This window comes from Streptomyces sp. NPDC058157 (assembly GCF_042884105.1).
Taxonomy (GTDB): Bacteria; Actinomycetota; Actinomycetes; order Streptomycetales; family Streptomycetaceae; genus Streptomyces.
This window is the reverse complement of the sequence record NZ_JBHVUQ010000021.1, coordinates 1-55,847: the sequence shown is the minus strand read 5'-3', so window position 1 is coordinate 55,847 and position 55,847 is coordinate 1. Positions and strand designations below refer to the sequence as shown.

The window sequence follows — 55,847 nt, the reverse complement described above, 5'->3', positions numbered from 1 at the left end:
TGGTGACGTCCAGGAAGCCGATCTTGTCGAGGACGCCGACGACCGGGCCGCCGTCGGCCAGGATCGTCTTCCAGGCCAGCGTGCGGATCAGGAAGCTGGTGAAGAACGGGGCGATGACGAGGACCAGCAGGAGGTTGCGCCAGCGGCCCGCCTTGAAGGCGATCAGGTAGGCCAGCGGGTAGCCCAGCAGCAGGCACAGGACCGTGGCGGTGCCGGCGTAGGCCAGGGAGCGCAGGAACTGCGGGAGGTACTCGGTGAAGGCGTCCCAGTAGGTCTGGAAGTGCCAGGTGACCTTGAAGCCCTCTTCGAGGGAGCCCGTCTGCACCGAGGTGGAGGCCTGGTAGACCATCGGCAGCACGAAGAAGACGAGCAGCCAGACGATGCCGGGGAGCAGCAGCCAGTACGGGATCAGGCGCTTCTTGAGCGAGGCCCGGTGGACGGGCGGCTCGGCCGGGGTCTCGGCCCGCGGGGGCGCGGCGGTGGCGGTCACGCGCCCTCCTCGACCGTCTCGATGCCGGCCTCGATGTCCTGGGCCGCGTCCAGGCCGAAGGTGTGCTCGGGGTTCCAGTGCAGGACCACGTCGGCGCCGGGGACCAGGCGGGCGTCGCGCTCGACGTTCTGGACGTAGACCTCCAGCTCGGGGCAGACCGGGCTGTCGATCACGAACTGGGTGGAGACCCCGATGAAGGAGGAGTCGGCGATCTTTCCGGTGATCTTGTTGCGGCCGGCGGCGATGGCGCCCTCCTCCGCGGCCGGGACCAGGGAGATCTTCTCGGGACGCACGCCGACCAGCAGCTTTCCGCCGGTGCGGGGCGTGGTCGAACATCGGGCGGCGGGCAGCCGGAGCACGGCGCCGGAGGCCGAGACGGTGACGTCCGCGCCGGCGGACTCCACGGAGGCCTCGATCAGGTTGGAGGTGCCGAGGAAGTTCGCGACGAAGGTGGTGCGCGGGTTCTCGTAGAGCTCGGCGGGGGCGCCCAGCTGTTCGACGCGGCCGCCGTTCATCACCGCGACCGTGTCGGCCATGGTCATGGCCTCCTCCTGGTCGTGGGTGACGTGTACGAAGGTGATGCCGACCTCGGTCTGGATCCGCTTGAGCTCCAGCTGCATCTGGCGGCGCAGCTTGAGGTCGAGGGCGCCGAGCGGCTCGTCGAGGAGGAGGACCTGGGGGTGGTTGATCAGGGCGCGGGCGACGGCCACGCGCTGCTGCTGTCCGCCGGAGAGCTGGTGGGGCTTCTTGCGGGCGTGCTCGCCGAGCTGGACGAGGTCGATCATCTCGTCGACCTGCTTCTTGACCGACTTGATGCCGCGGCGGCGCAGGCCGAAGGCGATGTTCTCGAAGATGTCCATGTGCGGGAACAGCGCGTAGCTCTGGAAGACGGTGTTCACCGGGCGCTTGTAGGGCGGCAGGTGGGTGACCTCGCGCTCGCCGAGGCTGATGGTGCCGGTGGAGGGCTCCTCCAGGCCGGCGATCATGCGCAGGGTGGTGGTCTTCCCGCAGCCCGAGGCGCCGAGCAGGGCGAAGAAGGAGCCCTGGGGGATGGTGAGGTCCAGCGGGTGCACGGCGGTGAAGGAGCCGTAGTGCTTGCTGATCCCGGCGAGGCGGACGTCGCCGCTCGCGGTGCTGTCGGTCATGGGCCTGGGCCTTCGGTGGTGTGTCGTGGGAGGGGGACGGGGGCGCGTGGAGGGCCGGCGAGGGGGCCGGTCAGGCGCCGATGAGCTTGGCGAACTTCTCCTCGTACGCCGTCTCTTCCTCGCTGCTGAGGGAGCGGAAGGCGTGGGCCTTGGCGGCCATCTCCTTGTCCGGGACGATCAGCGGGTTGTCCGCGAGCTCCGGCTTGATCTTGGCCAGCTCGTCCTTGACCCCGTCGACCGGGCAGACGTAGCTGATGAAGGCGGCCAGCTGGGCGGCGACCGCGGGCTCGTAGTAGTAGTCGATGAGCTTCTCGGCGTTGGCCTTGTGCCGGGCCTTGGCGGGGACCAGCAGGTTGTCGCTGGAGGTGATGTAGCCGGCGGCCGGGATCGCGTACTTGATGTCGGGGTTGCCGGCCTGGAGCTGGATGACGTCGCCCGCCCAGGCGAGGCAGGCCGCGAGGTCGCCCTTGTCGAGGTCGGCGGTGTAGTCGTTGCCGGTGAAGCGGCGGATCTGCTTGCTGTCGACGCCCTTCTGGAGGCGGCCGAGCGCGGCGTCGTAGTCCGCGGTGGTGAACTTCGCCGGGTCCTTGCCCTGGTCGAGGAGGGTCATGCCGACGGTGTCGCGCATCTCGGTGAGGAAGCCGACGCGGCCCTTGAGGGTGGGGTCGTCGAGCAGCTGGGTGACGGAGTCGACCTTGTTGCCGCCGGTGGCCTTGGCGTTGTAGGCGATGACGGTGTCGATGCCGGTCCAGGGGTAGCTGTGGGCGCGGCCCGGGTCCCAGTCGGGGTTGCGGAACTGCGGGATCAGGTTGGCGTAGGCGTTCGGCAGGTTGCTCGGGTCGAGCTTCTGGGCCCAGCCGAGGCGGATGATGCGGGCGGCGAGCCAGTCGGTGACGACGATCAGGTCGCGGCCGGTGTCCTGGCCGGCCGCGAGCTGCGGGCGGATCTTGCCGAAGAACTCGACGTTGTCGTTGATGTCCTCGGTGTACTTGACCGCGATGCCGGTGCGCTGGGTGAACGCCTCCAGCGTCGGACGGGACTTCTCGTCGTCGCTGGTGTCCATGTACTCGGTCCAGTTGGAGAAGTTGATCTCCTTCTCCTGCGCCGAGTGGTCGTCGGACGGCGCCGCCTGCCCGCCCTCGCGCTTGGCGGGCGGGATTCCGCAGGCGGTGAGGGCGGCGAGGCCGCCCAGGGTGAGCGCCCCGGCCCCGGAGGCGCGCAGCAGCGAGCGGCGGGTGAGGGCGCCGCGGCCGCTGGTCAGACTGCGCCGCATCGCGGCGAGTTGCGCCGCCGAGAGGCGGTCGGGCTCGAACTGCTCCATGCGCGTTGCCCTTTCGGGAGGGAGGGCCGCTGGTCGGGCGGCGCTTTGACTATCGGTCCCCGAAGATCGTGCGGTGCCAGTCCTTGGCGGCCACCGCGGTGTTGTCGTACATCACATGCTTGACCTGCGTGTATTCCTCGAAGGAGTAAGAGCTCATGTCCTTTCCGAAGCCACTGGCCTTGTAGCCCCCGTGCGGCATCTCGCTGATGATCGGAATGTGGTCGTTGACCCACACGCAGCCGGCCTTGAGCTCCCGGGTGGCCCGGTTCGCCCGGTAGAGGTCCCGGGTCCAGGCGGAGGCGGCGAGGCCGTACGGGGTGTCGTTGGCCAGGGCCAGGCCCTCGTCGTCGGTGTCGAAGGGCAGGGCGACGAGGACCGGGCCGAAGATCTCGGACTGGACGACCTCGCTGTCCTGGGCGGCGCCGGTGATCAGGGTGGGCCGGTAGTAGGCGCCGTCGGCCAGGTTCCCGCCGGGGATCTCGCCGCCGGTGACGACGGTGGCGTAGCCGCGGGCGCGCTCGACGAAGGCGGCGACGCGGTCGCGCTGGGCGTGCGAGACCAGGGGGCCGAGGTCGGTGGTGGGGGCGAAGGGGTCGCCGAGGCGGACGGTCTCCATCAGCTCGGCGACGCGGGCGGTGAAGGCCTCGAACAGGGGGCGCTGGACGTAGGCACGGGTGGCGGCGGTGCAGTCCTGGCCGGTGTTGATGAGGGAGGCGGCGACGGCGCCGTGGGCGGCGGCCTCCACGTCGGCGTCGTCGAAGACCACGAAGGGGGCCTTGCCGCCGAGCTCCAGGTGGAGCCGCTTGACGGTGGCGGTGGCGATCTCGGCGACCCGCTTGCCGACGGCGGTGGAGCCGGTGAAGGAGGTCATCACCACGTCGGGGTGGCCCACCAGGTGCTCGCCCGCGTCGCGGCCGGCGCCGGTGACGATGTTGATCACGCCGTCGGGGATCCCCGCCTCCTTCGCCGCCTGGGCGAACATCAGGGAGGTCAGCGGGGTGAGCTCGGCGGGCTTGAGGACGATGGTGTTGCCCGCGGCGACGGCCGGGAGGATCTTCCAGGCGGCCATCTGGAGGGGGTAGTTCCAGGGGGCGATGGAGCCGACGACCCCGATGGCCTCGCGGCGTACGTACGAGGTGTGGTCGCCGGAGTACTCGCCCGCCGCCTGGCCCTGGAGGTGGCGGGCGGCGCCGGCGAAGAAGGCCGTGTTGTCGATGGTCCCGGGGACGTCGAACTCGGTGGACAGCCTCAGCGGCTTGCCGCACTGGAGGGATTCCGCGTACGCGAAGTCCTCCGCCTGCGCGGCGAGGACGGCGGCCAGCCGGTGCAGGGCGTCCGAGCGCTCGCCCGGGGTGGCGGCCGACCAGGCCGGGAAGGCCCGCTTGGCGGCGGCGACGGCCTCGTCCACGTCGGCCGGGCCGGCGAGCTCGTAGGTGAGCACGTCCTGTCCGGTGGCGGGATCGACGACGGTGTGCGACCGTCCGGAGGTACCGGCGCGGAGCCGTCCGTCGATGTACTGCGCGCCGTCTGCGAAGCGGTCCTTGACCTGGAAGCGGTTACCCATCACGCTCTCACGTTCTCCGTAGCTACAGCTCGAATTGAGTGCCGATCCTGACAGAGGGCTCTCCCTCCGCCAAGTGATTCCGTTGTTGCCTTTTGATTACGCGACGGAATCGGTCGACCATGTGTCGAGGCACGCCGCAAATCCCGTACGAAGTGTCAGTGGTGGCTGACAGACTCGCGTGCATGGACGAGATCGACGCTTTGATCGGGCAGGTCAGCCGTGGTGAGCGGGTGAAGTTCCTGCCCTTCTGGGGACACCGGCCCCGACCGGACGGCAGCCTGGGACCGAGCTGCCTGAGCCAGTGGTGGCCCTCCCCCTTCACTGTGGGTGACGTCCGGTACGCGACGGCCGAGCACTGGATGATGGCCGGGAAGGCCCGTCTCTTCGGGGATCCCGAAGCCGAGCGGGCCGCGCTGGAGGCGCTGACTCCGGCCGAGGCGAAGAAGGCCGGGCGGCTGGTGCGCGGGTTCGACGACGCGGTGTGGGAGCGGGAGCGGTTCGCGCTGGTCGTGGAGGGCAGCGTGCACAAGTTCGGCTCGGATCCGGCGCTGCGCGCGTACCTGCTGGGGACGGGGTCGCGCGTGCTGGTGGAGGCGAGCCCGGTGGACCGCGTCTGGGGCGTGGGCCTGGCCCCCGACGACGACCGGGCGCTGGACCCGGCCCGCTGGCGCGGCCTGAACCTGCTGGGGTTCGCGCTGATGGAGGCGCGTACCCGGCTGCGCGGGGCCGCTGCCTGAGGGCTCGGTAAATACGTGGCGGGCCTGCCGAGGCGGGCCCTAACGTGAACGTCGTCCAGGTGCGAAGGCGAGACCTACTTCGACTACTCATCGGGCGGTCGCGGGTTCGAGTCCCGCCACCGGTACTCACGCCGGTGTAGCTCAGTTGGCAGAGCACCTTGTGGTTTCGCCGACCTTGTTCTCTGGACACCCATTCGTCACGCACCTCCCGGTGCGCCCGGCGGCGGCTACTTCTCGCAGAAATCATGCCGCCGCCCCATCCGATCTCGGGAGGCCCGCGTGGGGGATGCCCGGTGCGCAGGCGACGGTTACTTCCGGGACCCGGAGGCCGTGGGTTCGAATCCCACCCGGCCCGGCACCCGCGAGGGTGCGGGCCGGTGGAGCAGCTTGGTAGCTCGCCGGGCATATGTACCGTCACCGACTCCGATCTCGGGCATCCCCCGCACGGCGCGCCTCCCCGTACTTCTTTTGAATTCGGGGGGATTCACATGGCCCGCTTCAACCAGCGCGCGTCCACCACCGCGTCCACCACCGCGACCGCACCCGCTTCGCCCGTGCGCTCCACCGGCCGCCGCGCCGTCAACCACCACGGCAGCCCCGGCTTCGCGCGCGACGCCCGCTCCGAGCTGTTCCTGCTGGCCGTAGCCAACTTCGTCACGCAGGACACCGCCTACGAGTCCGGCGAGGCCCGCGACGACCGCTTCCGCGTCCTGGTGCGCAGGCTCGCCGTCAAGGACCCGGAGTGGACCGCCGGCCTGCTGCACTGGCTGCGCCGCGACGGCAGCATGCGCACGGCCTCCCTCGTCGGCGCCGCCGAGTACGTCAAGGCACGCCTCGACGCGGGCGCGACCGACGGGCCCGCCAACCGGCAGGTGGTGGACTCCGTGCTGCTGCGCGCCGACGAGCCCGGTGAGCTGCTGGCCTACTGGACGGCCGTCCACGGGCGGAACGTGCCCAAGCCCGTGAAGCGGGGCATCGCCGACGCCGTGCGCCGGCTCTACTCCGGTACCTCGCTGCTCAAGTACGACACCGCGTCCAAGGGCTACCGCTTCGGCGACGTCCTGAACCTGGTCCACGCCTCGCCCGACCCGGCCAAGCCCTGGCAGGGCGAGCTGTTCCGGTACGCCCTCGACCGCCGCCACCACCCGGAGACCGCCGAGGTGCCGGCGGGCGACCGCACCCTGGCGGCCCACCGAGAGCTGATGGGGATCCCCGTCGAGCGGCGCCGGGCCATGGTCACGGGGAAGGACGGGGCGGAGCGGCTCGCGGAGGCGGGCATGACCTGGGAGGCGCTGGCCGGCTGGCTCCAGGGGCCGATGGACGCGGCCGCCTGGGAGGCGGTCATCCCGTCCATGGGCTCGATGGCGCTGCTGCGCAACCTGCGCAACTTCGACCAGGCGGGGGTCTCGGACGCGGTGGCGAAGGAGGTCGCCGCGAAGATCAGCGATCCCGAGTCGGTGGCCCGGTCGCGGCAGTTCCCCTTCCGCTACCTGGCCGCCTACCAGCACGCTCCCTCGCTGCGCTGGTCGTACCCGCTGGAGAAGGCGCTGCGGCGCTCGCTGGCCAACGTGCCGCAGCTGTCGGGGCGGACGCTGATCCTGGTCGACCGCTCCGGCTCGATGTGGTCGCCGCTGTCGGCCCGCTCGCAGCTCAACCGGGCCGACGCGGCCGCCGTGTTCGGCGCGGCGCTGGCCCTGCGGGCCGAGCGGGCGGATCTGGTCCAGTTCGGCACCGGAAGCAAGGAGGTCGCCTATCAGCGGGGCGATTCGGTGCTGAAGGTGCTCGAGCGGTTCGAGAGCCTCGGCGGTACCAACACGGCGGAGGCCGTGCGCAAGCACTACCGGGACCACGACCGGGTCCTGATCGTCACCGACGAGCAGGCCACGTACGCGTACGGCGGCGACCCGACGGCCCTGGTCCCCCGGGAGGTGCCCGTCTACACCTGGAACCTGGCCGGGTACCAGGTGGGCCACGCGCCCTCCGGGTCGGCGAACCGGCACACCTTCGGCGGGCTCACGGACGCCGCGTTCCGCATGGTGTCCCTGATCGAAGGGGGCCAGGACGCCGACTGGCCGTGGGCGGCGTAGGACGCCCAGGCTCAGACCCGTTCGCGCACCTGGGTGTTGGAGTGCGAGCCGCCGTCCGGGGTCTCCTCGAAGGTGTCCGACATGATCCCGGTGAAGGCGAGGGCCAGGATCACGGCACCGAGCACGATGCCGATGGCGCCCAGGATGGTGCCGGCCAGGGCCACACCGCCGTTGGTGGCCTCGCCCCGGTTCGCCTTGCCGCGTCCGAGCACGCCGAAGACCACCGCGGCGATGCCCAGCGCGATCGAGAAGAAGCTGGTGATGCAGATGACGACGGAGAGGATGCCGAGGACCAGCGCGGCGATGCCGAAGCCGTTGCTGGGGGCCGGGCCGTACGGGTGGTACCCGGTGTATCCCGGGTAGCCGGGCGCGGGCGGGTAGCCCGGCGTGCCGGGGTAGCCCGCGGGGGGCGGGTAGCCCGGCGTGCCGACGTGGCCCGCAGGGGGCGGGTAGCCGGGGTAGCCGTATCCGGGCGGCTGCGCCGCGGCCGGGCCCGGCTGGCCGTAGCCGCTCGGGGCCGGGTACGCGTACCCGGCGCCGGGTATCGGCGGCGCGGGCGCGGGGCCCGGGCCCGGCGCGGGCGCCGGTCCGGAAGCCTGCGGCGGCGGCGCCCACTCGGCTCCCGGCATCCCCGCGACGGTCTGCTGGTCGTGCACGGACGGCGCGCCCGGCGCCCCCTGGGTCCCCGGGGTCTGCTGCGGGCTCCCGCCCGGTTCGGCGGCCCGTCCTTCGGGCGGCGCCCACGGGTCCCTCGGCTCAGGGCTCTGGTCGGTCATACGGCGCCCCCTCTCGTACAGCCATGCTAAGCGCTGCCACCGACACCGCCGGGCCTGCCTACGATGAGGCAGACCTGCCCGCACCAGCGTCCCACCGGAGGCCCCCATGTCCGACCTGCACCCCTTCATCGCGGGGCTGCCCAAGGCCGAACTCCACGTCCACCACGTCGGCTCGGCGTCCCCCCGCATCGTGGCCGAGCTCGCCTCCCGCCACCCCGACTCCAAGGTCCCCACCGACCCCGAGGCCCTCGCCGACTACTTCACCTTCACCGACTTCGCCCACTTCATCGAGGTCTACCTGTCGGTCGTCGACCTGGTCCGCACCCCCGACGACGTGCGCACGCTGACCTTCGAGGTCGCCCGTGACATGGCCCGGCAGAACATCCGCTACGCCGAACTGACCATCACCCCCTACTCCTCCACCCGCCGCGGCATCGACGAGCGCGCCTTCATGGAGGCCATCGAGGAGGCGCGCAAGGCCGCCGAGTCCGAGCTCGGGGTCATCCTGCGCTGGTGCTTCGACATCCCCGGCGAGGCCGGCCCCGACGCCGCGGCCGAGACCGCCCGGCTCGCCGTCGACCTGCGCCCGGAGGGCCTGGTCTCCTTCGGCCTGGGCGGCCCCGAGATCGGCGTGCCGCGCCCGCAGTTCAAGCCGTACTTCGACCGGGCCCGCGCCGCCGGCCTGCACAGCGTCCCGCACGCCGGCGAGAGCACCGGCCCGGAGACGATCTGGGACGCCATCCGCGAGCTGGGCGCCGAGCGCATCGGCCACGGCACCAGCGCCACCCAGGACCCCGAACTGCTGAAGTACCTCACGGAGCACCGGATCGCGCTGGAGGTCTGCCCGACCTCCAACATCGCCACCCGTGTGGTGACCGACCTCGACCGGCACCCGATCAAGGAGATGGTCGCGGCGGGCGTGCTCGTCACCATCAACAGCGACGACCCGCCGATGTTCGGCACCGACCTCAACAACGAGTACGCGGTCGCCGCACGCCTCCTCGACCTCGACGAGCGCGGCCTCGCGCAGCTCGCGAAGAACGCCGTCGAGGCCTCCTTCCTGGACCCGGCCGGCAAGGCCCGGCTGACCGAGGAGATCGACGCCTACACCACCGAATGGCTCGCCCGCTGACTCCCCTTGATCGCTCCGGCCCCCGAGAATGGGGTGCATGAGCACCCTGACTGCCGTCGGCCACCGCGGCGATCCCTACCGAGTCCGTGAGAACACCCTCCCCTCGATCGGCTCCGCGTTCGCGCGCGGGGCCGACGCGGTGGAGGTGGACGTGCGGCTGACCCGCGACGGCGTGCCGGTCCTGCTGCACGACGAGACGCTGGAGCGGCTGTGGGGCCACGACGTGCGGCTCGACGCCGTCACGGCCGCGCAGCTGAAGGAGCTCGCCGGGGGCGGGATCCCGACCCTGCGCGAGGCGCTGATGGCGGCCGGGGCCGGGCGGCTGATGATCGACCTGCCGGGGGCCACGCCCGAGGCCGTCCGGACCGTCGTCGACCTGGTGCGCGAGTGCGGTGCCCGCGACCGTACGTACTACTGCGCGGGGCCGAACACCATGCTGGCGGTCCGCGCCGCCGACCCCGACGCGGAGATCGCGCTGACCTGGACCACGCTGTCTCCGCCGCGCCGGGTGCTGATCGACGCGGTGTCCCCGCGCTGGCTCAACTACCGCTTCGGGCTGGTCACCCGGGAGCTCACGGACGCCCTGCACCGGGACGGGCTGCTGGTGTCGGCGTGGACCGCGGACACCAAGCGGTCGATGCGCGCCCTGCTGCGGGCCGGGGTGGACTCCGTGACCACCAACAGGCTGGACGCGCTGGCCGCCGTACGGGCCGAGCTCGGGCAGTGAGGCGCGAGCTCGGCGAACGCCTGCGCGAGGGCGTCCTGCGGGCGGATCCGCGCTGGCGGGACGCGGGGCTGACGCTGCTGGTACAGGTGGCGGCGACCATTCCCTTCGTGGTGCCGCGCGATCCGGCGGACTCCCCGGCGACCTGGACGGCGTACCTGCTGACCACGCTGGGGAACGTGCCGCTGCTGTGGCGGCGCCGGGCTCCCGTGGCGGCGCTGCTGGGGGTGGTCGCGGCCGGCTCGGTCTACCAGCTGGCGCTGGACGGGCCCGGGCAGCCGCTGCCGTACGCCGCGCTGGTCTGCGTCTATTCGATCGCGCTGCTGCGGCCGGCCCGGGAGCGGCTGGCCGCGGCGGCCGCCCTGGTCGTGCTGATCGCGGTGTCGGTCGGGCTCAACACCGGTACGGCGAAGGAGCTGCTGTTCGCGCTGTTCGTGTTCGGGGCGGCGTTCGCGCTGGGCCGGCTGCAGGCCACCCGGCTGGCGTACACGGCGGCCGTGGAGGACCGGGCGGCGCAGCTGGAGCGGGCGAACCGGATCGAGGCGGAGCAGGCGGCGGCGCGCGAACGGGCGCGCATCGCGCGGGAGATGCACGACATCCTCTCGCACGCCGTCAGCATCATGGTGGTGCAGGCGGAGGCCGGGCCGGTGGCGGTGCGCCGGGCGCCGGAGCGGGCGGAGGCCGCGTTCGAGGCGATCGCCGAAACGGGGCGGGACGCGATGGCTCAGCTGCGGACGATGCTGGGCGTGCTGCGGACGCAGGAGGCGGCTCCGCGCGCTCCGCAGCCGGGGATCGGGGAGCTCGGGGCGCTGGTGGAGCGGGTGCGGGCGAGCGGGCTGGCGGTGTCGTACGAGCGGACGGGCGAGGTGCGCGAGCTGCCGGCGGCGCTGGGGGCGACGGTGCACCGGGTGGTGCAGGAGGCGCTGACCAACGTGGTGAAGCACGCGGGGGCCTCGGCGGTGGACGTACGTCTGGAGTACGGGCCGCGGGAGCTCGCGGTCCGGGTCACGGACGACGGCCGGGGGCCGGCCGCCGGCGCCGCGGGCGGGCACGGGCTGATCGGGATCCGTGAGCGGGCCGCGGCGCACGGCGGGACGGCGTGGACCGGCCCGGGTGCGGACGGGCGCGGGTTCACGGTGCTTGTAACCTCGCCGCTGGAGGTGGGGACGTGACGATCCGTGTGGTGGTGGCCGACGACCAGGAGCTGGTGCGCAGCGGCTTCGCGATGATCCTGGACGTCCAGGAGGACATCGAGGTCGTGGCGGAGGTCGGGGACGGGGCGGCGGCCGTGGAGGCGGTGGCGCGGCTCTCCCCCGACGTGGCGTTGCTGGACGTGCGGATGCCGGTGCTGGACGGGATCGAGGCCTGCCGTGCGATCTCGGCGCGGGGCGCGTGCCGGACGGTGATGCTGACGACCTTCGACTCCGACGAGTACGTCTACGAGGCGCTGCACGCGGGGGCGAGCGGGTTCCTGCTGAAGGACGTGCGGCGGGACGACCTGGTGCACGCGGTGCGGGTGGTGGCGGCGGGCGAGTCGCTGCTGGCGCCCTCGGTGGCGCGGCGGCTGATCGAGGAGTACACGGCGGTGACGGCCCGGCAGGCGGCCGTGCCCGCGCCGGCGGCGGAGCGGCTGGAGGTGCTGACGGCCCGGGAGCGGGAGACGCTGCTGCACCTGGGGCGGGGGCTGTCGAACGCGGAGATCGCGGTGGCGCTCGTGGTGAGCGAGCACACGGTGAAGTCGCACGTGGGGAACGTGCTGGCGAAGCTGGGGCTGCGGGACCGGATCCAGGCGGTGATCTGCGCCTACGAGACGGGGCTGATCGCGGCGGGCTCGGCGGGTCCCTCTGCGGTATCTCCCTCTGGGGAGTGAGGGGCGGCGGGGCGCCTCCCCCGCGCCGGTGAGTTGTCGTACCGCTGAAGACCACTCCTGATGGTGATCCGCGGATACCCCTGTGACCTGCAGCATTGAGGTCATCGGGGGGCAGCGGGCCCCGCGGGTCGCACAACAGGGGGAACGTCATGAAGGCACGTACGCGCACGCTGGTCGCCGCCGCTCTGGTCCTGGGCATCGCCGCCGGTCCGGTGGCCGTGGCCCAGGCCGCTCCGGCCTCGCCGGCTCCGGCATCGGCGCCGGTGTCGGCCCCGTCGCCGGTCTTCACCGCCCCGCCGGACGCGGCGGCGCTGCGGAAGGCGATCGCCGGGGTCGGGCCGCAGAGCAAGGACGCGACGGCCGCGCTGGTCCGGGTGGGCGGTACGAGCGGCAGCTGGCGGGGCAGCGCCGGTGTCGCGGACGTCGGCAGCGGGCGGGCGGCGGTGGAGGACGCCCGGTTCCGGGCCGGGTCGGTGACGAAGACCTTCACCGCGGCGGTGGTGCTCCAGCTGGCGGCCGAGGGCAAGGTGGACCTGGACCGGCCGGTGCAGGACTACCTGCCGGGGCTGCTGCCCGGGTTCGAGCCGGTGAAGGTGCGCCAGCTGCTGAACTACACGAGCGGGCTGCGGTCGGCCGACGGTCCCGGGGACGCCTTCGAGGACGAGTACGCCCACCGCTTCGACCTGGTCGACCCGCACGCGCTGATCGCCAACGCGGTGGCGAAGGGGCCGGAGTGGGCGCCGGGGAAGCAGCAGCGGTACAGCAACATCCACTACACGGTGCTGGGCGTGCTGATCGAGAAGCTGACGGGGACGACGTACGACAAGGCGGTCGGGGAGCGGATCATCAAGCCGCTGGGCCTGCGCCACACCTCGTTCCCGTCCCGTACCCAGAACCGCATACCGGGCCCGTACAACCACGGCTACCAGGCGGTCCAGGAGGCCGACGGCAGCCGCAGGCTGGTCGACGTGTCGGACTGGAACTCCTCGTCCAACTGGGCGGCGGGGGACCTGATGTCGACGACGGCGGACCTGGAGCGGTTCACGGTGGCCCTGTTCGCCGGCCGGGTGGTGCCGAAGGCGCAGCTGGAGGAGATGTTCACCGTCCCGGACGTGCCGGACGCCGAGACCGGCGGGCACGCGGTGCAGACGGCCGGCATGAAGGAGTTCGTCCTGCCGGACGGCACGAAGCTGTACGGCAAGACGGGCTCCCGATACGGCTACAGCACGGTGATCGGCGGCACCCGCGACCTCTCGCGCACCCTGGTCTACTCGCTGAACTCGACCGACGCCAAGGGCCGGGACATGAACGCGGTGGCCTACGGCGTCATCGGCGCGGCCTTCGCCAAGTAGCCGCCGGCTTCGACGATCCAGACGTTGCGGACCGGGTCGCGGTGGACCCGACCAGACGCTGCCCGGCCCGGCAGCGTGAGGTGGGAACGCCGCTCAGACCCGAAGGGGAGCGGTCTCCGTGCAGGGAAGGGAGCAGTCACAGTCCGACGATGGCGTTCCAGCGCGGGGCGAAGGTGCGGCGTTCGGCCGAGGAGATGTCGCGGGCCACGACCAGGCGCCGCCGCATGTCGTCGTCCGGGAAGATCAGCGGGTTCCGGGCCAGTTCGGCGGTCTTCTTGTCCGGTGAGGCGGCCAGGACCTCGCGGGCGGCGGGGACCGGGCAGACGTAGTTGACGGCCGCCGCCAGCTCCGCCGCCACCGCCGGGTCGTAGTAGTAGTCGACCAGCGCCTCCGCGTTCGCCTTGTGGCGGGCGAGGTTGGGGACGAGCAGGCTCTCCGCCCACAGTTCGGCCCCCTCCTCGGGGACCACGAACTCGATGTCGGGGTTGTCGGCCTTCAGCTGGATGGCGTCGCCGGAGTAGGCCTGGCAGGCGAGGACGTCGCCCTTGCCGAGATCGGAGGTGTAGTCGTTGCCGGTGAAGCGGCGGATGTGCTTCTTCTTCACCATGCTCTCGACCTGGTCGCACATCCGGTGGAAGTCGGATTCGGTCCAGCGGGTGGTGTCGGTGCCCTGGCCCTGCATCAGCAGCGCGAAGGACTCGTCGAGCCCCGAGAAGAGGGTGACCTTGCCCGCCAGGTCCGGGTGCCACAGGTCCTGGACGGACTTGATCTCCCGCCCCAGCGCCTTGCGGTTGTAGGCGATGCCGGTGATCCCGGACTGCCAGGGGACGGTGTGCAGGCGGCCCGGGTCGAAGGCGGGGGAACGCAGCTGCGGGTCCAGGTTCTTCGCCACGTTGGCCTGCGCCGAGCGGTCCATCTTCTGGGCCCAGCCCAGGTGGACGAAGCGGGCGGCCATCCAGTCGCTGACCACCACCAGGTCGTGACCCGTCGCCTGGTGGTTCATCAGGGCCGGGCTGACCTTGCCGAAGAACTCGTCGTTGTCGTTGATGTCCTCGGTGTACCGGACGTCGATGCCGGTCTTCTCGGTGAAGGCGTCCAGGGTCGGGCGCTTCTCCTCGTCCTCGTCGTCGGTGTCGATGTACAGCGGCCAGTTGGAGAAGGCGAGCTTGCGCTCCTCCTCCGAGAGGTCCTGGCCCTGCCTGCGGCCCTCCGGGACGTAGGCGGCGGGGACACCGCAGCCGGTGAGGGCGGCCAGCAGGCCCGCGGCACCGAGGCCGCGCAGCGCCGCGCGGCGGGAGAAGGGGAGTTCAGGCATGGGCTCAGCCTCCGACAACGCCGAAGGGGCGGGCAATAGACAACTTGTCTACCACCCGCCCCTTCAGTGGCCTGCGGTGATCAGTGCGCGGGGAGCCCCCGCGCCCTGCTCACGGCCGCCGGGCCGGTTCAGCCGTCGAGCGAGGTCATCACGTGCTTGATGCGGGTGTAGTCCTCGAACCCGTAGGCGGAGAGGTCCTTGCCGTAGCCGGACTTCTTGAAGCCGCCGTGGGGCATCTCGGCGACGAGCGGGATATGGGTGTTGATCCAGACGCAGCCGAAGTCGAGGTTCTTGGACATGCGCATCGCGCGGCCGTGGTCCTTGGTCCACACGGAGGAGGCGAGGGCGAACTCGACGCCGTTCGCGTACTCCAGCGCCTGGGCCTCGTCCGAGAAGGACTGGACGGTGATGACGGGGCCGAAGACCTCGTTCTGGATGATCTCGTCGTCCTGCTTCAGGCCCGAGACCACGGTCGGGGCGTAGAAGAAGCCCTTGTCGCCGACGCGGTGGCCGCCCGCCTCGACCTTGGCGTGCGCGGGGAGGCGCTCGATGAAGCCCGCGACCTGCTTCAGCTGGTTGGGGTTGTTCAGCGGGCCGTAGAGCACGTCCTCGTCGTCCGGCGCGCCGGTCTTGGTCTCCGCGGCGGCCTTGGCGAGCGCGGCCACGAACTCGTCGTGGATCGACTCGTGCACGAGCACGCGGGTGGCGGCGGTGCAGTCCTGGCCGGCGTTGAAGTAGCCGGCGACGGCGATGTCCTCGACGGCCTTGGCCAGGTCGGCGTCCTCGAAGACCACGACGGGGGCCTTGCCGCCGAGCTCCAGGTGGACGCGCTTGACGTCCTTCGAGGCGCTCTCGGCGACCTGCATGCCCGCGCGCACCGAGCCGGTGATGGAGGCCATCGCCGGGGTGGAGTGCTCGACCATGGCCTTGCCGGTCTCGCGGTCGCCGCAGACGACGTTGAAGACGCCCTTGGGCAGGATCGAGTCGATGATCTCCGCCATCAGCACCGTGGAGGCCGGGGTGGTGTCGGAGGGCTTGAGGACGACGGTGTTGCCCGCGGCGATCGCCGGGGCGAACTTCCACACGGCCATCATCATCGGGTAGTTCCAGGGCGCGACCTGGGCACAGACGCCGACCGGCTCACGGCGGATGATCGAGGTCATCCCGTCCATGTACTCGCCGGCCGAGCGGCCCTCGAGCAGGCGCGCGGCGCCCGCGAAGAAGCGGATCTGGTCCACCATCGGCGGCAGCTCCTCGCTGGCCGTCAGGCCCAGCGGCTTGCCGGTGTTCTCCGACTCGGCGGCGACGAGCTCCTCCGCGCGCGCCTCGAAGGCGTCGGCGATCTTCAGGAGGGCCTTCTGCCGCTCGGAGGGGGTGGTGTCGCGCCACGCCGGGAAGGCGGCAGCGGCGGCGGCCATGGCGGCGTCCACGTCGGCCTGGCCCGACAGCGGGGCGGTCGCGTACACCTCGCCGGTGGCCGGGTTGACCACCTCGGTGGTCCGCCCGTCGGCGGCGTCCTTGAACTCCCCGCCGATGTAGTTGCGCAGACGACGCAGTTCGGTGGTCACTACAGCCACTCTCCTGATCACATGTCCAACGATTGAGACAAGTCCCAAGGGTAGCCCCTCGGGCGACGCTTTCGACAGAGCCAGACCCAGCCAACTACGAAATCCGTGCATTCGAAGACCTCCCGCAACGAATTTCATCGATTACGGGTTGCGGAACCGACGACTCCTCGTGCACAGTGGCGTCGTGGTCAGTCGAAGCGCAGATTCCAGGAACAGACAACCGTCCCCTTCGGTCGATGCTGTGTCCCTGGCGATCATCGAGCAACTGCAGGAGGACGGCCGGCGCCCCTACGCGTCGATCGGCAAGGCCGTGGGCCTTTCCGAAGCGGCCGTGCGCCAGCGCGTACAGAAGCTGCTCGACCAGGGCGTCATGCAGATCGTCGCCGTCACGGACCCGCTCACCGTGGGTCTGCGGCGCCAGGCCATGGTCGGCATCAACGTCGAGGGCGACCTCGACCCGGTGGCCGACGCCCTGACCGCCATGGCCGAGTGCGAATACGTCGTCATGACCGCCGGGTCGTTCGACCTGATGGTGGAGATCGTCTGCGAGGACGACGACCACCTGCTCGAAACGATCAACAAGAAGATCCGCACGCTCCCCGGCGTGCGATCAACCGAGAGCTTCGTTTACCTGAAGCTCAAGAAGCAGACCTACATGTGGGGAACTCGATAGCCCGTGAGCCAGGACCTCTCCAAAACCGCGTACGACCACCTGTGGATGCACTTCACGCGCATGTCGTCGTACGAGAACGCGCCCGTCCCCACCATCGTGCGGGGTGAGGGCACCTACATCTTCGACGACAAGGGCAAGCGCTACCTGGACGGTCTCGCCGGACTGTTCGTGGTCAACGCCGGTCACGGCCGCAAGGAGCTGGCCGAGGTCGCCTACAAGCAGGCCCAGGAGCTCGCGTTCTTCCCCGTGTGGTCGTACGCGCACCCCAAGGCCGTCGAGCTCGCCGAGCGCCTCGCCGGCTACGCCCCCGGCGACCTGAACAAGGTCTTCTTCACCACCGGTGGCGGCGAGGCCGTCGAGACCGCCTGGAAGCTCGCCAAGCAGTACTTCAAGCTGCAGGGCAAGCACACCAAGTACAAGGTCATCTCGCGTGCGGTCGCCTACCACGGCACCCCGCAGGGCGCCCTGTCCATCACCGGCCTGCCGGCCCTGAAGGCCCCCTTCGAGCCGCTGGTCCCCGGCGCGCACAAGGTGCCGAACACCAACATCTACCGCGCCCCGATCCACGGCGACGACCCCGAGGCCTTCGGCCGCTGGGCCGCCGACCAGATCGAGCAGCAGATCCTCTTCGAGGGCCCCGACACCGTCGCGGCCGTCTTCCTCGAGCCCGTCCAGAACGCCGGCGGCTGCTTCCCGCCCCCGCCCGGGTACTTCCAGCGGGTGCGCGAGATCTGCGACACCTACGACGTGCTCCTCGTCTCCGACGAGACGATCTGCGCCTTCGGCCGCCTCGGCACGATGTTCGCGTGCGACAAGTTCGGCTACGTGCCGGACATGATCACCTGCGCCAAGGGCATGACCTCGGGCTACTCCCCGATCGGCGCCTGCATCGTCTCCGACCGGATCGCGGAGCCGTTCTACAAGGGCGACAACACCTTCCTGCACGGCTACACCTTCGGCGGACACCCGGTGTCCTCCGCGGTGGCGCTGGCCAACCTCGACATCTTCGACAAGGAAGGCCTGAACCAGCACGTGCTGGACCAGGAGGGCAACTTCTTCAGCACCCTGCAGAAGCTGCACGACCTCCCGATCGTCGGCGACGTGCGCGGCAACGGCTTCTTCTACGGCATCGAGCTCGTCAAGGACAAGGTCACCAAGGAGTCCTTCACGGACGAGGAGACCGAGCGCGTGCTCTACGGCTTCCTCTCCAAGGCGCTGTTCGACAACGGCCTGTACTGCCGGGCCGACGACCGCGGCGACCCGGTCATCCAGCTGGCCCCGCCGCTGATCGCGGACCAGGGCACCTTCGACGAGATCGAGGGCATCCTGCGCAGCGTGCTCACCGAGGCCTGGACCAAGCTGTAAACAACAGAAAATAGTCCGAACCACACGGCCCGGATCCCCTGTTCGAGTGAGAACACGGTGGTCCGGGCCGTGTGCTGTCACCATCCAAGCGGTTCATCTCTTTACATCTCTGTGCGGGCCAGTGACCGAAGCGGCTCCGCTTCGTTCCCCCGGACGGAGGTGTACGCCATGGTGGCTCCACCGGACAGTGCCCCGCCAGACGACGACGTCCTCTGGGCGCGGTCCCTTCACTACTCCCACATGGGCTCCCCCGGCCTGATCGGGGTCGGCGCAGGCATCCGGCAGGGCGAGGTCCTCGCCGTGACCGGCCCGCGCGGCAGCGGCAAGACCACCCTGCTGCGCTGCCTGGCCGGACGGCTCGTGCCCGACCAGGGCGAGGTCCGCTTCGACGGGACCGCCGTCCACACCCTCGGCGCCGCGGCCCGCGAACGGCTGTTCCGCGCCCGCTTCGCCTGGATCGGGCCCGAGCCGCAGCTGCTGCCCGAGCTCAAGGTGTGGGAGAACGCGGCCCTGCCCCTGCTGCTCACCGGCGCACCGCACCGCGCCGCCCGGGCCGCCGCCCACGAATGGCTGGAGCGCCTGGACATCGGCGGCTTCGCCCGCAAGCGTCCCGGGGCCCTGAACCGGGCCGAGTCCCAGCGGGTCGCGCTCGCCCGCGCCCTGGCCGCCGAGCCCGCCGTGCTGTTCGCCGACGAGCCCACGGCCCCGCTGCACCGCGCCGAGCGCGCGCAGCTGCTCCGCACGCTCACCACGGCCGCCCGCTCGCACGGGATCACGGTGGTCCTCGCCACCCACGACGAGGAGACCGCGGCCGCCGCCGACCGGAACCTGGCCCTGATCGACGGCCGCCCGGCCGACGCCGCGGCCGTCGTCTCCCCCGGGACCACGGAGGACCAGGCCGCGTGCTCTCTCTCCGCCTAGCCCGCGGCTCCCGGCCCCTGGTCCAGCTGCGCAGACTGCTGGTCGCCGCCGCCTGCGCCGGCAGCGGCCTCCTCCTGCTGTACGTCCTCGCGGACGCCCAGGCCCGGCCCGCCGGATCGTTCCCGCGGCTGCTGTGGGCGCTGGTCCCGCTCGCCGCCACCGTCCAGCTGGCCGTCGCCGTGGCCCGTACCGACCCGGCGACCCGGCCCCGCGAGGGACTCGACGCCGTCGGGCTGGGGCCCGTACGCCTGGCCCTGGCCGCGGCGGTCTCCACCGCCGTCGCCTGCACCCTGGGCGGCGTCATCGCCCTCGCCGTCTTCCTCCACCTGCGCGGCGAACTCGCCGGGCTGCCCTTCGACGGGGCCGGTGCCCGGCTGCTCCACGCGGACCGGCCCCTGCCGGTGGCCGCCGCCCTCACCCTGCTGGCCCTGCTCCCCCTGACGGCCTCGGCCGCGACGGCCCTCGCCCTGCGCCCCCGGCCGCCGCACTCGGGGCTGGCCCCCCAGACGGGTGTGCCCTGGGGGGTGGCGCTCACCGCGTGCGGGCTCGGCCTGCTGGCGTACGCCCGCCCGGACGGCCCCGCGGTGCCGGCGGCCGGCGCCCTGATCGCGGTCGGCCTCGCCCTGGCCGGCCCCGGCCTGGCCTACGCCTGCGGCACCCTGGTGCAGGCCGTCCGCCCCGGCGCGCTGCGGCTGCTCGCCGGGCGGACCCTGCAGGAGGAGGCCTCCCGGCTGGGCCGTCCGCTGGGGGTGCTGTGCGCCGTCGGCGCGGCCGGCGTGACCGCCGTGGCCGGGGCCGGGGCACCGTCCCCGCTGGGACCGCTGACCGGACCGGCCGCCGCGCTCGTGGCGCTGTGCGCGGCCGCCTCCCTGCTCACCGCCGCCGTCGAGTCCCGGCAGGCCCGCGGCGCGGCCCGGGCGGCCCTGCTCGACCTGGGCACCCCGGGCACGGTGCTGCGGACGGCCGCCGGCCTGCGGGCCGCCGCGCTGCTCGCCGGCTGCGTGCCGCTCGTGTGGGGTGTGGCGCAGCTGACGTCACTGGCCCTGACCCGCTGAGCGGGGCAGCCCTTAGGGTGGGCCGAATGGTCAACGCAGACATCGAGATCGAGACGCTCGCCGAGTTCGACCGGGTGGTCGCCCGGGGCTCCCTGAGCGGGTACCGGATCCAGTCGGTCAACCTGCTGCAGCGGACCTTCGCCCTGCTGTCCGCGGACACCTCGGCCGCCGTGTTCCTGGGCTGCGCCATGGAGCCCGACGCGGCGGTGAAGGTCCGCGCGGACGGCGCGCTGGTCTTCCCGCCGGTGCCGGACCTGCCGTTCGACCCGTACCGGGGGCTGCTCTACTCGGCGGAGGAACTCTTCGCCGGGCTCGCAGAGGGCTACGAGTCCACCCCGGACGCCCTGGCGTACGCCTGGTTCCAGGAGACGAAGGCCGACGGCGACGTCTTCTCCTCGATGCTGCGCTCCCTCCACGACGACGCGGTCTCCGACGCCCTCGACGAGGCCCTGGCGGGCGCTCGCGTGGTCGGCGTGATGGGCGGTCACGCCATGGCCCGGGGCACGGACGGCTACCGCGGCGCGGCCGAGCTCGGCCGGGGCCTGGCCCGCGGCGGGCTGACGGTGGCCACGGGCGGCGGCCCGGGCGCGATGGAGGCCGCCAACCTCGGCGCCTACCTGGCCCCCGCCCCCGACGGGGCGCTCGGCGAGGCGCTGGAGGTCCTGGCGAAGGCGCCCTCCTTCACCCCGTCGGTCTCCGACTGGGCCCGCGCGGCCTTCGCCGTACGGGAGCGCTGGCCCGCGGGCGGCGACTCGGTGGGCATCCCGACGTGGTTCTACGGGCACGAGCCGCCGAACGCGTTCGCCGGGCGGATCGCGAAGTACTTCTCCAACGCCACCCGCGAGGACGGGCTGCTCGCCCGCTCCACGGCGGGCGTGGTGTTCCTGCCGGGCGCGGCCGGGACGGTGCAGGAGGTGTTCGACAACGCGACGCCGAACTACTACTCCTCCGCCGCCGGGCCCACCCCCATGGTCCTGGTCGACCGGCGCCACTGGACCGAGGAGCTGCCCGTCTGGCCGCTGCTGCGGGCCCTGGCCCGGGGCCGCGCCATGGAGTCGCGGATCGCGCTGGTGGACTCGGTGGACGAGGTCCCGGACGCGCTGGCGGCCCTGGCCTGAGCGGGGCCCGGTCCCCGCCGGGCAAAGAAAAGGTCAACGAACCCTCTTGCGGAGGCAACTCCGCGGCCCGATCCGACGTCTGGCAGAGGTACCGCTTTACCTGCCAGACGTTGAACGGAGCCCTCTGTGCTCATAGGCCTGCTGACCGCTGTCGCGGCGTCCATCTGCTACGGGACGGGCTCCGTCCTGCAAGCCGTCGGCTCGCGCCGCGCCGCCCGGATGTCGCCGGCCGCCGCCGGGGTGACCGCCCACGGCGGCCCGAACCTGACCTCCACCGCCAAGGCCGCGATGACCTGGGAGTTCATCGTCGGCACCATCCTGGACTTCGTCGGTTTCGGACTGGGCGCGCTGGCGGCCCGGCTGCTGCCCCTGTTCCTCTCCCAGACGGTGATCAGCGCCAACCTGGTGATCACCGCCGTGCTGAGCGTGAAGATGCTCGGCATCCGCCTGACCCGCAAGGAGTGGACCTCCATCGGCGTCGTCTGCGCGGCGCTGGTGCTGCTCGCGACGGCCGCCGGCCACGAGGGCGACCACCACGCCCCGATGGCCACGCACTGGTGGCTGCTGGCGGTGACCCTGCTGATCATCGTCGGCGGCACGGCGGCCGTACGGTTCCTCGGCGCCCGGGCCGCGATCCTGGCGGGCCTGCTGTCGGGCCTGGCCTTCGGCGCGCTGGGCGTCGGGGTGCGCATCCTGGACGGGATCGACCCCTTCGACCTCGGCACGCTGCTCACCGACCCCGCGCTCTACGCCATCCTCGTCGCGGGCGTCGGCGGCATGTACCTGCACACCGTCGCCCTGCAGATCGGCTCGGTGAACGGGGCCACGGCCGCCCTGGTGGTCGGCGAGACGGTGCTCCCGGGTGCGATCGGCGTGCTGTGGCTGGGCGACGCCTCCCGGCCGGGGCTGGCCTGGCTGGCGGTCGCCGGCTTCGTGCTGGCGGTGACCGGAGCGGTCGCCGTGGCCTGGTACGGCAACCACGACGGGGCGGCGGACCCGGCCGAGGAGCCGGTCCCGGAGCCGGTGGGCTGACCCGGCCGGCCGGTCCGGCGCCCCGGGCGTTCACCCCGACGGGTCCCCGGGGTGGCGCGGCCGCGGCGGCCGGGGCCTGCTGAGGGCATGGACTCCCCCACCAGCACACGGCTGCGCACCCCCGGCGCCGCGGGCATGGCCGGTGTCGTCTTCGCCGTGCTGCTCGCGGCGGCGATCGTGCTCATGCGCACCGCCATCCCCTCGGGGAGCCCGGCCGAGGCCGCCGTCGACACCGACAAGCGCTGGGCCGTGCGGCTGGCCCTGGAGATCGTCCCGTTCGCCGGGATCTTCTTCCTGTGGTTCATGGGGGCCCTGCGGGAGCACTCGGGCGAGGTGGAGGACCGTTTCTTCGCGACGGTGTTCCTGGGCAGCGGCTTCATCTTCGTCGCCACCCTCTTCGTGGCCGCCGCGGCAGCGGGCACCGTGCTCGACGAGGCCGTCCCGCCCTCCGGCTTCGGCCGGCCCTTCGCATACACCGTGCTCACCTCGTACGCGATGCGCGTGGCGGCCGTGTTCGCGTTCTCGACCTCCGCCATCGGCCGCCGGCTCGGCGTCTTCCCCCGCCCGCTGACCCTGCTGGGCCTCGCGACCGGCCTGGTCCTGCTGGTGCTGGGGTCCCAGGCGCCCTGGATCGAGCTGGTCTTCCCCTTCTGGGTCCTCGTCGTCAGCCTCCACATCCTCCGCTCCCGCCTGCGCCGCACCCCCTGACCTGCGGCTTCACCGGCCCTTGCGCCCGGCAGGCGAGCGGCGGCCCGCGCGCGCATGCTGGAGGGGTGGCCGGGGGGCCTCGGGGGCTGCGGGGGTCATCAGGGCACGGAAAGGCTGATGCCTCATGAGGCTCGTCGTCGACCTGAACCGCTGTCAGGGGTACGCGCAGTGCGCGTTCCTCGCACCCGACGTCTTCGCCATGCACGGCGACGAGTCGCTGCTCTACAACCCGCAGGCCCCCGATGACCAGCACGACAACGTCGTGCGCGCCGCCCACGCCTGCCCGGTCCGGGCCATCCTCCTGGACGCGATGAACGGCTCCCTCCAGACCCCGGAGGCCGGCGGTGAACGGTGACGGAGCCCTGGAGCGGCTCAAGCGCGAGGGCCGCATCGTCGTCGTGGGCGCTTCCCTGGCCGGCCTGCGGGCCGCCGAGACCATGCGCGAGAAGGGCTTCGCCGGCGAGCTGACGATGATCGGCGACGAGCCCTACGAGCCGTACGACCGCCCGCCCCTGTCCAAGCAGGTGCTGCTGGGCATGGCCACCGCCGACGGGACCGCCCTGCCCCGGCGCCGGGACATCGACGCGAAGTGGCGCCTCGGGGTGCCGGCCGCCGGCCTGGACATGGCGGCCCGCCGGGTCCGGCTGGCCGACGGGGACGAGGTGGAGTACGACCGCCTGCTGATCGCCACCGGGGTGCGCGCCCGGCCGTGGCCCAACCCGGACGAGGGCGCCCTCGACGGGGTCTTCGTCCTGCGCACCCGCGGCGACGCGGCCGCCCTGGAACGCGCCCTCGCGGCCGGCCCCGGCCGGGTGCTGGTGATCGGGGCCGGGTTCACGGGCTCCGAGATCGCCTCCGCGTGCCGGGAGCGCGGTCTGGCCGTCACCGTGGCCGAACGCGCCGACGCGCCGCTGGTCGGAGCGCTCGGCGGGGTGATCGGGGCGGTCGCGGCCGAGATGCACCGCGAGAACGGCGTCGACCTGCGCACCGGGATCATGGTGACCAGCCTGGAGGGCGACTCCTCCGGCCGGGTCCGCGCCGCGCACCTCTCCGACGGCACCACGCTGGAGGCCGAGGTCGTGGTCGTCTCGCTCGGCGCGCAGCGCAACACCGAATGGCTGACCGGGTCCGGACTGGGCGCGGGCCCGCGCGGCATCGCCTGTGACGCGGGCTGCCGGGCCTTCGACATCTGGGGCATCGTCACCGACGACATCTACGTCGCCGGCGACGTCGCCCGCTCCCCGCACGCCCTGTTCGGCTACCAGTTCCTGTCGCTGGAGCACTGGGGCAACGCCGTGGCCCAGGCGGAGACGGCCGCGCACAACATGCTCAGCCGCAGTGCCGACCGCCGCCCGCACCTGTGGGTCCCGGCGTTCTGGTCCTCCCAGTTCGGCGTCAACATCAAGTCGGTCGGGGTCCCCTCGATGGGCACCGAGATCGTGATCACCCAGGGTTCGCGCGCCGAGCGCCGTTTCGTCGGCGTGTACGGGTACCAGGGCCGCGTGATCGGGGCCGTCACCTTCGACCAGTGCCGCTGGCTGGACTTCTACGAGCAGCAGATCGAGCAGACCGCGCCGTTCCCGCCGCCCTACCCGACGGTGGACCGCAGGCCCGAGGGGGAGCGGCCGCTGGACGCGGACTTCCCCGACCCGTCGGTGCCCACGCACGGGCCGACGATCACCCTGAGCGGCTACTCGCCGGCCGACCGGCGGATGACCTTCACTCCGGCGCACAACTGAGCACGAGGACCTCTCATGACCCAAGGCATCCTGCGGCAGATCCTCGACTACTCCAGCCGTGCCAACCCGTACCCGCTGTACGAGGAGCTCCGCAAGACCCCGGTGTTCCACGACGGGGAAGGCCCCTACGTCGTCAGCACCTACCACGAGATCAAGGGCCTGCTGCACGACCCGCGCATCAGCTCCGACGCCCGCAACCTGACCTCGACGGCCGGGGACCCCCTGAACCAGGCCGAGGAGGGCGAGGGCGAGGTCCTGCCCCCGTCCTTCCTGAAGCTGGACCCGCCCGACCACGACCGGCTGCGCCGGATGACCAACCGGCCCTTCGGACCGCCGCACTCCCCGCGCCGGGTCGAGCAGATGCGCGGAGAGCTCGACGGCATCGTCACCGGGCTGATCGACACCGTCGCCGCGAAGGGCGACCCGAACCGGATCGACCTGGTCGAGGAGTTCTCGTACCCCTTCCCGGTGACCGTCATCTGCCGGCTGCTGGGCGTGCCGCCCGAGGACGAGGCCCGCTTCCACGTCTGGGCCGACACCCTGGCGGCGAGCCTGGACCCCGATCCGGACGCCGATCCCGCCGAGCGCGCCAAGAAGACCGAGGGCGCCCGGATGGAGCTCGGCATGTACCTGGCCGGGCTGATCGAGGAGCGGCGCAAGAACCCGACCGGGGACATGCTCTCGGAGCTGGCCACGGGGCAGGGGCCGGACGGCACGATGAGCACGATGGAGGTGCTGAGCACGGCGGCGCTGCTGCTGATCGCCGGGCACGAGACCACCGTCAACCTGATCACGAACGGCATGCTCACCCTGCTGCGCAACCCGCAGCACCTGGAGCGGCTGCGCACCGAGCCGGACGTGGCGGTACCGATGGTGGAGGAGCTGCTGCGCTTCGAACCGCCGGTGCAGCTGCTCCCGCAGCGCAGCACCCTCACGGACGTCGACATCGCCGGGGTGACCGTGCCCAAGGGCTCCTCGCTGTGGCTGATCCTGGCCTCCGGCAACCGCGACCCGAAGCGGTTCCAGGACCCGGACCGCTTCGACCCGGACCGCCCGGACGTCCAGCACCTGGGCCTGGGCAGCGGCATCCACAGCTGCTTCGGGGCACCGCTGGCCCGGCTGGAGGCGGCACTGGCCCTGCGCGAGCTGGCCCGCAGGCTGGAGAACCCGCGGCTGCTGGAGGACCCGCCGCCCTACCGGCAGAACGCGGTCCTGCGCGGCCCGCGCCACCTGCCGATCGCCGTCGACGGCATCCGGGCGGCCTGACCCCGGCCTCCCGGCGGCCCGGCCCGGCCCGGCCCGGAAGCAGCGGCTCAGGCCGCCGGGAGGACGACCACCTCGGAGGGCGTGAAGGCCACCGCGATCCGGTCCCCCACGGCCGGCGCGGCGGCCAGATCGCACTCCGCCTCCAGCACGGGCCCCTGCGCGGGCCGCAGCAGCAGGGCCACGTGCGTCCCGCGGAAGGTACGGGACTCCACCACGCAGTCCAGCCCGGCCGCGCACGGCACCACCCCGGCCGGCCGCACCAGCAGCCGCTGCTCACCCTGGGCGGAGCCCTCCGGCACGGGGACCTTCCCCCACGGGGTGGCGGCCGCGCCCCCGCTGACGGTGGCCGGGACCACGTTCTCGAAGCCGAGGAACCGGGCCACGAACTCCGACGCCGGCCGCTGCCACACCTCCAGCGGGGTCCCCGCCTGAGCGATCCGCCCGTCCCGCATCACCACCACCCGGTCGGCCAGCGCGAAGGCCTCGCCCTGGTCGTGGGTGACCGCCAGCACGGTGGTGCCCAGCCGCGAGAACAGCCCCTGGAGCTCGACCACCAGCCGCTCGCGCAGCCCCCGGTCCAGCTGGCCGAGCGGCTCGTCCAGCATCAGCAGCCGGGGCGAGGGGGCCAGCGCCCGGGCCAGGGCGACCCGCTGCTGCTCACCGCCCGACAGCGAGGCCACGGCCCGGCCCTGGGCCCCGGGGAGCCCGACCAGGTCCAGGAGCCGGGCGACCCGCTCCGCGTACTCCGCCTTCGCGGAGCCCCGGACGCGCAGGCCGAAGGCCACGTTCCCGCCGACGTCCCGGTGCGGGAACAGCTGGTGGTCCTGGAACATCAGGCCCACCCCGCGCCGGTGCACGGGCACCCCGGCCTGGTCGGCGCCGCCGAGCAGCACCCGCCCGGCGGAGGGCGGCTGGAGCCCGGCCACCACCCGCAGCAGGGTGGACTTGCCGCTGCCGCTCGGCCCCAGCACGCAGACGGTCTCGTGCTCGGCGACCTCCAGGTCCACCGCGTCCACGACCGCCCGGTCGCCGAAGCGCACCGTCACCCCTTCGAGCCGGAGCAGGGTCATCAGAACTCTCCCGAGGTCTTGTCGGGTCGCAGTCGCTCCAGCACCAGCAGGGACACCGCGCACACCAGCATCAGAATCGTGCTCAGGGCCATCGCCTGCCCGTAGTTCATCTCACCGGCCCGCCCCAGCAGCCGGGCTACGGCCACCGGCAGCGTCGGGTGGTCCGGCCGGGCGATGAACACCGTCGCCCCGAACTCGCCCAGCGAGACCGCGAAGGCGAAGCCCGCCGCGATCAGCACCGCCCGCCGCACCAGAGGCAGGTCCACCTCCCGCCACACCCGCAGGGGCGACGCCCCCAGCACGGCCGCGGCCTCCCGCAGCCGCCCGTCGACGGCCCGCAGCACCGGCAGCATCGTCCGCACCACGAACGGCACGCCGACCAGCGCCTGGGCCAGCGGCACCAGGATCCAGGAGGTCCGCAGGTCCAGCGGCGGCCGGTCCAGGGTGATCAGGAACCCGAAGCCCACCGTCACGGCGGACACCCCCAGCGGCAGCATCAGCAGCGCGTCGAAGCCCCGCACGAAACGGCCCGCCCGCCGGGCCAGCGCCGCCGCCGCGAGCCCGCCGACCGCCAGGGCGATCCCGGTGGCGGCGAGCGCGTACTGGAGGGAGTTCCAGATGGCCTCCAGCGGCGGCACCAGAAACGTTCCGCCGCCCGCGCCGGCCTCCTGGAGCGCCCGGTAGAACCCGAACCCGTACCCGCCGGGCGCGTCCAGCGACCGCTCCACCAGCACCGCGAGCGGGGCCACGATCAGCAGCGCCACCGTCAGCAGCACCCCGGCCAGCAGCCCGCGCTGCGCCCAGCCGCGCGGCGGGTGCGCGGTCCGCGCGGGGTCGACCAGCCGCAGCGCGGTCTCCCGCCGGCGCACGGTCCAGGCGTGCACCCCGAGGATCACCCCGACGGCGGCGAACTGGACCAGCGTCAGCACCGCGGCCGTCGGCAGGTCCAGCAGCTGCGCCGTCTGCCGGTAGACCTCGACCTCCAGCGTGGCGTACGAGGGCCCGCCGAGGATCTGCACGACGCCGAAGGAGCTGAACGTGAACAGGAACACCATCAGCGCGGCCGCCGCCACCGCCGGGGCCAGCGCGGGCAGGGTCACCCGCCGCCAGGCCGCGAACCGCCCGGCGCCCAGCACCCGGGCGGCCTCCTCCTGACGCGGATCCAGCTGGGCCCACAGCCCGCCGACCGTGCGGACGACGACGGCGTAGTTGAAGAAGACGTGGGCGAGCAGGATCGCCCACACGGTGGTGTCCAGCCGGACGCCCCACACCTCGTCCAGCAGCCCGTTCCGGCCGACGAGGGCCAGGAAGGCCGTGCCGACGACCACGGTCGGCAGCACGAACGGGACGGTGACCAGGGCGCGCAGCAGCTGCTTGCCGGGGAAGGAGAAGCGCGCGAACACGTACGCGCCGGGCAGCGCGACGAGGAGGGTGAGCACCGTCGAGGCGAGCGCCTGCCAGGTGGTGAACCAGAGCACGCCGGCGATGTCCGGCTGGGCGAGGACCTCGCCGATCCGGCCGAACCGCCAGCCCTCCCCGGTCCTGAACCCGCGGCCGACGATGGCGGCGACGGGCCAGGCGAAGAACAGCCCGAAGAAGGCGAGCGGCACGGCCATCAGGGCCAGCCTGACGGCGGTCGCCCGCCCGCCCTCCTCCGGGGAGCCGTCGCGTACTACTTCACGACGATCGAGGACCATGCCTTGACCCACTGATCACGGTTCTTGGCGATGGCCTCGGGGGCCACGTTCTCCGGCTTCTCGACGACCACGCCGTGCTTGGTGAACACCTCCGGCAGCTTCGCGTCCTTGACCACCGGGTTCACGAACATCTGGAGCGGCATGTCCTCCTGGAACTTCTTGCCGATCAGGAAGTCGATCAGGGCCTTGCCGCCCTCCTCGTTCTTCGCGCCCTTCAGCAGGCCCGCGAACTCGACCTGGCGGAAGCAGGTGCCGGTGGCCACGCCCGTGGGGGCCTCGGCCGGCTGGGGCTCGCCGTAGAGGACCTCGACCGGCGGGCTGGAGGCGTAGGAGACGACCAGCGGGCGGTCGCCCTTGGCCTTCTTGCCGCCGGCGGAGCCGGAGAAGCGCTCGTTGTAGGCCTGCTCCCAGCCGTCGACGACCTCGACGCCGTTGGCCTTGAGCTTGCTCCAGTAGTCCTTCCAGCCGTCCTCGCCGTACTTGCCGACGGAGGCGAGGAGGAAGCCGAGGCCGGGCGAGGAGGTCGCGGCGTTCTCGGTGACCAGCAGGTTCTTGTACTCGGGCTTGACCAGGTCGTCCAGCGTCTGCGGCGGGGCGATCTTCTTGTCGGCGAAGTAGGCCTTGTCGTAGTTGACGCAGATGTCGCCGGAGTCGACCGGGGTGACGCGGTGCTGCTTGTCGAGGACGAACTCGGGCTTGACCTCCGCCAGGCCCTTGGCCTCGTACGGGGTGAAGATCCCGTTGTCGAGGGCGCGCGAGAGGAGCGTGTTGTCGACACCGAAGAAGACGTCGCCGCGCGGGGAGCCCTTGGTGAGGATCTCCTGGTTGAGGGCGGCGCCGGCGTCCCCGGACTTCAGGACCTTGACGGTGTAGCCGCTCTGCTGCTCGAACTCCTTGAGGACCGAGTCGGTCACGTTGAAGGAGTCGTGGGAGACCAGGGTGACGGTCTTGGACTTCGGCGAGCCGCTGGCGGCGGCCCCGCCCTCGTCCTTGCTGCCGCCGCCGCACGCGGTCAGCGTGGTGACGCCGAGGGCCGCGGCCAGCGCCGCGCCCGCGATCTTCTTGGTGGTGCTCACGGTTGATTCCTCCTGGGTGTGACCAGGAGAAGACGCGGCCCTGCCCGGGCGCTCCGGTGGAGCGGGGCGCCCGGGCAGGGCGCAACAGCTTGAGGTGGTGACCGAACTTCCTACCCAGAATGACCTGGGCGAGGTTCAGAGGGTCTGCGGCCACGGTGCTTGATCGAAAAACGTGTGCCGCACTCTCAGCGCTGTGGCGCTCCCCTGTCGGAATATGCAGATGTACGCGGGCCAGCCTACCGCTCGCTCGCGGCGAGCTGTCCGCACGCTCCGTCGATCTCCTGGCCCCGGGTGTCCCGTACGGTCACGGGCACGCCGTGGCGGGCGATCGCGTCGACGAAGGCCTTCTCGTCCTCGGGGCGCGAGGCGGTCCACTTCGAGCCGGGCGTCGGGTTCAGCGGGATCAGGTTGACGTGCACCCGCTTGCCCTTGAGCAGGCGGCCGAGGAGGTCGCCGCGCCAGGCCTGGTCGTTGATGTCGCGGATCAGGGCGTACTCGATGGAGATCCGGCGGCCGGACTTCTCGGCGTACTCCCAGGCCGCGTCGAGGACCTCGCGGACCTTCCAGCGGGTGTTCACGGGGACGAGGGTGTCGCGCAGCTCGTCGTCTGGGGCGTGCAGGGAGACGGCGAGGCGGCACTTGAAGCCCTCGTCGGCGAACCGCAGCATCGCCGGGACCAGGCCGACGGTGGAGACGGTGATACCGCGCTGCGACAGGCCCAGGCCGTCGGGCTCGGGGTCGGTGAGGCGGCGGATGGCGCCGACGACGCGGTTGTAGTTCGCGAGCGGCTCGCCCATGCCCATGAAGACGATGTTGGACAGACGGGCCGGGCCGCCGGGGACCTCGCCGTCGCGCAGGGCGCGCATGCCGTCGACGATCTGGTGCACGATCTCGGCGGTGGAGAGGTTGCGGTCCAGGCCGGCCTGGCCGGTGGCGCAGAACGGGCAGTTCATGCCGCAGCCGGCCTGCGAGGAGATGCACATGGTGACCCGGTCGGGGTAGCGCATCAGGACGGACTCCACGAGGGTGCCGTCGTGCAGCTTCCACAGGGTCTTGCGGGTGGTGTCGTCGTCGCAGCTGATGTGCCGGATGACGTTCATCAGCTCGGGGAGCAGCTCCTGCCGGAGCTTCTCGCGCGAGGCCGCGGGGATGTCCGTCCACTCCGCCGGGTCGTGGGCGTAGCGGGCGAAGTAGTGCTGGGAGAGCTGCTTGGCCCGGAACGGCTTCTCGCCGATCGCGGCGACCGCCTCGCGGCGCTCGGCCGGGGTGAGGTCGGCGAGGTGCCGGGGAGGCTTCTTGGCGCCGCGCGGGGCGACGAAGGTGAGCTCACCCGGAACGGGACGGGGGGCCATGCGGTACTCCTCGGTACGACGGGGTGGGGGTCACCCCGCGCGTGCAGGGCCGGTCCGCGGCGGCCGGGCCGCCTGACGGAAAGGGCGCGCCGTGCGAACACGGCGCGCCCTCCAGGATAACCCGGCCCGGACCCGTCAGCCGGTGCCGACGAAGGCCGCCAGCAGCAGCCAGACCACCGGGGCGGTCGGCAGGAGCGAGTCCAGCCGGTCCATGATGCCGCCGTGGCCCGGGAGGAGCGTGCCCATGTCCTTGATGCCCAGGTCACGCTTGATCATCGACTCGCCGAGGTCGCCCAGGGTGGCGCTGACCGCGACGGCCAGGCCCAGCAGCAGGCCCTGCCACCAGGAGCCGCCGTCGATGAGGAACTCCATGCACAGCGCGCCGGCCACCATCGCGAAGGCGACCGCGCCGAAGAGGCCCTCGCGGGTCTTCCCGGGGCTGATGCGGGGGGCGAGCTTGTGCTTGCCGAAGCGCCAGCCGACGGCGTAGGCCCCGGTGTCGCTGACGACGGTCAGCAGCAGGAAGGTCACCACCCGCTGCGGGCCGTCCTCGGCCGTGAGGAGCATCGCGACGAAGGTGGCCAGGAAGGGCACGTAGAACGCCGCGAAGACGCCCGCGGTGACGTCCTTGAGGTAGTCCTCGGGCGGTTCCGTCATCCGCCAGACGAGCACCGCCAGCGCGGTCAGGGCCATGGCGACCCAGGCGCCCTCGGCCCCCCGGACGTAGCCGGCGATGACCATCGCCGCGCCGCCGACCGCGAGCGGGACCAGCGGGGCCTTGATGCCCTTCTTCTCCTGGAGCCGGGAGGTGAGCTCCCACAGGCCGACGACGACGGCGACGACGATCACGCCGACGAAGACGGCCTTCACGATGAACAGCGAGGCGAAGATCACCGCGCCGAGGCCGACGCCGACCCCTATGGCGGCCCTCAGGTCCCGCCCCGCGCGCTTCTTCTGCGGGGGCGAGGCGTCCTGCGGTGCCTGCGGAGGCGGGGGCGGGGGGCTGGGCATGGGCTCCTGCAACGGCATCTCGGTACGGAGCGGGGGGCCGCCGGCGAAGGCGGCCCCCCGATCGCGTGCTTCCCGGTCGTCGAACGCACGGCCGGCGGCATCGGGCACGATGGGCATGGGCGCAGTCTGCGGGCCCACCAGCGCATCGTATGCGGGACCCGCCGGTACCGGCTCAGCGGCCCAGGGAGAGTCGTTCATCAGACCTCGAGGAGCTCGGCTTCCTTGTGCTTGAGCAGCTCGTCCACCTGCGCGACGTACTTCGCGGTGGTGTCGTCGAGCTCCTTCTCGGCGCGGCGCACCTCGTCCTCGCCGGCCTCCTTGTCCTTGACCAGCTTGTCGAGGGCGTCCTTGGCCTTGCGGCGCACGGAGCGGATGGAGACGCGGGAGTCCTCGGCCTTGGTCTTGGCGACCTTGATGAACTCCTTGCGGCGGTCCTGCGTCAGCTCCGGGAAGGTCACCCGGATGATGCGGCCGTCGTTGCTCGGGTTGACGCCCAGGTCGGAGTCGCGGATCGCCTGCTCGATGTTGCGCAGCGCGGAGGCGTCGAACGGGGTCACGATCGCCATGCGCGGCTCGGGCACCGCGAAGGAGGCCAGCTGGTTGATGGGCGTGATGGCACCGTAGTAGTCCGCCACGATCTTGTTGAACATCGCCGGGTGCGCACGGCCCGTGCGAATCGCCGCGAAGTCTTCCTTGGCGACGACGACGGCCTTCTCCATCTTCTCCTCGGCCTCGAGGAGGATTTCTTCGATCACCACGTGCTCCTGCATGTCAGATATGGATGGTTCAGGCGGGGCGGGGCGGGACGGGCCGCCCGGACCGGGCCCCGGAGGGCCCGGTGCGACGGGCTCAGGCCCGGGTGCCCTGGTCGCTCACGAGCGTGCCGATCTTCTCACCCTTGACGGCGCGGGCGATATTGCCTTCGGCGAGCAGTTCGAAGACCAGGATCGGGAGCTGGTTGTCGCGGCACAGCGTGATGGCCGTGGCGTCGGCGACCTTGAGGTCCCGGGACAGCACCTCGTTGTACTCCAGCGCGTCGAACTTCACCGCGTCCGGGTTGGTCTTCGGGTCGGAGTCGTAGACCCCGTCGACGCCGTTCTTGCCCATGAGGAGGGCCTCGGCGTCGATCTCCAGGGCGCGCTGGGCGGCCGTGGTGTCGGTGGAGAAGTACGGCATGCCCATACCGGCGCCGAAGATGACGACGCGGCCCTTCTCCAGGTGGCGCACGGCGCGCAGCGGGATGTACGGCTCCGCGACCTGGCCCATGGTGATGGCGGTCTGGACGCGGCTGTCGATGCCCTCCTTCTCCAGGAAGTCCTGGAGGGCGAGGCAGTTCATGACGGTGCCGAGCATGCCCATGTAGTCGGACCGCGCCCGGTCCATACCGCGCTGCTGCAGCTCCGCGCCGCGGAAGAAGTTGCCGCCGCCGATGACGACCGCGATCTCGGCGCCGTCTCGGACCACGGCCGCGATCTCGCGGGCGATGGCGTGCACGACGTCAGGGTCGACACCCAGCCCGCCGCCGCCGGAGAAGGCTTCGCCGGACAGCTTCAGCATGAAGCGGCGACCCTTCTGCTCGTGGTCGCTCTTGTCGTGGGATGCGGTGTGGGGGTCCACGCCCTGATTCATGGAGATCTCCTCGTGCACATACGAAGAAGGCCATTGCCGGTGGGTCCTCGCGGTTCCCTCTGCGGCAATGGCCTCCTCGTCAGATCTGCGGTCGTCCGGCGCAAGCGCGGACGACTGCCTCAGACCCTATCGGGGTCCGGTGTCCGTCGCGTACGGACGGACTCAGATGCCGACCTTGATGCGGGTGAAGCGCTTCAGGGTGACACCGGCCTCGTCCAGAACCTTCTGGACGGACTTCTTGTTGTCCAGCGCGTACGGCTGGCCGAGCAGCGTGGCGTCCTTGAAGAAGCCGTTGACGCGACCCTCGACGATCTTGGCGATCGCGGCCTCGGGCTTGCCCTCGGCGCGGGTGGTCTCCTCGGCGACGCGGCGCTCGGACTCGACGATCTCGGCCGGGACGTCCTCGGCGGTGAGGTACTTCGGCGCGAAGGCGGCGATGTGCTGGGCGATGCCCTTGGCCAGGTCGGCGTCGGCCTTGTCCAGCTCGACCAGGACACCGATCTGCGGGGGCAGGTCGGGCATGGTGCGGTGCATGTAGGAGGCCACGAAGGCACCCTCGTACGCCGCGAAGCGGTCCAGGACGATCTTCTCGCCGAGGTTGGCGTTGGCCTCGTCCACGAACGCCTGGACGGTCTTGCCGGCCTCGATCTCGGACGCCAGCAGCGCCTCGATGTCGGCGGGCTTGGTGGCGGCCACGTGGGCGGCGAGCTGGTCGGCGACGGCCAGGAACTTCGGGCTCTTGGCCACGAAGTCCGTCTCGCACTTGAGCTCGACGAGCACGCCGGAGGTGGCGTCCTCGGAGATCAGGGAGGTGACGGCACCGTTCTCGGCGGAACGGCCCTCGCGCTTGGCGACGCCCTTCAGGCCCTTGACGCGCAGGATCTCGTTGGCCTTGGTGACGTCACCGTCGGCCTCGACGAGCGCGTTCTTGCAGTCCAGCATGCCGGCGCCGGTGAGCTCGCGGAGCTTCTTGACGTCAGCGGCGGTGTAGTTCGCCATGAGTCTGTGATTCTCTCTCGAAGTCGTAGATCTACGGGTGAACGGCGGAGGAGCGCGCTCGTCGCGCGGCTCCCCCGCCGTCATCGTCCGTGCTGCGAGTGCCCGGCGGATGAACGCCGGGCGCTCTCAGTGGGTCAGGCCTGCTCGGCGTCGGCGGCCGGGGCCTCGACGGCCGGAGCCTCGGCCGCGGGGGCCTCGGCGGCGGGGGCCTCGGCGTCAGCCTTCTTCTCGCCCTCGAGCAGGTCGCGCTCCCACTCGGCGAGCGGCTCGGCGGCGGCCTTCTCGCCCGGCTTCGAGTCACCGGTCGCAGCGCCGGAGCGGGCGATGAGGCCCTCGGCGACGGCGTCGGCGATCACGCGGGTGAGCAGGGTGACGGAGCGGATGGCGTCGTCGTTGCCCGGGATCTTGTAGTCGACCTCGTCGGGGTCGCAGTTGGTGTCGAGGATCGCGACGACCGGGATGTGCAGCTTGCGCGCCTCACCGACGGCGATGTGCTCCTTCTTGGTGTCGACGATCCAGACGGCGCTGGGAACCTTCGACATCTCGCGGATACCACCGAGGGTCTTCTCCAGCTTGGCCTTCTCGCGGGAGAGGACCAGGAGCTCCTTCTTGGTGAGACCCGAGGCGGCGACGTCCTCGAAGTCGATCGCCTCAAGCTCCTTCAGACGCTGGAGGCGCTTGTAGACGGTGGAGAAGTTGGTGAGCATGCCACCCAGCCAGCGCTGGTTGACGTACGGCATGCCGACGCGGGTCGCCTGCTCGGCGATGGCCTCCTGCGCCTGCTTCTTCGTACCGACGAACATGATGGAACCGCCGTGCGCGACGGTCTCCTTCACGAACTCGTAGGCGCGGTCGATGTACGACAGCGACTGGAGCAGGTCGATGATGTAGATGCCGTTGCGCTCGGTGAAGATGAAGCGCTTCATCTTCGGGTTCCAGCGACGGGTCTGGTGACCGAAGTGGACGCCGCTCTCCAGCAGCTCCCGCATCGTTACGACGGCCATGGCCATCTCCTTGGTTTCTCGGTTTTGGTTCCTGACGCCCCGCCGCGCCCTGCCCCATGAAGGGACCGAGAGACGCTGTCGCCCGACCGGAACCGGTCGGCGCTGGGGCGTGCGAAGTCGACCCGGTGACCCGGATCGCCACAAGAAGTGTACGGGACCCGGCGGTATGCCGGGTGACGCCGTTGTCCACACCCTTTCGCCCGTCCACAGGCGGGGGCGGGCCGCCGGTCCCGCGCGGGACCCTGGGCGCATGACGACGACACTGCTGCTCACCCTGCTGTTCGCGCTGTCCGGGGCGCTGGTCCCGGCCCCTGGCGCCGTGCCCGCCGAGGGGGCCTTCCGGGCGGTCAGGCCCCTGCCGGCGCCGCTGTCCGTCGCCCGCTGGTGGGACCCGCCCCCGACCCCGTACGCGGCGGGGCACCGGGGGGTGGACCTGTCGGCGCCGGCCGGGGCGCAGGTGCGGGCCGTGGGGCCGGGGCGGGTCCACTTCGCGGGGCCGGTCGCGGGCCGGGGCGTGCTCTCCCTCACCCTCCCGGGCGGGCTGCGGACCACCTACGAGCCGGTGCGGCCGCTGGTGGCGGAGGGGGAGGCGGTCACCGCGGGACAGGTGGTGGCGGTGCTCACGGAGGGCTCCCACTGCCCGGGGCCCTGTCTGCACTGGGGGCTGCTGGCGGGCGAGGACGCCTACCGCAACCCGCTGGCCCTGCTCCCCCGGTCCGCGCCCCGGCTGCTGCCGTCCGCCCCGGAGGCGCCCGCGCTCAGCCGCTGATGCCGCGCAGGGCCATCGAGACGGCGGTGGTGGTGATGACGGCCGGGTCCTCGGCGGCGCCCAGCTCGATCCGGCGGGCCGCGGCGTCCACGACCCCCTGGAGCAGCATCGCGGCCAGCCGGGGCTCGGGCCGGCCGAGGGACTCCAGCGCCTCCACGATCATGGCGACGAGGCCGCCGTGCGCGGCGCGGATCTTCTCCCGGGCGCCCGCGTCCAGCTCGCCGGCGGAGATGGCCACCACCGCCCGGTGCCGGCGGTCGCCCACCAGCTCCAGCTGGCTGCGCACGTACGCCTCGATCTTCCCCTCGGGGGTCTCGGCGGCCTCCATGGCGGCCTCGATCTCGGCGGCCCAGACGGGGAAGTCCACGGCGCACAGTTCTTCGACGACGGCCGCGCGCGACTTGAAGTACTCGTACACGGAGGACCGGGCGAGACCCGTGCGCTCCGCGAGGGCGGGGAAGGTCAGGGCCTCGGTCCCGCCTTCCGACAGCAGGGAACGCGCCGCGTCCAACAGGGCGCCGCGCTGCATCGACCGGTGCTCGGCCACGGAGGCCGCTCGAATCCTGGGCACGTCACCACTGTACGGAGGGTGCGCAAGCTCCACCGGCCGTCCGGCTCCCGTCCGCCGCCGGGGGCGGCTCAGCGGCCGACGTCGGCGAGTTTGGCGCGCAGCTGGAGCACGGATTTGGTGTGGATCTGGCTGACCCGGCTCTCGGTGACGCCCAGGACGTTGCCGATCTCGGCAAGGGTGAGGCCCTCGTAGTAGTAGAGCGTCACGACGGTCTTCTCCCGTTCGGGGAGGGTGTTGATGGCCCGGGCGAGGAGCCGGCGCAGTTCCCGGTCCTCGGCCACCTCCACCGGGTCGTCGGCGGCCGTGTCCTCCAGGGTGTCCATCAGGGAGAGGCGGTCGCCGCCCTCCCCGCCGACGTGCAGCAGGTCCTCCAGGGCGACCACGTTGGCCAGGGACAACTGGCTGAAGACGGTGTGGAGTTCCTCGACGCCGATGCCCATCTCCCCGGCGACCTCGCCCTCCGTCGGGGTGCGCCGCAGCTGGGCCTCCAGCGTGGCGTAGGCGCGCTCGACGGCGCGGGCCTTCTGGCGGACGGAGCGCGGGATCCAGTCCAGCGCGCGCAGCTCGTCGATCATCGCGCCGCGGATGCGGGTGATCGCGTACGTCTCGAACTTGATGGACCGCTCGATGTCGAACTTCTCGATCGCGTCGATCAGTCCGAAGACCCCGGAGGAGACGAAGTCCGCCTGTTCCACGTTGGGCGGCAGGCCCACGCTGACCCGGCCCGCCACGTACTTGACCAGCGGCGAGTAGTGCAGGATCAGCTGCTCCCGCAGCCGTTCGTCACCCGAGTCCTTGTATGAGCGCCAGAGCAGCTCCAGGGACGAGGGCTCGGTGGACCGCACGCCGCCACGGGCAGCGGGTGGCACCGAAGCGCGGTCGGACCCTGAGGTGTGCTGGGGCATGCTTCGCCTTTGCCGGAGCGGGATTCCTTGGGAGCGTAGCGTGACGGAAGTGTCGCGGTGCGCGAAGAGTACGGGATGCCGCAGGGGCGCAGGGGCGTCCCGACCCGCGGGGGCGGCCCGGGACCGGCGCCTCGCGCACGGCCCGGGCGGCCGCCTCGGGGAAGACCGCGTCTCTCATCGCCTTCACTCTTTCACCGGAACGCCCCAGGTCAACGACCGCCTCGCCGGACGGCTCCGGATTACGCCCCTCCCTTCGGTCCGGGGCGGGTCAACCGCCAGGCGTCGCCCTGCCGTTCGACGAACCCCAGAGAGTGAAGTTCGTACAGTCTGCCGATGACTTCATCGGTACCGGTGCCCGCGGCGAGGGAGATCTCCTCCACGTCGGCGGGCCGGCCGGCAGGGAGGGCTTCGAGTACCCGCGCGGCCGCGGGATCGAGCAGGTCGCGGGCGAGGACGGGGCCGCGCCGGACGGGGGCCAGCTCGCCCATGTCCCCGACCAGTTCGACCACCTCGGCGGCGTCGGTGACCAAAACGGCCTCGCCCCGCAGCAGCTCGTGCACCCCGGCCGAGAGGCCGCTGGTCGCGGGGCCCGGGACACCCATGGTGAGGCGGCCCAGCCGCTGGGCGCGGCGGGCGGTGACGAGGGAGCCGCTGCGCCGGGCGGCCTCCACGACGACGGTCCCCCGGGTGAGGGCGGCGATGACGCGGTTGCGCAGGACGAACCGGCTGGGCGTGGGATGGCTGCCGGGCGGCAGCTCGCCGAGGACCAGCCCCTGGCGGGTGATCCGGCCGAGCAGCCCGGCGTGTCCGCGGGGGTAGACGGTGTCCACCCCGCAGGCCAGTACCGCGGCCGTGGCTCCGCCGGAGGCCAGCGCCCCGCGGTGGGCGGCGCCGTCGATCCCGTACGCGGCCCCGGAGACCACCACCCAGCCCCGCTCGGCGAGCCCGGCGGCCAGGGTCTGCGCCATGTGGGCCCCGTACGGGGTGCAGGCGCGGGCCCCGACCACGGCGACGGAGCGCAGCGCCCAGGTCCGCAGGTTCGGCCGGCCCCGCAGCCACAGTCCGACGGGCCTGGCGTCGCCGAGGTCGTCAAGCTGGGTCGGCCACTCCGGTGTGCCCGGGCAGACGAACCGGACGCCGTCCTCGGCTGCCCGTTCCAGGTCCCGCGCGGGCTCCGCGAGCGCCGCCCGCCTGCGGTACCCGGCGAGCCGCTCGGGGCCGACCCCGGTCAGCGGCCCGGGGGCCGAACCGGGGTCGCGCCCGGTCAGCAGCCGCATCAGGGCGACGGCCCCGAGCTCCCGCAGCCAGCGCCCGCCCTGCTCGTCCCCGGGCTCCAGCACCCGCGTCAGCGCGGCCCGCGCCGACATCTCCGCCTCGCCCTCCCCTGCGCCGAGCCATGCGGTACCCCGCGGACCGGCGCCCTCTTGCCCGGCGGCCCCGCGCCCGGCCTCCCACTGCCCGGCGGCGGCCGTCCGTGCGCCCGGCGGTCCGGCGTCCGTCCGACCGGCATCCGGCCGCCCGGCGGCGTCCGTCCGGGAGCCCGAGGATCCGGCGTCCCGCCGGCCGGCATCCGGCGGTCCGGCGGCTTCCGTCCGTGCGCCCGGCGGTCCGGCGTCCGGCGGTCCGGCGTCCGGCCGCCCGGCGGCGGTCACGGCCCCGCCCCCAGGACCTGCGCCGCGCCGCGGGCGATCCCGGTGCGCAGCTCCAGTGCCACGGCCGCGTCCAGCGCCTCGGGGCGGTCGCGGCCGCGCAGGTCGGCCACGGTCCAGGCGACCCGCAGTACCCGGTCCAGCCCCCGGGCGGTGAGCAGCCCGCGCTCCATCTCCCGCTCGGCCTGGGCCAGGGCTCCGGGGCCGGCGGGCCAGCGGGTGCGCAGCTCGTGTCCGGGCACCTCGGCGTTGAGCCGCCAGGGGGTGCCCCCGTACCGGGCGGCGGCCCGCTCCCGGGCCTCCCGCACCCGGTCGACGACAGCCCGCGTGCCCTCGCCCCGGCCACCCCGGCCCAGCAGGTCGGAGCGGGTGACCGGCTCGACCTCGACCCTGAGGTCGACCCGGTCGAGCAGCGGGCCCGACAGCCGGGCCTGATAGCGCCGGATCACGGAGGAGGGGCACTCGCAGCCGGACCCGCCCAGGGTGTGCCGACCGCAGGGGCACGGGTTGGCCGCGAGGACCATCAGGAAGCGGGCGGGCAGCCGTACCACCCCGGCGGCCCGGGCGATGACCACGTGCCCGGCTTCGAGCGGCTGGCGCAGGGCGTCGAGGACCTTGGCGCTGAACTCGGCCGCCTCGTCCAAAAAGAGAACGCCCTTGTGGGCCAGGGAGACCGCGCCCGGCCTGGGGATCCCGGCGCCGCCGCCGACCAGGGACTGCATGGTCGCCGAGTGGTGCGGGGCGCAGTAGGGGGGCCGGGAGACCAGTGGTTCGCCGGGCGGCAGGATTCCCGCGACCGAGTGGACGGCCGTCACCTCCAGGGAGTCCTGGCGGGTGAGCGGCGGCAGGATCCCGGGCAGCCGTTCGGCGAGCATCGTCTTGCCGGCGCCCGGCGGCCCGCTGAGGAAGAGGTGGTGGCCCCCGGAGGCGGCCACCTCCAGGGCCCGGCGGGCGCCGTGCTGGCCGGCCACGTCGGCGAGGTCGGGGAGGTCCGGGCCCGCCTCCGCGCCCCGGGCCAGGCCCGCCCCGAATCCGGCGCCGGGCAGGAGCAGTCCGGCCAGCATCGGGTCGGGGCGCCCCTGCGCCTCCGGCGGGTCCTCCTCGGGTACCGGCGCGTCGGTCAGCACGGCGATCAGCTGCCGCAGGCTGCGCACGCCCAGCACCGACACGTCCGGGACCAGGGTGGCCTCGGCGGCGCACTGCTGGGGCACCACCACCTGCCGGTACCCCGCCTCGGCGGCGGCGACCACGGCCGGCAGGATCCCCCGCACCGGGCGGACCCGGCCGTCCAGGCCCAGCTCCCCGATCAGCACGAGGTCGGCGATCGCCCCGGGGTCGACCACCTCGGCGGCCCCCAGGACGGCCGCCGCCACGGCCAGGTCGAAATGGGCCCCGGACTTCGGCACGGAGGCCGGGCTGAGTCCGACCGTGAGCTTCTTCTGCGGCCAGGGCGCGCCGGAGTTCACCACCGCGGCCCGTACCCGGTCCCGGCTCTCGACCAGGGTCTTGTCGGGCAGCCCCACCAGGGTGAAGGCCGCCACGCCCGGTTCGAGGTCGGCCTGGACCTCCACGACGACGCCCTCGACGCCGACCAGGGCCACCGAGCAGGTCCGTGCGAACCCCATCAGGCGGCCCCCCTGACGTGCTCCACCACGGGCGCGCCGCGCCTGGGCAGCAGGACCCCGACCAGGTCGATCCGCACCCCGCCCGGCGGCGGCCCCCCGTGGTCGGCGAGCCAGCGCCCGGCGAGCCGGCGCAGCCGCTCGGCCTTGCCGGCCCGGACGGCGGCCATGGGGTGCTCGAAGTCCCCCGTACGGCGGGTCTTGACCTCGCACACGACGAGGGCGTCCCCGTCCCGCGCGACGATGTCGATCTCCCCGGCCCGGCACCGCCAGTTCCGGGCGATCACCGTCATCCCCGACTCGGTGAGCCGCCGTACGGCGAGCTCCTCGCCGTATCGGCCCAATGCCTGTCGTGCCACGCCCTTCGCGTTCATCCGGCACCACCTCCGGCACCGACGATCGCGCGTCCCGGCCCACCGAGTGGATCTTGGTGGACAACCCGGGCGTTGTGGAGGGAGCGCTCACCCTCACGAGTGAGAAAAGGGCCCCGAAGGGCCCTCTCGGCCGGATCAGCCGCCCGGCAGTTCGAGGTCGCTCTTGTTGAGCTCCTCGATGTTCACGTCCTTGAAGGTCAGCACCCTCACCTGCTTGACGAAGCGGGCGGGCCGGTACATGTCCCAGACCCAGGCGTCGGCCATCGTGACCTCGAAGAACACCTCCCCCTGGACCGAGTGCACCTGCATCTCGTAGTCGTTGGTGAGGTAGAAACGACGTTCCGTCTCGATCACGTACTTGAACAGCCCGACGACGTCGCGGTACTCCCGATAGAGCTTCAGCTCCATCTCGGTCTCGTATTTCTCGAGGTCCTCGGCGCTCATGGCATGTTCCCCTTCAGCCGTGCGTCCCCCTATTGTGCGCCAGCGCCGTGCGCCCCTAAACGATTTCCGGGGGCAGGACCACCGGAGCGTCCGGGGGACCGTCGTCGAGCAGCGTCCTCAGCAGCCCGGCGAGCTTGGTCGGGTACACCGTCTCACGGGCCGCGAGAAGTTCCTCGGAGGTCCACCACCTCGCCCCCGTGACGCTGCGCCGTTCCAGCTCGGTGAGCCCCGTCGGCGCGGTGCCGGTCTGGGCGGTCCGGGCCAGGAAGTACCACTCGTCCTGCTCCCAGCGCCTGCCGTCGAAGGGGAAGGAGCAGTAGCGGTGCCACAGCACGGGCCCGAGCTCCACCTCGGTGATCCCCGTCTCCTCCGCGAGCTCGCGGAGCGCGGCCTCCTCGCGGGTCTCGTCGCCCTCCAGCCCGCCGCCCGGGGTGAACCACCAGGCGTCGGAGGGGTCGTCCGGCTCGAAGCCGTGCAGCAGCAGGATCCGGTCCGCGGGGTCCAGCAGGATCACCCGGGAGACCTTCCGCGGCGGTCGCGCGCCCCGCTCAGCGTCCACCGGGACGCCCCCGTCCCCGTCCGCGCCCCAGGACCCGGGCCACCGGCCCGTAGGCGGCCCCCAGGACGACGAGGGCGGCACCGGCCACCACCGCGCCCACCTGGAGCCGCAGCGGCCCGGGCTGCGAGGTCCCGCCGGGCAGGGCGGCGAAGACCTGCGGCCGCTCCAGCATCCCCGTGTTCGGCCAGGCCAGGGCGTCGACCCGGGCCACGACGGCCGACCGGGGAACCGTCCCCTGGCCGGCGTCCTGGAGGTGGGCCCGCGAGTCCAGGGAGCCCGAGCGCCGGTCGCCCATCAGGAAGAGGTTGCCCTCGGGCACGGTGACCTCGAAGTTGGTCGTGCCCGCGGCCAGCGCGTCGCGCCCGGCCTGGTCCACGTACGACTCCTCCAGCGGCTTTCCGTTCACGGTCAGCCGGCCGCCCTGCCCGCAGCAGCCGACGGTGTCGCCGCCGATGGCCACGACCCGCTTGACCATGGGCGAGTCGCTCCACTGCGAGTCCTTGAAGACGACCACGTCCCCGCGGTGCACCTCGGCGCCGCCGATCCGCTGCGCCAGCACCCGGTCACCGGGCTGCACCGTGGGGACCATGGAGTTCGTCGGGACCGTGTAGGGCTGGTACACCAGCGCTCCCCAGACGAAGCCGCCGAGGAAGAGCGCGAAGCCGATGGCCACGGCGATGCCCGACAACGCGTTGCCGAGCCCGCCGCGGCCGTCTCTGCCGCTCGCGCGTATTGCCTGTGTTCCGCCCATCGGTGCGCCCCCATACCCGGAGATGGCCGCCACCCGGCGATGGCCGGCCTGGGCGGCACCCTACCCGGCGGTAGGCGTCTTGGTCAGCCTCCGCCGGCGCCACAGGACGATCGGCACGGCGCCCACGAGCCCCAGGGCCGCCGAGTTGACGTCGGCCACGCCGAGGCCGGAGGCCTGCGGGGAGTGCAGGGGGGCCGGGAGCTGCTTGTCGATGCCCTTCTGGTCGAAGGTGTCCGGGACCGGCAGGGTGGCCCAGCGGGTGACCGGCCAGGCGACGACCACCGCGCGCCCGACGACGTCCGAGACGGGCACGAAGCCCTGGGTGGAGTCCTGCATGTGGTAGCGGGAGTCCTGGGAGTTCTGGCGGTGGTCGCCCATCACCCAGATCTTGCCCTTGGGGACGGTGACCGGGCCGAACGGGGCGTCGTCGCAGGGGGTGTTGCCGGGGTAGATGTACGGCTCGTCCAGCGGCTTGCCGTTGACGACGACCGGTCCGCCCCGCTTGCACTCCACGGTGTCCCCGCCGATGGCGATGGTCCGCTTGATCAGGTCCTTCTCCTCGGCGGACGGCATCAGGCCGATCCAGCTGAGGACCTTCTGCACGACGTTGGGCTCGGGGGTGGGCTCCCCCTCCAGCCAGTGCGCGGGGTCGTGGAAGACGACGACCTCGCCGCGCTCGGGCTCCGAGCCGAACCAGGGGGTCAGCTTGTCCACGAGCACCCGGTCGCCGCGCTGCAGCGTGTTCTGCATCGAGTCGGACGGGATCGAGAACGCCTGGACCAGGAAGGTCTTGATCAGCAGGGCCAGCACCAGGGCGATGCCGATGAGGAGCGGGAGCTCCTTCCAGAAGGAACGGTGCTGCTTCTCCTCCGCAGCCGCCTCGTCGGTCTCGTGCGTGACGGCATCGTCCGGCCGCTCCTCGCCCTCATCGCGTCCGGATCGAGCGCCTACCGCCACATCCCCCACATCCACTCCTCACTCGGAAACGACCGCCCGCGCCGGATCGGGAGCGGGCCCTCCCCTCCCTTAACGAGCGGGAGTTCCCTAAGGCGCGGGAGACCGGGAACACACTATGCGAACGCGGTGCCCCGGCGGCGACGGCCGGGCCGCTGCCGCCGCCCGGCACGGGCGGGATCCGGAACGTCGAGGAAGGTCGCGGGCTGCTCCAGCCGGCGCCAGTGCCCGAACGGCCAGGCGATCACCACGGCCTGTCCGACCACGCCCTTCTCGTCGATGGTGCCCTCGAACGCCTCGTCGAGGTGGTAGCGGGAGTCGGCCGAGTTGGCCCGGTGGTCGCCCATCACGAAGAGGCGCCCGGCGGGTACGTGCACCTCGAAGGGGATGTCGGAGGGCGAGTTCCCGGGTGACACGTAAGGCTCATCGAGCGGACGTCCGTTGACGGTCACCCGTCCCCGGTTGTCGCAGCAGGCCACGGTGTCGCCGCCGGTGCCGATGACGCGCTTGATCAGGTCCTGCTCGTCGGCGGAGGGCAGCAGGCCGATGAAGGTGAGGGTCTGCTTGATCTGCTTCACCCCGGCCGGGTCCGGGGCGGGCCGGGCCGCCTCGCCCTTGAGCCATCCTCCGGGGTCCTTGAAGACGACGACGTCGCCCCGCTCGACCTTGGAGCCGAACCACGGGGTCAGCTTGTCCACCAGCACCCGGTCGCCGATCCGGATCGTCTGCTCCATCGAACCGGACGGGATGAAGAACGCCTGGACCAGGAAGGTCTTGAGGAGCAGGGCTATGCACAGGGCCACCGCCACCAGCAGCGGCAGCTCGCCGACCCGCCGGGTGCGCCGGCGCCGGCGCTGCTTGCGCGCCATCCGGCGCCGCTGGGCCCGGCCCCCGCCCTCCGCCGGCTCCGGCCGGGGCTCCGGCGGGCGCCCCCGGCTACCCATGCGGGCCCCCGGTGGCGGGCGCCGGGGGCAGCGAGCCCCAGCGGGACATCGGCCAGCCGATCCAGTCGGCCCGCCCGATCACCTTCTCCACCGGCACCATCCCCCCGCCCGGCTCGCCCAGGTGGTCGCGCGAGTCCCGGGACTGGGAACGGTGGTCGCCCATGACCCACAGGGTCCCCAGCGGGACGACGATGCGGAACGGCACCTCGGAGGGGACGTCCCCGGGGTACAGGTACGGCTCCGCCACGGGCTTCCCGTTGACCTGGATCCGGCCGCCGGCGTCGCAGCACACCACGTCGTCCCCGCCGACCCCCACGACCCGCTTCACGAAGTCAGTGTCGGAGGGCTCCGCGAGCCCCAGCGCCGAGGCGGCCCCGTGCAGGGCGTCGCCGACCGGGTTGCCGCGGGCGGGTTCCCGTACGAAGGACCCGGTGCCGTCGAAGACCACCACGTCCCCCCGCTGCGGGGTCGCGCCGAAACGGTACGCCAGCTTGTTCACCAGGATCCGGTCGCCGACCTTCAGGGTCGGCTCCATGGAGCGGCTCGGGATCAGGAAGGGCTGGACCACGAAGTTGCTGACCAGCAGGAGGAAGACCGTGCAGGCCGCGCCGAGCGCCCCGGCCCGGCGCCAGGACCTGGAAACAGCAGAGCGCGACCGCCCCTCCCCCTGTTCGGGGGAGGAGTGGCCGCGCTGTGTGAGCTCTGCTTCGGTGTCCATCGGGGTGGAGCCTATCCGGCCTTCCCGTGGACCCGGAGAGGAGATCAGCGGTCGCGCTTCTCCTTGATCTTCGCGGCCTTGCCGCGGAGCTCACGGAGGAAGTACAGCTTGGCGCGACGCACGTCACCGCGGGTGACGAGCTCGATCTTCTCGAAGATCGGGGAGTGGACCGGGAAGGTACGCTCCACGCCGACGCTGAAGGAGACCTTGCGGACCGTGAAGGTCTCCGAGACGCCGGAGCCCTGGCGGCGGATGACAACACCCTTGAACTGCTGGATACGGGAGCGGTTGCCCTCGATCACGCGGACGTGCACGTTGATCGTGTCACCCGGGCGGAAGGCCGGGACGTCCGTACGCAGGGAGGCGGCGTTGACGCCATCGAGCAGGTGAGACATGAGTTCGTCTGCTTTCTTCGCACGACGCCACAGGTCGCCGGTGCGGGGTTTCCGTAGAGAATTCGAGAGCCGTGTCACCCGGCGGACGACGATCCCCCTGTGGCAGGGGCGTACGCGAGCACACAGCAGCCGCCTATTCTTCCACGACCTCCGGCCTGCGCCAAAATCGGCCGTCTCCGGACGGTTTCCAGCCCAGGATGCTCAGGATCTCGCGGTCCTTCTTGTCGAAGGCGGAGGCCTCGCAGCGCTCGATCAGGTCGGGCCGGTTCCGCGCGGTGCGGCGGAAGGCCTCGTCCCGGCGCCAGCGGGCGATCTTCCCGTGGTGACCGCTGAGCAGCACGTCGGGGATCTCCCGCCCGCGCCACTGCGGGGGCTTGGTGTAGACGGGGCCTTCCAGCAGGTTGGCCATCTCGCCGGGGGCGAAGGAGTCGTCGCGGTGCGATTCGGCGTTGCCGAGGACCCCGGGCAGCAGCCGGGCGACGGCCTCGGTGACGACCAGGACGGCGGCCTCGCCGCCCGCCAGCACGTAGTCGCCGATGGAGACCTCGTAGACGGGCATGCGCGTGGCGTACTCGTCCATGACGCGGCGGTCGATGCCCTCGTACCGGGCCGGGGTGAAGATCAGCCAGGGTCGCTCGGAGAGCTCGACGGCCAGTTCCTGGGTGAAGGGCCGGCCGCTGGGGGTGGGGACGACCATCACGGGGCCGTGCGCGCCGGACTCGTAGCCGTCGGCCAGGGCCGCGTCCAGGGCCTCGCCCCACGGCTCGGTCTTCATGACCATGCCGGGGCCGCCGCCGTACGGGGTGTCGTCGACCGTGTTGTGCCGGTCGTACGTCCAGTCGCGCAGGTCGTGCACGTGGACGTCGAGCTGCCCGCGGGCCCGTGCCTTGCCCACGAGGGAGACGTTCAGGGGCTCCAGGTACTCGGGGAAGATCGTGACGACGTCGAGCCGCATCAGGCGTCGTCCCCGGACTTCTCGGCCTCGGGGGAAGCCTCGGCGTCACGCGCGGAGGCGACCTCGGCGCGGTCGTCGATCAGCCCCGGCGGCGGGGTGATGACGCAGCGCTGCTCCTCCAGGTCGATCTCCGCGACGATCTCCTCGACGAAGGGGATCATCACCTCGGAGCCGTCCGGGCGCTCGACGATGAACAGGTCCTGCGAGGGCAGGTGGGAGATCTCGGTGATCCGGCCGATCTCGGTGCCGTCCTCCAGCACCACGTCCAGGTCCATCAGCTGGTGGTCGTAGTACTCGTCCTCCTCCTCCGGCAGCTCCGTGGGGTCCACGTCCGCGATGAGGAGGATGTTGCGCAGCCCCTCGGCCGCGGTGCGGTCCTTGACCCCCGCGAACCGCAGCATGAGCCGGCCGCTGTGCACCCGGCCCGTCTCGATGGTCAGGGGACCGGCCGACGCCGGGTCGGTGCGGAGGACCGCGCCGGGCGAGAGTCGCAGCTCCGGCTCGTCGGTCCGCACCTCGACGGTGACCTCACCCTTGATCCCGTGGGCGCGGCCGACCCGCGCGACTACCAGCTCCACAACTCTCTCCTGTTCAGACGACGACGGGCCGGGGCGGGCACGAATGCCCTCCCCGGCCCGTGCCGGTGATTCAACTGCTCAGCGGACCTGGTCCACGTCGACGAGGTCGACGCGGATCCCCCGCCCGCCGATGGCGCCCACGACGGTACGCAGTGCACGTGCGGTGCGGCCGTTGCGGCCGATCACCTTCCCGAGGTCTTCGGGGTGCACCCGGACCTCGAGCACCTGCCCGCGGCGCAGGTTGCGCGAGGCGACCTGCACGTCGTCGGGGTTGTCCACAATGCCCTTTACGAGGTGCTCAAGAGCCTCCTCGAGCATGCTCAGGCCTCGGTCGACTCGGCGGCGGCGTCAGCCTCGTCCGCCTTCTTGTCGGCCTTCTTCTTCTGCGTGATGGCCTCGCCCTTGGCCTCGCCGATGCCCTCGAGGGCCTTGGCGAACTCGTCGAAGGAACGACGCTTGTCTTCCTTCGTCGCCGGCTGCAGCAGCGGCGCGGGGGCCGGGAGGCCCTTGTGCGCCTGCCAGTCACCGGTGAGCTTCAGGATGGCGAGAACGGCGTCGGTGGGCTGGGCGCCCACGGAGAGCCAGTACTGCGCGCGCTCGGCGTTGACCTCGATGCGCGAGGGGTTGTACGTCGGCTGGTAGATGCCGATCTCCTCGATCGCGCGGCCGTCCCGGCGGGTGCGGGCGTCGGCGACGACGATGCGGTAGTGAGGGGAGCGGATCTTACCGAGGCGCTTGAGCTTGATCTTGACTGCCACTGGAGTGGTGTCTCCTGAACTTGACGTGGTTGGGCACTTGAGATGCCACGTGGGGTTGCGGTACTCGGGTGCCCGATGGACGCGTCAGCCGGAGGAGAGAGGGGTCCTATGCGACTGTCGAGTACAGCTGCCCATTGTGCCACATGCCTGCGGCGCCTCCGAGCGGGGAGGATCACTGCGGATCACCACCACCCGCCCGCCGGGGGCGCCGCGTCAGGAAGCCGCCGCGGTGGCGACCTCGGGGATGCGGAACGGCTTCATGCAGCCGCCGCACACGATCGGCGCCTGGGCCAGGACGGAGGGCACGACCCGGACGTTGCGCCCGCAGTCGCAGACCGCCTTGACGCGCACGCCGCCGCCGGAGGAGCCGTGCCGGGCGGCCGGACCTCGGAAGCTGCGCTTGGTGTCGGCGGCCGTGGCGACCATGTGCGCCTTGAGGGCGCGCTGGAGCCGCTCGATCGTGGGCCGGTAGCGCTTCTTGGCCTCGGGATTGAGGAAGACCAGGGAGAACCCGCTGCTCGCGTGCGGCTCCTCGGAGTGGTCCAGCCCCATCTCCTCGGCGATCGCGAGGAATCTGCGGTTGTGGTAGCGGCCCGCTCGCGAGGTGTCACGCACTCCGCGGGCGGCCGCGATGCCGTGGACTGCCTCGTGCAGCAGTCGCTCGAAGGAGAGCTCGGCGCCACAGGCGGACGAGGACTCTCCGATCAGGGACTCGGGCGCGGCAAGGTCAGGCAGCTCGGGGTGGTACCGCTGAATGTCGGCCCACGCCTGCGCCAGCTCTGCGGCGAGAACAGGTGGTGTCGTGCTCACGTCGTGACAACGAGCCGGGGTGCCCCGGTGTTCCGATTCCGGGCCATTCCAAATTTTTTGCACGTACCAGTCAGTTCACTCTCATGCGTCCTGACGAGGACGGGTGCGCCGATCCCAGGAGGAGTCGGTACGTAACGCCGGTGAAAAGAACCAGCCCCCGGCGTGCGGACGGAGCCGCGCGCCGGGGGCGTGGAGCTGGAACTCAGTACGAGCGCGCGACGATCGCGAGCGTACCGGGAGCGTCGTCGGCCTCGGGAACCGACCCGTCCTCGGCCACCAGGCAGCGGACGGTCACGGCCTGCTCGCCGAGCTTGGCCTCGCCCTCCGGGCCCAGGACGCTCCACGGGATCCGCGCCCAGCCGCCGGCGAGGGCGGCCTCGGAGGCCTCCTCGATGGTGGCGACGTCGGTCGTACGGGAGATCCGGCGCTCGCGGGACTCGCGCAGCAGCTGGGCCTGGTCCTCGTCGAGCACCTTGGGCAGCAGGTCGGCCAGCGCTTCGATCTGCACCGGCTCCTTCCCGCCGGGGATGCGGCGGGCCAGCATCGCGGTGCCGTTCTCCAGGTCGCGGGGGCCGATCTCGATGCGGACCGGTACGCCCTTGAGCTCCCAGTCCACGGCGCGGCGGCCGAAGGGGGTGTCGACGCGGTCGTCCACGTGCACGCGCAGGCCCGAGGCCTTCAGCTGGGCGCCGAGCTCGCGGACCTTGGCCACGGCCTCGTCGCCCTTGATCGCCATGACGACGACCTGGACGTGCGCCAGGCGCGGCGGGACGCGCAGGCCGTTGTCGTCGCCGTGGGACATGATCAGGCCGCCGACCATACGGGTGGAGACGCCCCACGAGGTCTGCCAGACCATCTCCTGCTGCCCCTCCTTGGAGAGGTAGGAGGTGTTGAAGGCCTTGGCGAAGTTGGTGCCGAGCTCGTGGCTCGTGCCCATCTGCAGGGCCTTGCCGTCGCCCATCATGCCCTCGAGGGTGAGGGTGTTGATGGCGCCGGCGAAGCGCTCCTTGGGGGTCTTGCGGCCGAGCACGACGTCGATGCCGAGCACGTTGGTCATGAAGTCGCCGTACACGTTCCGGTGGATGTGCGCGGCGTAGTCGCGGGCGTCCTCGTACGTGGCGTGGGCGGTGTGGCCCTCCTGCCAGAGGAACTCGCTCGTACGGAGGAAGACGCGGGGGCGCATCTCCCAGCGGACGACGTTGGCCCACTGGTTGATCAGCAGGGGCAGGTCGCGGTAGCTCTGGACCCACTTGGAGAAGTAGTCGTTGATGATCGTCTCGGAGGTGGGCCGGACGACGACCGGCTCCTCGAGCTCCTTGCCGCCGCCGTGGGTGACGACCGCGAGCTCGGGGGCGAAGCCCTCGACGTGCTCCGCCTCCTTCGTCAGGTACGACTGCGGGATGAACAGCGGGAAGTAGGCGTTCTGGGCACCGGCTTCCTTGATCCGGGCGTCCATCTCCTGCTGCATCCGCTCCCACAGGCCGTAGCCGTACGGTCGGATGACCATGGTGCCGCGGACCGGACCGTTGTCGGCCAGCTCGGCCTTGTTGATCAGATCCTGGTACCAGCGGGGGAAATCCTCCGCCTGCGGGGTGAGAACGGGTGCCTTTGCCATGGCGCGAATGGTACGGCGCCGGGCACCGGATGCGTGAATCGGGTGGCGCACTCCTCTGGACGCGGGGGCCGATGGGGAGTTCTCTGGCAACGGGGGCAAGGGGGCGAGACGGAATCAGGAGCGCTCTTTCGATGACACCGACGCCGACGGCGACGCTCGTCGCCCGGGACTGGGCGGAGATCCAGGAACGGATGCTGGTACCGCTGTACGAGGCGGTCTACGACCGGCTGGAGGTCGGGCCGGGCACCCGGCTGCTGGGCCTGGGCTGCGGGGCCGGGCTGGCCCTGCTGCTGGCCGCCGGACGGGGCGCCGCCGCCACGGGCGTGGAGGCCGACCCGGCCCTGCGGGCGCTGGCCCGGGAGCGGCTGCTGGAGGTGGTGGCCGCTCCCCCGGTGCCCGCGGCGCGCCCCTACGACGTGCTGCTGGCCTTCGAGCCCGGCCCGGGCGTGCTGGCGGCGGCCCTGCCGTCGGTGCGGCGGGGCGGGGCGGTGGTGCTGGCCGGCTGGGGGCCGGCCGAGCGGTGCACGGTGCCGGCGGTGCTGGGCGGCGGGCCGGTGGTCCGGGACCTGGACGCGGTGGCGGAGGGGGCCGGGCTGGTGCCGGACGGGTCGGGGCGGGTGTTCTGCCCGTTCGGGTACGCCGACGCGGACAGCGCCGTGCGCGGGCTGCTGTCGACCGGGCTGTACCCCGTCGCGGGGACCGGGGCCGGGCCCTGTTCGGCGGCGGACCCGGCGCTGGCGGAGAAGGAGCTGGCGGAGGCGCTTCACCCGTACGAGCGGTCCGACGGCGCCGTGTGGCTGCCGAACATCCTCCGGTACGTCATCGCCCGGGTGGCCTGACGTTCAGTGCGTGCCGTGGTCCTTGGCGAGGCGGGGGACGCCGGCCGCCTCGTAGGCCGCGTGCTCGTCGAGGGTCTCGGCGGCCAGCAGGGCTTCCGCCAGGGCGTCGAGCTTCGGGCGGTGCTCGGTGAGCAGGCGGCAGGCCTCCTCGTAGCACTCGTCGACGATCCGCCGCATCTCGTGGTCCACGGCGTCGAGGGTGGCGGGGGCGGCGGTCAGGCCGTACGGGCCCTGGCCGTCGGACGGGATCGCGGTGAGGCGGCCGACGCGCTCGCTCATGCCCCAGCGGCCGACCATGCCGCGGGCGATGTTGGTGACCTGTTCGAGGTCGCTCTCGGCGCCCGTGGTGATCACGTCGTAGACCACGTGCTCGGCCGCCATGCCGCCGAGCGCGCCGATGATGCGGCCCCGCAGGTAGGGCTCGGTGTAGGCGTAGCGGTCGGCGTCGGGGGTGGAGAGGGTGACGCCCAGCGCGCGGCCGCGCGGCACGATGGTGATCTTGCGGACGGGGTCGGCGCCCGGCTGGAGCATGCCCAGCAGGGCGTGGCCGCTCTCGTGGTAGGCCGTGCGGCGGCGTTCCTCCTGGGGCATCACCAGGGGGCGCTCGGCGCCCAGCTGGACCTTCTCCAGGGCGTCGGAGAGGTCGGCCTGGGTGACGGCGTCCTGGCGGCGCTTGACGGCCAGCAGGGCGGCCTCGTTGGCGAGGTTGGCGAGCTCGGCGCCGGTCATCCCGGGGGTGGTGCGGGCCACCTGGGCCAGGTCGACGCCGGGCACCAGGGGGATGTCGCGGGTGTGGATGCGCAGGATCGCCTCGCGGCCCGCCTTGTCGGGCGGTGAGACCGCGACCGTGCGGTCGAAGCGGCCGGGGCGGGTCAGGGCGGGGTCGAGGACGTCGGCGCGGTTGGTGGCGGCGATGACGACCACGCCCTCGGAGCCGGAGAAGCCGTCCATCTCGGTGAGGATCTGGTTGAGGGTCTGCTCGCGCTCGTCGTGGCCGCCCATGGCGGCGGAGCCGCCGCGGGCCCGCCCGATGGTGTCGATCTCGTCGATGAAGATGATCGCCGGGGCCACCTTGCGGGCCTCGGCGAACAGCTCGCGCACCCGGGAGGCGCCGACGCCGACGATCATCTCGATGAACTCGGAGGCGGAGGCCGAGAAGAACGGCACCCCGGCCTCGCCCGCGACGGCCCGGGCGAGGAGGGTCTTGCCGGTTCCGGGCGGCCCGGCGAGCAGCACGCCGCCGGGCATGCGGGCGCCGAGCCTGCGGTACTGCTCGGGGTGCTTGAGGAAGTCCACGACCTCGCTGAGCTCGCCCTCGACCTCGTCGATGCCGGCCACGTCGTCGAAGGTGGTGCGTTGGGCGCCCTCCAGCTCGACGGGTTTGGGCGGGGCCTTGCGGCCGAATCCGCCGGCCCCGCCCAGGGCGGAGCCCATCCGCCGGGCGATGAGCAGCCACAGGGCCACGATCAGCAGCATCGGGGCGAGGGAGATCAGCAGGTTGGCCAGGAAGCTGCGCTGTTCGACGACCGGGGAGGCGGTGACGGTGACGCCCTTGGAGGTGAGTCCGGTCCACAGCTGGTCGTCGGCGAAGGCGGGGCGCTGGGTGACGAACTTGCGGTAGTCGCCGTGGCCGCCGGGGACGGGCTGCTTGTTCTTCAGCTCGCCCTGGATGGCGTCGCCCTTGGAGTAGATCTTCTCGACGTTGCCGTCGGTGACCTGCTTGCTGAACTCGGTGTACGAGATCGTCGGCCCGTCGCCCTCGTTGAAGAAGGACAGCACGACGTTGGTGATCAGGTAGACGATCAGGGCGGCGAGGATCAGCCCGCGCCAGCCGCCGGGCGGCTTCCTGCGGGGCGGCGGGCTGGGCGGGGCGCCCTCGGAGCGCCAGGGGGTGTCGGCCCGGTCGCGCGGCGGTACGGGGGTGGGGCTGGGCACGGGGGCGCCTCCTTATGCCGTCCTCCCGGCCGACCATAAGGGACAAACCTCCCCCTTGCCCGCGCAGCGGAAGGGCCCCGCCGTGCGTGCACGACGGGGCCCCCGGGCTGTGACCGCCTACTTCATGAACTTCTTGAACTCGTCCGGCAGGTCGAAGTCCTGGCCGGGCTGGCCGCCGCCCGCCGGGAGGCCGAACGGGTTGCCGCCGGCGGCGGGGAGGGCGGGCTGGCCGCCCTGCTCGCGCCGGGCCGCCGCCGCGGCCTCCTCTTCCTTGCGCTTCATCGGGTTGCCGCTCTTGCGCTTGCCCTTGGCCTGCTTGACCTGCTTCTTCTGCCGGCCGGGGCCGCCGCCCATCCCGGGGATGCCGGGCATGCCCGGCATCCCGCCGCCCTGGGCCATGCGGGACATCATCTTGCGGGCGTCGAAGAACCGCTCGACGAGGTTCTTGACGGCGCTGACCTCGACGCCGGAACCCTTGGCGATACGGGCGCGGCGCGAGCCGTTGATGATCGTCGGGTCCTGGCGCTCGGCCGGGGTCATCGACTTGATGATCGCGGCGGTGCGGTCCACGTCGCGCTCGTCGATGTTGTTGATCTGGTCCTTGATCTGGCCCATGCCCGGCAGCATGCCGAGGAGCTTGGAGATGGAGCCCATCTTGCGGACCTGCTCCATCTGGGCCAGGAAGTCGTCGAGCGTGAACTCCTTGGGGCCCTTGGCGAGCTTGGCCGCCATCTTCTCGGCCTCGGCCTGCGAGAAGGTCTTCTCGGCCTGCTCGATGAGGGTGAGCATGTCACCCATGTCGAGGATCCGGCCCGCCATGCGGTCCGGGTGGAAGGCGTCGAAGTCGTCGAGCTTCTCGCCGTTCGAGGCGAACATGATCTGCTTGCCGGTGACGTGCGCGATGGAGAGCGCGGCACCGCCGCGGGCGTCGCCGTCGAGCTTGGAGAGCACCACGCCGTCGAAGCCGACGCCGTCGCGGAAGGCCTCGGCGGTGTTGACCGCGTCCTGACCGATCATGGCGTCGACGACGAAGAGGATCTCGTCGGGGCTGACGGCGTCGCGGATGTCCGCGGCCTGCTGCATCAGCTCCTGGTCGATGCCGAGGCGGCCGGCGGTGTCGACGATGACGATGTCGTACTGCTTGGTGCGGGCGTACTCGATCGAGTCCTTGGCCACCTGGACCGGGTCGCCGACGCCGTTGCCCGGGGCGGGCGCGTAGACGGCCACGCCGGCGCGCTCGGCGACGACGCTGAGCTGGTTGACGGCGTTGGGGCGCTGGAGGTCGCACGCGACGAGGAGCGGGGAGTGGCCCTGCCCCTTGAGCCAGAGGCCGAGCTTTCCGGCGAGGGTGGTCTTACCGGCACCCTGGAGACCGGCCAGCATGATCACGGTCGGCGCGGTCTTGGCGAAGCGGAGGCGGCGGGTCTCGCCGCCGAGGATGGAGACCAGTTCGTCGTTGACGATCTTCAGGACCTGCTGGCCGGGGTTCAGCGCCTTGCTGACCTCCTCGCCGCGGGCCCTTTCCTTGACGTTCGCGATGAACGAGCGGACGACGGGGAGCGCGACGTCGGCCTCGAGGAGGGCGATACGGATTTCCCGCGCCGCAGCGTCGATGTCCTGCTCGGAGAGGCGGCCTTTGCCCCGGAGGGACTTGAAGGTCGCGCTGAGGCGGTCGGAAAGCGTATCGAACACGGTGGTCGCGATTCCTCGGGTCGGGGGCGTGATGGTCGCCCCCCAGGGTATCCGGCCCCGCCGCTCCCCGGGGGCGGGGTCGCGGGCCGCTGCGCGCAGCCGTCTCCCCGCCCCGCCCTTTCACCGTTTCTCCCCCAGCTACCGCCGGGAGGTACCCCCAGGGGCTCCGCCCCAGACCCCGCGCCTCAATCGCCGGCGGGGCTGACATCAGCCC

The 55,847-nt window shown here is 72.3% G+C and carries 55 protein-coding genes and 1 riboswitch (1 of these 56 running past the window's edge); of the genes, 19 read left to right on the top strand and 36 right to left on the bottom strand.

The genetic code is table 11. The features are described from left to right. From ACFVXK_RS08095 to ACFVXK_RS08080, 4 genes are all read right to left on the bottom strand, one after another. A protein-coding gene (locus ACFVXK_RS08095) for an ABC transporter permease (protein WP_389610684.1) crosses the window boundary here: on the bottom strand, positions 1 to 490 show its 5' portion. Its footprint begins 440 nt before the window's first position; the window shows 490 of its 930 coding nt (coding positions 1-490); its start codon is at positions 488 to 490; the stop codon falls past the left edge of the window. Next, positions 487 to 1,635, bottom strand: coding sequence for an ABC transporter ATP-binding protein (locus tag ACFVXK_RS08090; protein ID WP_389610683.1), 1,149 nt, complete (start codon positions 1,633 to 1,635; stop codon positions 487 to 489). Before ACFVXK_RS08090 ends, ACFVXK_RS08095 begins: the two co-directional genes overlap by 4 nt. Positions 1,636 to 1,705: 70 nt before the next feature. Beyond that, positions 1,706 to 2,956, bottom strand: coding sequence for a spermidine/putrescine ABC transporter substrate-binding protein (locus tag ACFVXK_RS08085; RefSeq protein ID WP_389610682.1), 1,251 nt, complete (start codon positions 2,954 to 2,956; stop codon positions 1,706 to 1,708). Positions 2,957 to 3,005: 49 nt separating this feature from the next. Then, a complete protein-coding gene (locus ACFVXK_RS08080) occupies positions 3,006 to 4,520 on the bottom strand; it encodes a gamma-aminobutyraldehyde dehydrogenase (protein WP_389610692.1) in 1,515 nt (504 codons plus the stop codon). 182 nt (positions 4,521 to 4,702) lie between these two features. Here ACFVXK_RS08080 and ACFVXK_RS08075 point away from each other — a divergent pair, with 182 nt between their 5' ends. Then, positions 4,703 to 5,257 carry an NADAR family protein gene (locus tag ACFVXK_RS08075; RefSeq protein WP_389610681.1) on the top strand — a complete coding sequence of 185 codons (555 nt, stop codon included), beginning with the start codon at positions 4,703 to 4,705 and terminating at the stop codon, positions 5,255 to 5,257. A gap of 488 nt (positions 5,258 to 5,745) precedes the next feature. After that, the gene (locus ACFVXK_RS08070; RefSeq protein ID WP_389610680.1) at positions 5,746 to 7,344 is read left to right on the top strand and encodes a TROVE domain-containing protein; all 1,599 of its coding nucleotides are present in this window, start codon (positions 5,746 to 5,748) and stop codon (positions 7,342 to 7,344) included. A gap of 11 nt (positions 7,345 to 7,355) precedes the next feature. Here the strand turns inward: ACFVXK_RS08070 and ACFVXK_RS08065 are convergent, their stop codons facing one another. Next, positions 7,356 to 8,120: a DUF4190 domain-containing protein gene (locus tag ACFVXK_RS08065; RefSeq protein ID WP_389610679.1), complete on the bottom strand. Its 765-nt coding sequence runs from the start codon at positions 8,118 to 8,120 to the stop codon at positions 7,356 to 7,358. Positions 8,121 to 8,226: 106 nt separating this feature from the next. On the opposite strand from ACFVXK_RS08065, the gene ACFVXK_RS08060 reads away from it, so the two are divergent. The 5 genes from ACFVXK_RS08060 to ACFVXK_RS08040 all read left to right on the top strand — a co-directional run bounded on the left by ACFVXK_RS08060 (position 8,227) and on the right by ACFVXK_RS08040 (position 13,198). Then, a complete protein-coding gene (locus ACFVXK_RS08060) occupies positions 8,227 to 9,252 on the top strand; it encodes an adenosine deaminase (protein ID WP_389610678.1) in 1,026 nt (341 codons plus the stop codon). A gap of 28 nt (positions 9,253 to 9,280) precedes the next feature. After that, the gene (locus ACFVXK_RS08055) at positions 9,281 to 9,979 is read left to right on the top strand and encodes a glycerophosphodiester phosphodiesterase (RefSeq protein WP_389610677.1); all 699 of its coding nucleotides are present in this window, start codon (positions 9,281 to 9,283) and stop codon (positions 9,977 to 9,979) included. Next, positions 9,976 to 11,148, top strand: coding sequence for a sensor histidine kinase (locus tag ACFVXK_RS08050; protein WP_389610676.1), 1,173 nt, complete (start codon positions 9,976 to 9,978; stop codon positions 11,146 to 11,148). The genes ACFVXK_RS08055 and ACFVXK_RS08050 overlap by 4 nt, the downstream gene beginning before the upstream one ends. Beyond that, positions 11,145 to 11,846: a response regulator gene (locus ACFVXK_RS08045; protein WP_389610675.1), complete on the top strand. Its 702-nt coding sequence runs from the start codon at positions 11,145 to 11,147 to the stop codon at positions 11,844 to 11,846. The genes ACFVXK_RS08050 and ACFVXK_RS08045 overlap by 4 nt, the downstream gene beginning before the upstream one ends. A gap of 149 nt (positions 11,847 to 11,995) precedes the next feature. Next, positions 11,996 to 13,198, top strand: coding sequence for a serine hydrolase domain-containing protein (locus ACFVXK_RS08040; protein ID WP_389610674.1), 1,203 nt, complete (start codon positions 11,996 to 11,998; stop codon positions 13,196 to 13,198). A gap of 136 nt (positions 13,199 to 13,334) precedes the next feature. On the opposite strand, the gene ACFVXK_RS08035 is transcribed toward ACFVXK_RS08040, so the two are convergent. Continuing rightward, complete coding sequence (locus ACFVXK_RS08035) at positions 13,335 to 14,513, bottom strand: spermidine/putrescine ABC transporter substrate-binding protein (RefSeq protein WP_389610673.1); 1,179 nt, start codon at positions 14,511 to 14,513, stop codon at positions 13,335 to 13,337. Positions 14,514 to 14,641: 128 nt separating this feature from the next. Continuing rightward, positions 14,642 to 16,081, bottom strand: coding sequence for a gamma-aminobutyraldehyde dehydrogenase (locus ACFVXK_RS08030; protein WP_389610672.1), 1,440 nt, complete (start codon positions 16,079 to 16,081; stop codon positions 14,642 to 14,644). A 169-nt stretch (positions 16,082 to 16,250) separates the two neighbouring features. Between ACFVXK_RS08030 and ACFVXK_RS08025 the strand changes: the two genes are divergently transcribed. From ACFVXK_RS08025 to ACFVXK_RS07980, 10 genes are all read left to right on the top strand, one after another. Then, a complete protein-coding gene (locus tag ACFVXK_RS08025) occupies positions 16,251 to 16,754 on the top strand; it encodes an Lrp/AsnC family transcriptional regulator (RefSeq protein WP_042814156.1) in 504 nt (167 codons plus the stop codon). A 3-nt stretch (positions 16,755 to 16,757) separates the two neighbouring features. Further along, positions 16,758 to 18,119 (top strand): aspartate aminotransferase family protein, encoded by a 1,362-nt coding sequence (locus ACFVXK_RS08020; protein WP_358892673.1) that lies wholly within the window; start codon positions 16,758 to 16,760, stop codon positions 18,117 to 18,119. 168 nt (positions 18,120 to 18,287) lie between these two features. Continuing rightward, on the top strand, positions 18,288 to 19,040 hold the full coding sequence (locus tag ACFVXK_RS08015) for an ABC transporter ATP-binding protein (protein ID WP_389610671.1): 753 nt from the start codon (positions 18,288 to 18,290) through the stop codon (positions 19,038 to 19,040). After that, positions 19,022 to 20,095, top strand: coding sequence for a hypothetical protein (locus ACFVXK_RS08010; RefSeq protein ID WP_389610670.1), 1,074 nt, complete (start codon positions 19,022 to 19,024; stop codon positions 20,093 to 20,095). Before ACFVXK_RS08015 ends, ACFVXK_RS08010 begins: the two co-directional genes overlap by 19 nt. Positions 20,096 to 20,121: 26 nt before the next feature. After that, positions 20,122 to 21,213, top strand: a complete 1,092-nt coding sequence (locus tag ACFVXK_RS08005; protein ID WP_389610669.1) for an LOG family protein — start codon at positions 20,122 to 20,124, stop codon at positions 21,211 to 21,213. Between the two features lie 126 nt (positions 21,214 to 21,339). After that, on the top strand, positions 21,340 to 22,245 hold the full coding sequence (locus tag ACFVXK_RS08000; RefSeq protein ID WP_389610668.1) for a hypothetical protein: 906 nt from the start codon (positions 21,340 to 21,342) through the stop codon (positions 22,243 to 22,245). Between the two features lie 87 nt (positions 22,246 to 22,332). Continuing rightward, positions 22,333 to 22,953: a hypothetical protein gene (locus tag ACFVXK_RS07995; RefSeq protein ID WP_389610667.1), complete on the top strand. Its 621-nt coding sequence runs from the start codon at positions 22,333 to 22,335 to the stop codon at positions 22,951 to 22,953. 124 nt (positions 22,954 to 23,077) lie between these two features. Then, on the top strand, positions 23,078 to 23,308 hold the full coding sequence (locus ACFVXK_RS07990; RefSeq protein ID WP_389610666.1) for a ferredoxin: 231 nt from the start codon (positions 23,078 to 23,080) through the stop codon (positions 23,306 to 23,308). Then, the gene (locus ACFVXK_RS07985) at positions 23,298 to 24,692 is read left to right on the top strand and encodes an NAD(P)/FAD-dependent oxidoreductase (RefSeq protein WP_389610665.1); all 1,395 of its coding nucleotides are present in this window, start codon (positions 23,298 to 23,300) and stop codon (positions 24,690 to 24,692) included. Before ACFVXK_RS07990 ends, ACFVXK_RS07985 begins: the two co-directional genes overlap by 11 nt. Positions 24,693 to 24,707: 15 nt before the next feature. Continuing rightward, complete coding sequence (locus ACFVXK_RS07980) at positions 24,708 to 25,958, top strand: cytochrome P450 (protein ID WP_389610664.1); 1,251 nt, start codon at positions 24,708 to 24,710, stop codon at positions 25,956 to 25,958. Between the two features lie 47 nt (positions 25,959 to 26,005). On the opposite strand, the gene ACFVXK_RS07975 is transcribed toward ACFVXK_RS07980, so the two are convergent. The 9 genes from ACFVXK_RS07975 to rpsB all read right to left on the bottom strand — a co-directional run bounded on the left by ACFVXK_RS07975 (position 26,006) and on the right by rpsB (position 35,796). Next, a complete protein-coding gene (locus ACFVXK_RS07975; protein WP_389610663.1) occupies positions 26,006 to 27,028 on the bottom strand; it encodes an ABC transporter ATP-binding protein in 1,023 nt (340 codons plus the stop codon). Then, positions 27,028 to 28,725, bottom strand: a complete 1,698-nt coding sequence (locus ACFVXK_RS07970; protein WP_389610662.1) for an ABC transporter permease — start codon at positions 28,723 to 28,725, stop codon at positions 27,028 to 27,030. Before ACFVXK_RS07970 ends, ACFVXK_RS07975 begins: the two co-directional genes overlap by 1 nt. Beyond that, positions 28,701 to 29,801 (bottom strand): thiamine ABC transporter substrate binding subunit, encoded by a 1,101-nt coding sequence (locus tag ACFVXK_RS07965; protein ID WP_389610661.1) that lies wholly within the window; start codon positions 29,799 to 29,801, stop codon positions 28,701 to 28,703. Before ACFVXK_RS07965 ends, ACFVXK_RS07970 begins: the two co-directional genes overlap by 25 nt. Before the next feature lie 89 nt (positions 29,802 to 29,890). Beyond that, positions 29,891 to 30,017, bottom strand: a riboswitch (TPP riboswitch). Positions 30,018 to 30,037: 20 nt separating this feature from the next. Beyond that, the gene (gene rlmN / locus ACFVXK_RS07960) at positions 30,038 to 31,153 is read right to left on the bottom strand and encodes a 23S rRNA (adenine(2503)-C(2))-methyltransferase RlmN (protein ID WP_389610660.1); all 1,116 of its coding nucleotides are present in this window, start codon (positions 31,151 to 31,153) and stop codon (positions 30,038 to 30,040) included. 135 nt (positions 31,154 to 31,288) lie between these two features. Continuing rightward, positions 31,289 to 32,362 carry a phosphatidate cytidylyltransferase gene (locus ACFVXK_RS07955; RefSeq protein ID WP_389610659.1) on the bottom strand — a complete coding sequence of 358 codons (1,074 nt, stop codon included), beginning with the start codon at positions 32,360 to 32,362 and terminating at the stop codon, positions 31,289 to 31,291. Then, positions 32,362 to 32,919 carry a ribosome recycling factor gene (gene frr / locus ACFVXK_RS07950; RefSeq protein WP_125599131.1) on the bottom strand — a complete coding sequence of 186 codons (558 nt, stop codon included), beginning with the start codon at positions 32,917 to 32,919 and terminating at the stop codon, positions 32,362 to 32,364. Before frr ends, ACFVXK_RS07955 begins: the two co-directional genes overlap by 1 nt. 94 nt (positions 32,920 to 33,013) lie before the next feature. Continuing rightward, positions 33,014 to 33,793, bottom strand: a complete 780-nt coding sequence (gene pyrH / locus ACFVXK_RS07945; RefSeq protein WP_389610658.1) for a UMP kinase — start codon at positions 33,791 to 33,793, stop codon at positions 33,014 to 33,016. Between the two features lie 162 nt (positions 33,794 to 33,955). Then, complete coding sequence (tsf, locus tag ACFVXK_RS07940; RefSeq protein WP_389610657.1) at positions 33,956 to 34,792, bottom strand: translation elongation factor Ts; 837 nt, start codon at positions 34,790 to 34,792, stop codon at positions 33,956 to 33,958. Positions 34,793 to 34,926: 134 nt separating this feature from the next. Continuing rightward, entirely contained in the window at positions 34,927 to 35,796 is an 870-nt protein-coding gene (gene rpsB, locus ACFVXK_RS07935) for a 30S ribosomal protein S2 (RefSeq protein ID WP_389610656.1), read from the bottom strand. 250 nt (positions 35,797 to 36,046) lie between these two features. Between rpsB and ACFVXK_RS07930 the strand changes: the two genes are divergently transcribed. Further along, positions 36,047 to 36,565 carry a M23 family metallopeptidase gene (locus ACFVXK_RS07930; protein WP_389610655.1) on the top strand — a complete coding sequence of 173 codons (519 nt, stop codon included), beginning with the start codon at positions 36,047 to 36,049 and terminating at the stop codon, positions 36,563 to 36,565. Here ACFVXK_RS07930 and ACFVXK_RS07925 read toward each other — a convergent pair. The 18 genes from ACFVXK_RS07925 to proS form a co-directional block, all read right to left on the bottom strand. Then, on the bottom strand, positions 36,555 to 37,112 hold the full coding sequence (locus tag ACFVXK_RS07925; RefSeq protein WP_389610691.1) for a TetR/AcrR family transcriptional regulator: 558 nt from the start codon (positions 37,110 to 37,112) through the stop codon (positions 36,555 to 36,557). The two genes, ACFVXK_RS07930 and ACFVXK_RS07925, sit on opposite strands and share 11 nt — an antisense overlap. A 92-nt stretch (positions 37,113 to 37,204) precedes the next feature. Then, positions 37,205 to 38,041: an RNA polymerase sigma factor WhiG gene (whiG, locus tag ACFVXK_RS07920; protein ID WP_389610654.1), complete on the bottom strand. Its 837-nt coding sequence runs from the start codon at positions 38,039 to 38,041 to the stop codon at positions 37,205 to 37,207. 239 nt (positions 38,042 to 38,280) lie between these two features. After that, the gene (gene dprA, locus ACFVXK_RS07915; protein WP_389610653.1) at positions 38,281 to 39,408 is read right to left on the bottom strand and encodes a DNA-processing protein DprA; all 1,128 of its coding nucleotides are present in this window, start codon (positions 39,406 to 39,408) and stop codon (positions 38,281 to 38,283) included. 281 nt (positions 39,409 to 39,689) lie between these two features. Next, complete coding sequence (locus ACFVXK_RS07910) at positions 39,690 to 41,315, bottom strand: YifB family Mg chelatase-like AAA ATPase (RefSeq protein ID WP_389610652.1); 1,626 nt, start codon at positions 41,313 to 41,315, stop codon at positions 39,690 to 39,692. Beyond that, complete coding sequence (locus tag ACFVXK_RS07905; protein ID WP_389610651.1) at positions 41,315 to 41,686, bottom strand: YraN family protein; 372 nt, start codon at positions 41,684 to 41,686, stop codon at positions 41,315 to 41,317. The genes ACFVXK_RS07910 and ACFVXK_RS07905 overlap by 1 nt, the downstream gene beginning before the upstream one ends. 135 nt (positions 41,687 to 41,821) lie before the next feature. After that, entirely contained in the window at positions 41,822 to 42,130 is a 309-nt protein-coding gene (locus ACFVXK_RS07900; RefSeq protein WP_014675276.1) for a DUF2469 domain-containing protein, read from the bottom strand. A gap of 55 nt (positions 42,131 to 42,185) precedes the next feature. Continuing rightward, positions 42,186 to 42,689 carry an NUDIX hydrolase gene (locus ACFVXK_RS07895; RefSeq protein ID WP_389610650.1) on the bottom strand — a complete coding sequence of 168 codons (504 nt, stop codon included), beginning with the start codon at positions 42,687 to 42,689 and terminating at the stop codon, positions 42,186 to 42,188. Continuing rightward, positions 42,679 to 43,440 carry a signal peptidase I gene (gene lepB / locus ACFVXK_RS07890; RefSeq protein ID WP_389610649.1) on the bottom strand — a complete coding sequence of 254 codons (762 nt, stop codon included), beginning with the start codon at positions 43,438 to 43,440 and terminating at the stop codon, positions 42,679 to 42,681. The genes ACFVXK_RS07895 and lepB (ACFVXK_RS07890) overlap by 11 nt, the downstream gene beginning before the upstream one ends. Positions 43,441 to 43,500: 60 nt before the next feature. Beyond that, positions 43,501 to 44,397 (bottom strand): signal peptidase I, encoded by an 897-nt coding sequence (gene lepB / locus ACFVXK_RS07885; protein ID WP_389610648.1) that lies wholly within the window; start codon positions 44,395 to 44,397, stop codon positions 43,501 to 43,503. A 113-nt stretch (positions 44,398 to 44,510) separates the two neighbouring features. Beyond that, entirely contained in the window at positions 44,511 to 45,263 is a 753-nt protein-coding gene (lepB, locus tag ACFVXK_RS07880; RefSeq protein ID WP_389610647.1) for a signal peptidase I, read from the bottom strand. Positions 45,264 to 45,330: 67 nt separating this feature from the next. Beyond that, the gene (gene lepB / locus ACFVXK_RS07875) at positions 45,331 to 46,056 is read right to left on the bottom strand and encodes a signal peptidase I (protein ID WP_389610646.1); all 726 of its coding nucleotides are present in this window, start codon (positions 46,054 to 46,056) and stop codon (positions 45,331 to 45,333) included. 44 nt (positions 46,057 to 46,100) lie between these two features. Next, entirely contained in the window at positions 46,101 to 46,451 is a 351-nt protein-coding gene (gene rplS, locus ACFVXK_RS07870) for a 50S ribosomal protein L19 (RefSeq protein ID WP_030227407.1), read from the bottom strand. A 133-nt stretch (positions 46,452 to 46,584) separates the two neighbouring features. Further along, entirely contained in the window at positions 46,585 to 47,406 is an 822-nt protein-coding gene (gene trmD / locus ACFVXK_RS07865; protein WP_389610645.1) for a tRNA (guanosine(37)-N1)-methyltransferase TrmD, read from the bottom strand. Beyond that, the gene (gene rimM / locus ACFVXK_RS07860) at positions 47,406 to 47,984 is read right to left on the bottom strand and encodes a ribosome maturation factor RimM (protein WP_389610644.1); all 579 of its coding nucleotides are present in this window, start codon (positions 47,982 to 47,984) and stop codon (positions 47,406 to 47,408) included. Before rimM ends, trmD begins: the two co-directional genes overlap by 1 nt. Before the next feature lie 78 nt (positions 47,985 to 48,062). Next, a complete protein-coding gene (locus ACFVXK_RS07855; RefSeq protein WP_042810017.1) occupies positions 48,063 to 48,302 on the bottom strand; it encodes an RNA-binding protein in 240 nt (79 codons plus the stop codon). Positions 48,303 to 48,304: 2 nt separating this feature from the next. After that, positions 48,305 to 48,742, bottom strand: coding sequence for a 30S ribosomal protein S16 (gene rpsP, locus ACFVXK_RS07850; protein ID WP_042810018.1), 438 nt, complete (start codon positions 48,740 to 48,742; stop codon positions 48,305 to 48,307). A gap of 213 nt (positions 48,743 to 48,955) precedes the next feature. Next, a complete protein-coding gene (locus ACFVXK_RS07845; protein WP_389610643.1) occupies positions 48,956 to 49,552 on the bottom strand; it encodes a hypothetical protein in 597 nt (198 codons plus the stop codon). A gap of 202 nt (positions 49,553 to 49,754) precedes the next feature. Further along, complete coding sequence (gene proS, locus ACFVXK_RS07840) at positions 49,755 to 51,167, bottom strand: proline--tRNA ligase (RefSeq protein ID WP_389610642.1); 1,413 nt, start codon at positions 51,165 to 51,167, stop codon at positions 49,755 to 49,757. 131 nt (positions 51,168 to 51,298) lie between these two features. Here proS and ACFVXK_RS07835 point away from each other — a divergent pair, with 131 nt between their 5' ends. Beyond that, positions 51,299 to 52,006 (top strand): methyltransferase type 11, encoded by a 708-nt coding sequence (locus ACFVXK_RS07835; protein WP_389610641.1) that lies wholly within the window; start codon positions 51,299 to 51,301, stop codon positions 52,004 to 52,006. 3 nt (positions 52,007 to 52,009) lie between these two features. Here ACFVXK_RS07835 and ftsH read toward each other — a convergent pair whose 3' ends face one another. Beyond that, positions 52,010 to 53,941, bottom strand: a complete 1,932-nt coding sequence (gene ftsH, locus ACFVXK_RS07830) for an ATP-dependent zinc metalloprotease FtsH (RefSeq protein ID WP_389610640.1) — start codon at positions 53,939 to 53,941, stop codon at positions 52,010 to 52,012. Positions 53,942 to 54,058: 117 nt separating this feature from the next. Continuing rightward, positions 54,059 to 55,633: a signal recognition particle protein gene (gene ffh / locus ACFVXK_RS07825; RefSeq protein ID WP_389610639.1), complete on the bottom strand. Its 1,575-nt coding sequence runs from the start codon at positions 55,631 to 55,633 to the stop codon at positions 54,059 to 54,061. Positions 55,634 to 55,847 lie beyond the last annotated feature (214 nt).

Coding starts and splice junctions, on each gene's coding strand:
- ACFVXK_RS08090 (WP_389610683.1), bottom strand. CDS start 1,635: ATGACCGACAGCACCGCGAGCGGCGACGTCCGCCTCGCCGGGATCAGC.
- ACFVXK_RS08085 (WP_389610682.1), bottom strand. CDS start 2,956: ATGGAGCAGTTCGAGCCCGACCGCCTCTCGGCGGCGCAACTCGCCGCG.
- ACFVXK_RS08080 (WP_389610692.1), bottom strand. CDS start 4,520: ATGGGTAACCGCTTCCAGGTCAAGGACCGCTTCGCAGACGGCGCGCAG.
- ACFVXK_RS08075 (WP_389610681.1), top strand. CDS start 4,703: ATGGACGAGATCGACGCTTTGATCGGGCAGGTCAGCCGTGGTGAGCGG.
- ACFVXK_RS08070 (WP_389610680.1), top strand. CDS start 5,746: ATGGCCCGCTTCAACCAGCGCGCGTCCACCACCGCGTCCACCACCGCG.
- ACFVXK_RS08065 (WP_389610679.1), bottom strand. CDS start 8,120: ATGACCGACCAGAGCCCTGAGCCGAGGGACCCGTGGGCGCCGCCCGAA.
- ACFVXK_RS08060 (WP_389610678.1), top strand. CDS start 8,227: ATGTCCGACCTGCACCCCTTCATCGCGGGGCTGCCCAAGGCCGAACTC.
- ACFVXK_RS08055 (WP_389610677.1), top strand. CDS start 9,281: ATGGGGTGCATGAGCACCCTGACTGCCGTCGGCCACCGCGGCGATCCC.
- ACFVXK_RS08040 (WP_389610674.1), top strand. CDS start 11,996: ATGAAGGCACGTACGCGCACGCTGGTCGCCGCCGCTCTGGTCCTGGGC.
- ACFVXK_RS08035 (WP_389610673.1), bottom strand. CDS start 14,513: ATGCCTGAACTCCCCTTCTCCCGCCGCGCGGCGCTGCGCGGCCTCGGT.
- ACFVXK_RS08015 (WP_389610671.1), top strand. CDS start 18,288: ATGGTGGCTCCACCGGACAGTGCCCCGCCAGACGACGACGTCCTCTGG.
- ACFVXK_RS08005 (WP_389610669.1), top strand. CDS start 20,122: ATGGTCAACGCAGACATCGAGATCGAGACGCTCGCCGAGTTCGACCGG.
- ACFVXK_RS07995 (WP_389610667.1), top strand. CDS start 22,333: ATGGACTCCCCCACCAGCACACGGCTGCGCACCCCCGGCGCCGCGGGC.
- ACFVXK_RS07990 (WP_389610666.1), top strand. CDS start 23,078: ATGAGGCTCGTCGTCGACCTGAACCGCTGTCAGGGGTACGCGCAGTGC.
- ACFVXK_RS07980 (WP_389610664.1), top strand. CDS start 24,708: ATGACCCAAGGCATCCTGCGGCAGATCCTCGACTACTCCAGCCGTGCC.
- ACFVXK_RS07975 (WP_389610663.1), bottom strand. CDS start 27,028: ATGACCCTGCTCCGGCTCGAAGGGGTGACGGTGCGCTTCGGCGACCGG.
- ACFVXK_RS07970 (WP_389610662.1), bottom strand. CDS start 28,725: ATGGTCCTCGATCGTCGTGAAGTAGTACGCGACGGCTCCCCGGAGGAG.
- rlmN (WP_389610660.1), bottom strand. CDS start 31,153: ATGGCCCCCCGTCCCGTTCCGGGTGAGCTCACCTTCGTCGCCCCGCGC.
- ACFVXK_RS07955 (WP_389610659.1), bottom strand. CDS start 32,362: ATGAACGACTCTCCCTGGGCCGCTGAGCCGGTACCGGCGGGTCCCGCA.
- pyrH (WP_389610658.1), bottom strand. CDS start 33,793: ATGAATCAGGGCGTGGACCCCCACACCGCATCCCACGACAAGAGCGAC.
- tsf (WP_389610657.1), bottom strand. CDS start 34,792: ATGGCGAACTACACCGCCGCTGACGTCAAGAAGCTCCGCGAGCTCACC.
- rpsB (WP_389610656.1), bottom strand. CDS start 35,796: ATGGCCGTCGTAACGATGCGGGAGCTGCTGGAGAGCGGCGTCCACTTC.
- ACFVXK_RS07930 (WP_389610655.1), top strand. CDS start 36,047: ATGACGACGACACTGCTGCTCACCCTGCTGTTCGCGCTGTCCGGGGCG.
- whiG (WP_389610654.1), bottom strand. CDS start 38,041: ATGCCCCAGCACACCTCAGGGTCCGACCGCGCTTCGGTGCCACCCGCT.
- dprA (WP_389610653.1), bottom strand. CDS start 39,408: ATGTCGGCGCGGGCCGCGCTGACGCGGGTGCTGGAGCCCGGGGACGAG.
- ACFVXK_RS07910 (WP_389610652.1), bottom strand. CDS start 41,315: ATGGGGTTCGCACGGACCTGCTCGGTGGCCCTGGTCGGCGTCGAGGGC.
- ACFVXK_RS07905 (WP_389610651.1), bottom strand. CDS start 41,686: ATGAACGCGAAGGGCGTGGCACGACAGGCATTGGGCCGATACGGCGAG.
- ACFVXK_RS07900 (WP_014675276.1), bottom strand. CDS start 42,130: ATGAGCGCCGAGGACCTCGAGAAATACGAGACCGAGATGGAGCTGAAG.
- lepB (WP_389610649.1), bottom strand. CDS start 43,440: ATGGGCGGAACACAGGCAATACGCGCGAGCGGCAGAGACGGCCGCGGC.
- lepB (WP_389610647.1), bottom strand. CDS start 45,263: ATGGCGCGCAAGCAGCGCCGGCGCCGGCGCACCCGGCGGGTCGGCGAG.
- lepB (WP_389610646.1), bottom strand. CDS start 46,056: ATGGACACCGAAGCAGAGCTCACACAGCGCGGCCACTCCTCCCCCGAA.
- rplS (WP_030227407.1), bottom strand. CDS start 46,451: ATGTCTCACCTGCTCGATGGCGTCAACGCCGCCTCCCTGCGTACGGAC.
- trmD (WP_389610645.1), bottom strand. CDS start 47,406: ATGCGGCTCGACGTCGTCACGATCTTCCCCGAGTACCTGGAGCCCCTG.
- ACFVXK_RS07855 (WP_042810017.1), bottom strand. CDS start 48,302: ATGCTCGAGGAGGCTCTTGAGCACCTCGTAAAGGGCATTGTGGACAAC.
- proS (WP_389610642.1), bottom strand. CDS start 51,167: ATGGCAAAGGCACCCGTTCTCACCCCGCAGGCGGAGGATTTCCCCCGC.
- ACFVXK_RS07835 (WP_389610641.1), top strand. CDS start 51,299: ATGACACCGACGCCGACGGCGACGCTCGTCGCCCGGGACTGGGCGGAG.